This is a genomic window from Cryobacterium sp. Sr8 (assembly GCF_004403225.1).
GTDB classification, from domain to species: Bacteria; Actinomycetota; Actinomycetes; order Actinomycetales; family Microbacteriaceae; genus Cryobacterium; species Cryobacterium psychrotolerans.
Window position 1 is genome coordinate 1 of sequence record NZ_SOHO01000009.1, and the last position, 57,043, is coordinate 57,043.

The 57,043-nt window shown below is 69.2% G+C and carries 53 protein-coding genes (1 of these 53 cut by a window edge); 8 read left to right on the forward strand and 45 right to left on the reverse strand.

What is annotated here, in order from left to right; all coding sequences use genetic code 11:
- Window positions 1–811 precede the first annotated feature (811 nt).
- Window positions 812–2,113, reverse strand: a complete 1,302-nt coding sequence (tyrS, locus tag E3T54_RS00715; RefSeq protein ID WP_198414406.1) for a tyrosine--tRNA ligase — start codon at window positions 2,111–2,113, stop codon at window positions 812–814.
- Between the two features lie 146 nt (window positions 2,114–2,259).
- Between tyrS and E3T54_RS00720 the strand changes: the two genes are divergently transcribed.
- Window positions 2,260–2,898 carry a sigma-70 family RNA polymerase sigma factor gene (locus tag E3T54_RS00720; RefSeq protein WP_134474145.1) on the forward strand — a complete coding sequence of 213 codons (639 nt, stop codon included), beginning with the start codon at window positions 2,260–2,262 and terminating at the stop codon, window positions 2,896–2,898.
- Window positions 2,895–3,491, forward strand: a complete 597-nt coding sequence (locus E3T54_RS00725; protein WP_134474146.1) for a hypothetical protein — start codon at window positions 2,895–2,897, stop codon at window positions 3,489–3,491. Before E3T54_RS00720 ends, E3T54_RS00725 begins: the two co-directional genes overlap by 4 nt.
- A gap of 112 nt (window positions 3,492–3,603) precedes the next feature.
- Here E3T54_RS00725 and E3T54_RS00730 read toward each other — a convergent pair whose 3' ends face one another.
- The 18 genes from E3T54_RS00730 to infC all read right to left on the reverse strand — a co-directional run bounded on the left by E3T54_RS00730 (window position 3,604) and on the right by infC (window position 21,646).
- On the reverse strand, window positions 3,604–4,203 hold the full coding sequence (locus tag E3T54_RS00730) for a DNA-3-methyladenine glycosylase (protein ID WP_134474147.1): 600 nt from the start codon (window positions 4,201–4,203) through the stop codon (window positions 3,604–3,606).
- Between the two features lie 24 nt (window positions 4,204–4,227).
- On the reverse strand, window positions 4,228–5,682 hold the full coding sequence (gene argH / locus E3T54_RS00735) for an argininosuccinate lyase (RefSeq protein WP_134474148.1): 1,455 nt from the start codon (window positions 5,680–5,682) through the stop codon (window positions 4,228–4,230).
- A 6-nt stretch (window positions 5,683–5,688) separates the two neighbouring features.
- Entirely contained in the window at window positions 5,689–6,888 is a 1,200-nt protein-coding gene (locus E3T54_RS00740; RefSeq protein ID WP_092325064.1) for an argininosuccinate synthase, read from the reverse strand.
- 126 nt (window positions 6,889–7,014) lie between these two features.
- A complete protein-coding gene (argF, locus tag E3T54_RS00745; protein WP_134474149.1) occupies window positions 7,015–7,944 on the reverse strand; it encodes an ornithine carbamoyltransferase in 930 nt (309 codons plus the stop codon).
- A 48-nt stretch (window positions 7,945–7,992) separates the two neighbouring features.
- Window positions 7,993–9,198 carry an acetylornithine transaminase gene (locus E3T54_RS00750; protein ID WP_134474150.1) on the reverse strand — a complete coding sequence of 402 codons (1,206 nt, stop codon included), beginning with the start codon at window positions 9,196–9,198 and terminating at the stop codon, window positions 7,993–7,995.
- Window positions 9,195–10,109, reverse strand: a complete 915-nt coding sequence (argB, locus tag E3T54_RS00755; RefSeq protein ID WP_134474151.1) for an acetylglutamate kinase — start codon at window positions 10,107–10,109, stop codon at window positions 9,195–9,197. The genes E3T54_RS00750 and argB overlap by 4 nt, the downstream gene beginning before the upstream one ends.
- Window positions 10,106–11,287: a bifunctional glutamate N-acetyltransferase/amino-acid acetyltransferase ArgJ gene (argJ, locus tag E3T54_RS00760; RefSeq protein WP_134474152.1), complete on the reverse strand. Its 1,182-nt coding sequence runs from the start codon at window positions 11,285–11,287 to the stop codon at window positions 10,106–10,108. The genes argB and argJ overlap by 4 nt, the downstream gene beginning before the upstream one ends.
- Complete coding sequence (gene argC / locus E3T54_RS00765) at window positions 11,284–12,327, reverse strand: N-acetyl-gamma-glutamyl-phosphate reductase (protein WP_092325054.1); 1,044 nt, start codon at window positions 12,325–12,327, stop codon at window positions 11,284–11,286. The genes argJ and argC overlap by 4 nt, the downstream gene beginning before the upstream one ends.
- Window positions 12,328–12,507: 180 nt before the next feature.
- On the reverse strand, window positions 12,508–15,045 hold the full coding sequence (gene pheT, locus E3T54_RS00770; RefSeq protein ID WP_134474153.1) for a phenylalanine--tRNA ligase subunit beta: 2,538 nt from the start codon (window positions 15,043–15,045) through the stop codon (window positions 12,508–12,510).
- Window positions 15,045–16,085, reverse strand: coding sequence for a phenylalanine--tRNA ligase subunit alpha (gene pheS / locus E3T54_RS00775; RefSeq protein ID WP_134474154.1), 1,041 nt, complete (start codon window positions 16,083–16,085; stop codon window positions 15,045–15,047). The genes pheT and pheS overlap by 1 nt, the downstream gene beginning before the upstream one ends.
- A gap of 46 nt (window positions 16,086–16,131) precedes the next feature.
- Window positions 16,132–17,031, reverse strand: coding sequence for an amino acid ABC transporter permease (locus E3T54_RS00780; RefSeq protein WP_134474155.1), 900 nt, complete (start codon window positions 17,029–17,031; stop codon window positions 16,132–16,134).
- Window positions 17,028–17,675: an amino acid ABC transporter permease gene (locus E3T54_RS00785; RefSeq protein WP_134474156.1), complete on the reverse strand. Its 648-nt coding sequence runs from the start codon at window positions 17,673–17,675 to the stop codon at window positions 17,028–17,030. Before E3T54_RS00785 ends, E3T54_RS00780 begins: the two co-directional genes overlap by 4 nt.
- Window positions 17,676–17,768: 93 nt before the next feature.
- Window positions 17,769–18,617 carry a glutamate ABC transporter substrate-binding protein gene (locus E3T54_RS00790; RefSeq protein ID WP_241976985.1) on the reverse strand — a complete coding sequence of 283 codons (849 nt, stop codon included), beginning with the start codon at window positions 18,615–18,617 and terminating at the stop codon, window positions 17,769–17,771.
- Window positions 18,618–18,678: 61 nt separating this feature from the next.
- A complete protein-coding gene (locus E3T54_RS00795; RefSeq protein WP_134474158.1) occupies window positions 18,679–19,467 on the reverse strand; it encodes an amino acid ABC transporter ATP-binding protein in 789 nt (262 codons plus the stop codon).
- A gap of 70 nt (window positions 19,468–19,537) precedes the next feature.
- On the reverse strand, window positions 19,538–20,338 hold the full coding sequence (locus tag E3T54_RS00800; RefSeq protein WP_134474159.1) for an RNA methyltransferase: 801 nt from the start codon (window positions 20,336–20,338) through the stop codon (window positions 19,538–19,540).
- Window positions 20,339–20,414: 76 nt separating this feature from the next.
- On the reverse strand, window positions 20,415–20,801 hold the full coding sequence (gene rplT / locus E3T54_RS00805; RefSeq protein WP_134474160.1) for a 50S ribosomal protein L20: 387 nt from the start codon (window positions 20,799–20,801) through the stop codon (window positions 20,415–20,417).
- Between the two features lie 28 nt (window positions 20,802–20,829).
- Window positions 20,830–21,024, reverse strand: a complete 195-nt coding sequence (gene rpmI / locus E3T54_RS00810; RefSeq protein ID WP_092325036.1) for a 50S ribosomal protein L35 — start codon at window positions 21,022–21,024, stop codon at window positions 20,830–20,832.
- The gene (gene infC, locus E3T54_RS00815; protein ID WP_134474198.1) at window positions 21,017–21,646 is read right to left on the reverse strand and encodes a translation initiation factor IF-3; all 630 of its coding nucleotides are present in this window, start codon (window positions 21,644–21,646) and stop codon (window positions 21,017–21,019) included. The genes rpmI and infC overlap by 8 nt, the downstream gene beginning before the upstream one ends.
- Window positions 21,647–21,902: 256 nt before the next feature.
- Between infC and E3T54_RS00820 the strand changes: the two genes are divergently transcribed.
- Complete coding sequence (locus tag E3T54_RS00820) at window positions 21,903–22,253, forward strand: DUF1844 domain-containing protein (RefSeq protein ID WP_174775367.1); 351 nt, start codon at window positions 21,903–21,905, stop codon at window positions 22,251–22,253.
- Here the strand turns inward: E3T54_RS00820 and E3T54_RS00825 are convergent.
- The 9 genes from E3T54_RS00825 to E3T54_RS00865 form a co-directional block, all read right to left on the reverse strand.
- The gene (locus tag E3T54_RS00825) at window positions 22,246–22,701 is read right to left on the reverse strand and encodes an NUDIX hydrolase (protein WP_134474161.1); all 456 of its coding nucleotides are present in this window, start codon (window positions 22,699–22,701) and stop codon (window positions 22,246–22,248) included. The genes E3T54_RS00820 and E3T54_RS00825 overlap by 8 nt on opposite strands.
- Window positions 22,702–22,777: 76 nt before the next feature.
- Window positions 22,778–23,557, reverse strand: a complete 780-nt coding sequence (locus E3T54_RS00830) for a DNA-formamidopyrimidine glycosylase family protein (protein WP_134474162.1) — start codon at window positions 23,555–23,557, stop codon at window positions 22,778–22,780.
- Window positions 23,550–28,337, reverse strand: coding sequence for a DEAD/DEAH box helicase (locus E3T54_RS00835; protein ID WP_134474163.1), 4,788 nt, complete (start codon window positions 28,335–28,337; stop codon window positions 23,550–23,552). The genes E3T54_RS00830 and E3T54_RS00835 overlap by 8 nt, the downstream gene beginning before the upstream one ends.
- 32 nt (window positions 28,338–28,369) lie before the next feature.
- A complete protein-coding gene (locus E3T54_RS00840) occupies window positions 28,370–29,164 on the reverse strand; it encodes an SseB family protein (RefSeq protein WP_134474164.1) in 795 nt (264 codons plus the stop codon).
- Window positions 29,148–29,894: a bifunctional 1-(5-phosphoribosyl)-5-((5-phosphoribosylamino)methylideneamino)imidazole-4-carboxamide isomerase/phosphoribosylanthranilate isomerase PriA gene (priA, locus tag E3T54_RS00845; protein ID WP_092323957.1), complete on the reverse strand. Its 747-nt coding sequence runs from the start codon at window positions 29,892–29,894 to the stop codon at window positions 29,148–29,150. Before priA ends, E3T54_RS00840 begins: the two co-directional genes overlap by 17 nt.
- Window positions 29,895–29,957: 63 nt before the next feature.
- Window positions 29,958–30,590, reverse strand: coding sequence for an imidazole glycerol phosphate synthase subunit HisH (hisH, locus tag E3T54_RS00850; protein ID WP_134474165.1), 633 nt, complete (start codon window positions 30,588–30,590; stop codon window positions 29,958–29,960).
- Entirely contained in the window at window positions 30,587–31,207 is a 621-nt protein-coding gene (hisB, locus tag E3T54_RS00855; protein ID WP_092323954.1) for an imidazoleglycerol-phosphate dehydratase HisB, read from the reverse strand. Before hisB ends, hisH begins: the two co-directional genes overlap by 4 nt.
- A gap of 9 nt (window positions 31,208–31,216) precedes the next feature.
- Complete coding sequence (locus E3T54_RS00860) at window positions 31,217–32,302, reverse strand: histidinol-phosphate transaminase (protein ID WP_134474166.1); 1,086 nt, start codon at window positions 32,300–32,302, stop codon at window positions 31,217–31,219.
- 55 nt (window positions 32,303–32,357) lie between these two features.
- The gene (locus E3T54_RS00865; protein ID WP_166804783.1) at window positions 32,358–32,777 is read right to left on the reverse strand and encodes a LysM peptidoglycan-binding domain-containing protein; all 420 of its coding nucleotides are present in this window, start codon (window positions 32,775–32,777) and stop codon (window positions 32,358–32,360) included.
- Between the two features lie 279 nt (window positions 32,778–33,056).
- On the opposite strand from E3T54_RS00865, the gene lexA reads away from it, so the two are divergent.
- Window positions 33,057–33,758, forward strand: coding sequence for a transcriptional repressor LexA (gene lexA / locus E3T54_RS00870; protein ID WP_241976986.1), 702 nt, complete (start codon window positions 33,057–33,059; stop codon window positions 33,756–33,758).
- Window positions 33,759–34,083: 325 nt separating this feature from the next.
- Window positions 34,084–35,403: a glycosyltransferase gene (locus E3T54_RS00875; protein WP_134474168.1), complete on the forward strand. Its 1,320-nt coding sequence runs from the start codon at window positions 34,084–34,086 to the stop codon at window positions 35,401–35,403.
- Between the two features lie 113 nt (window positions 35,404–35,516).
- Here the strand turns inward: E3T54_RS00875 and metE are convergent, their stop codons facing one another.
- From metE to hflX, 3 genes are all read right to left on the reverse strand, one after another.
- Complete coding sequence (metE, locus tag E3T54_RS00880; RefSeq protein WP_134474169.1) at window positions 35,517–37,850, reverse strand: 5-methyltetrahydropteroyltriglutamate--homocysteine S-methyltransferase; 2,334 nt, start codon at window positions 37,848–37,850, stop codon at window positions 35,517–35,519.
- Window positions 37,847–38,893, reverse strand: a complete 1,047-nt coding sequence (locus tag E3T54_RS00885) for a methylenetetrahydrofolate reductase (RefSeq protein ID WP_134474170.1) — start codon at window positions 38,891–38,893, stop codon at window positions 37,847–37,849. The genes metE and E3T54_RS00885 overlap by 4 nt, the downstream gene beginning before the upstream one ends.
- Window positions 38,894–39,132: 239 nt before the next feature.
- Complete coding sequence (gene hflX / locus E3T54_RS00890) at window positions 39,133–40,656, reverse strand: GTPase HflX (RefSeq protein WP_134474171.1); 1,524 nt, start codon at window positions 40,654–40,656, stop codon at window positions 39,133–39,135.
- A gap of 42 nt (window positions 40,657–40,698) precedes the next feature.
- On the opposite strand from hflX, the gene E3T54_RS00895 reads away from it, so the two are divergent.
- Window positions 40,699–41,331, forward strand: coding sequence for a class I SAM-dependent methyltransferase (locus E3T54_RS00895; protein ID WP_134474172.1), 633 nt, complete (start codon window positions 40,699–40,701; stop codon window positions 41,329–41,331).
- Window positions 41,332–41,440: 109 nt separating this feature from the next.
- Here the strand turns inward: E3T54_RS00895 and dapF are convergent, their stop codons facing one another.
- The 14 genes from dapF to thyX form a co-directional block, all read right to left on the reverse strand.
- Window positions 41,441–42,322: a diaminopimelate epimerase gene (dapF, locus tag E3T54_RS00900; RefSeq protein WP_092323941.1), complete on the reverse strand. Its 882-nt coding sequence runs from the start codon at window positions 42,320–42,322 to the stop codon at window positions 41,441–41,443.
- A gap of 35 nt (window positions 42,323–42,357) precedes the next feature.
- Complete coding sequence (gene miaA / locus E3T54_RS00905; RefSeq protein ID WP_134474200.1) at window positions 42,358–43,284, reverse strand: tRNA (adenosine(37)-N6)-dimethylallyltransferase MiaA; 927 nt, start codon at window positions 43,282–43,284, stop codon at window positions 42,358–42,360.
- Complete coding sequence (gene miaB / locus E3T54_RS00910) at window positions 43,281–44,894, reverse strand: tRNA (N6-isopentenyl adenosine(37)-C2)-methylthiotransferase MiaB (protein ID WP_134474173.1); 1,614 nt, start codon at window positions 44,892–44,894, stop codon at window positions 43,281–43,283. Before miaB ends, miaA begins: the two co-directional genes overlap by 4 nt.
- A gap of 113 nt (window positions 44,895–45,007) precedes the next feature.
- The gene (locus E3T54_RS00915; RefSeq protein ID WP_134474174.1) at window positions 45,008–45,622 is read right to left on the reverse strand and encodes a regulatory protein RecX; all 615 of its coding nucleotides are present in this window, start codon (window positions 45,620–45,622) and stop codon (window positions 45,008–45,010) included.
- Between the two features lie 59 nt (window positions 45,623–45,681).
- Window positions 45,682–46,794 (reverse strand): recombinase RecA, encoded by a 1,113-nt coding sequence (recA, locus tag E3T54_RS00920; protein ID WP_092323938.1) that lies wholly within the window; start codon window positions 46,792–46,794, stop codon window positions 45,682–45,684.
- Window positions 46,795–47,060: 266 nt separating this feature from the next.
- A complete protein-coding gene (locus E3T54_RS00925; RefSeq protein WP_241976987.1) occupies window positions 47,061–47,777 on the reverse strand; it encodes a DedA family protein in 717 nt (238 codons plus the stop codon).
- A 16-nt stretch (window positions 47,778–47,793) separates the two neighbouring features.
- Window positions 47,794–48,018 carry a DUF3046 domain-containing protein gene (locus E3T54_RS00930; protein WP_134474176.1) on the reverse strand — a complete coding sequence of 75 codons (225 nt, stop codon included), beginning with the start codon at window positions 48,016–48,018 and terminating at the stop codon, window positions 47,794–47,796.
- Window positions 48,019–48,040: 22 nt separating this feature from the next.
- A complete protein-coding gene (locus tag E3T54_RS00935; RefSeq protein ID WP_092323935.1) occupies window positions 48,041–48,349 on the reverse strand; it encodes a helix-turn-helix domain-containing protein in 309 nt (102 codons plus the stop codon).
- A 184-nt stretch (window positions 48,350–48,533) separates the two neighbouring features.
- The gene (locus tag E3T54_RS00940) at window positions 48,534–49,085 is read right to left on the reverse strand and encodes a CinA family protein (RefSeq protein WP_092323933.1); all 552 of its coding nucleotides are present in this window, start codon (window positions 49,083–49,085) and stop codon (window positions 48,534–48,536) included.
- A complete protein-coding gene (gene pgsA, locus E3T54_RS00945) occupies window positions 49,078–49,677 on the reverse strand; it encodes a CDP-diacylglycerol--glycerol-3-phosphate 3-phosphatidyltransferase (protein WP_092323932.1) in 600 nt (199 codons plus the stop codon). Before pgsA ends, E3T54_RS00940 begins: the two co-directional genes overlap by 8 nt.
- Window positions 49,678–49,681: 4 nt before the next feature.
- A complete protein-coding gene (locus E3T54_RS00950) occupies window positions 49,682–52,540 on the reverse strand; it encodes a DNA translocase FtsK (RefSeq protein ID WP_134474177.1) in 2,859 nt (952 codons plus the stop codon).
- 168 nt (window positions 52,541–52,708) lie between these two features.
- Window positions 52,709–54,385 (reverse strand): ribonuclease J, encoded by a 1,677-nt coding sequence (locus tag E3T54_RS00955; RefSeq protein ID WP_134474178.1) that lies wholly within the window; start codon window positions 54,383–54,385, stop codon window positions 52,709–52,711.
- Between the two features lie 23 nt (window positions 54,386–54,408).
- Window positions 54,409–55,386, reverse strand: coding sequence for a 4-hydroxy-tetrahydrodipicolinate synthase (gene dapA, locus E3T54_RS00960; RefSeq protein ID WP_134474179.1), 978 nt, complete (start codon window positions 55,384–55,386; stop codon window positions 54,409–54,411).
- A 99-nt stretch (window positions 55,387–55,485) separates the two neighbouring features.
- On the reverse strand, window positions 55,486–56,223 hold the full coding sequence (thyX, locus tag E3T54_RS00965; RefSeq protein WP_174775333.1) for an FAD-dependent thymidylate synthase: 738 nt from the start codon (window positions 56,221–56,223) through the stop codon (window positions 55,486–55,488).
- Window positions 56,224–56,337: 114 nt separating this feature from the next.
- Here thyX and E3T54_RS00970 point away from each other — a divergent pair, with 114 nt between their 5' ends.
- Both E3T54_RS00970 and E3T54_RS00975 read left to right on the forward strand, forming a co-directional pair.
- Window positions 56,338–56,784: a thioredoxin family protein gene (locus E3T54_RS00970; protein WP_134474180.1), complete on the forward strand. Its 447-nt coding sequence runs from the start codon at window positions 56,338–56,340 to the stop codon at window positions 56,782–56,784.
- Window positions 56,765–57,043, forward strand: the 5' portion of a protein-coding gene (locus E3T54_RS00975; protein WP_134474181.1) for a DUF4395 domain-containing protein. 204 nt of this gene lie beyond the right edge of the window; only the first 279 of its 483 coding nucleotides appear in the window; its start codon is at window positions 56,765–56,767; its stop codon lies beyond the right edge, outside the window. Before E3T54_RS00970 ends, E3T54_RS00975 begins: the two co-directional genes overlap by 20 nt.

The following is a 57,043-nucleotide window of genomic DNA, read 5'->3' on the forward strand; positions in this document are numbered from 1 at the left end:
TAGTGCAGAAAGCCGCCGGAATGGGCGAACAATCTGCAAGTTTGAAACTGACAGAACAAATCATTACTGACTTGCTTTGTTGTTTAAATGTTTTCCAAAGGAATCTCTTGGCATTCACCCGCTAGAAACGGGATCCAACCACGAGGTTTTTGGCATTTGACATTGTGCACGCTGTTGAGTTCTCAAGGATCGGACGCACCCAGCCGCCGACCGCGAGGCCATTGCACTGGGACATTTCCTGTCATGCTATTGAGCTGTTCCGCAACGCTCGATCTCAACAAGTGAAACCAGGCGAAACGTCATCAAACAAACAACGCGAATGACTCCACATTGTTTAGCTTGGGATGGTCCCGCTTGAGGCCGAGAAGCTTTCCGCTTCCCGCACCTGTGGGGTGACAAGAGACAACATTACGGTCATCCGGGGCACTCGTCAAAAGCACCCGCGTCCCGGGCGTGTCTCCGCTATCCGCTCCCCCGCCGCAGCTGCAAACGTGCGGGCCGGCCGGCCCGCCGGAGGGTCTCGACAGCCTCGACCACCCGGTCTCCCGGTCGCCGAGGGTTGCGTCCCCGTGAGTGGTGTGGTTTCCCGCTGTTGAGCGTTGCTCCGTCAACGTAAAGAGCCACCGTGGGATGGTCAGTGAGTACCGACTAAAGCAACTCACGANAACTCCACATTGTTTAGCTTGGGATGGTCCCGCTTGAGGCCGAGAAGCATTCCGCTTCCCGCACCTGTGGGGTGACAAGAGATGACATTACGCGGATTTCGGGAGGCCCGCAATTCGCTGCCTCATCCCGGGCGTGTCGGCTCGTTTCACTCGACGAAGACGCCGGCGAGGGTCTTCTTGCCGCGGCGCAGAACCGCGACGCCGCTGGGCAGAACGGCGCCCTCAATCGTCTCCGTGTCGGTCAGCACCTTCACGTTGTTCAGGTACACCCCGCCCTGGCTGATCGCCCGCCTCGCTTCACTGAGACTGGCGGTCAGCCCGGTGTCCACGAGCAGCTGCGCCACCGGAGCGTGCGGAGCGGTCGTCGTGTTCGGGAGTTCGCGCAGCGCGGCCTCGAGCGTCTCCTGATCGAGGTCGGCCAGGTTCCCCTGTCCGAACAGAGCCTGCGCGGCGAGCACGGCGGCGGCCGTGGCCCGCTGCCCGTGCACGAGGCTCGTCACTTCGATGGCCAGGGTGCGCTGAGCCTCGCGGCGGAACGGTTCGGTCGCCACCGCCTCCGCCAGGCGCTCGATTTCGGCGCGGGTGAGGAAGGTGAAGACCTTGAGCCGGGCCACCACATCGGAATCGTCCGTGTTCAGCCAGAACTGGTAGAGCGCGTACGGGCTCGTGAGCGTGGGGTCGAGCCAGACGGCGTTGCCTTCGCTCTTGCCGAACTTGGTGCCGTCGGTGTTGGTGATGAGCGGCGTGCCGATGGCGTGCACGCTCACCCCCTCGGCGCGATGGATGAGGTCGGTGCCGCTGGTGAGGTTGCCCCACTGGTCGCTCCCCCCGGTCTGCAGCACGCAGCCGTAGCTGCGGTAGAGCTCGAGGAAGTCCATCCCCTGGAGCACCTGGTAGCTGAACTCGGTGTAGCTGATGCCGGCATCCGAGTTGAGCCGGGCACTCACGGCATCCTTCTTGAGCATGGTGCCGACGCGGTAGTACTTGCCGACGTCGCGCAGGAAGTCGATGACCCCCATCTTCTCGGTCCAGTCCAGGTTGTTGACGAGGGTGACGGCGTTGTCACCTTCGGCGCTGAGGAACCGGGAGACCTGGCCCTGGATGTACCCCACCCACTCCGCGACGACGTCTTTGGTCTGCAGCGTGCGCTCGGCCTGCGGACGGGGGTCACCGATCAGGCCGGTGGATCCCCCGACCAGTCCGAGGGGACGGTGGCCGGCCAGCTGCAGCCGCCGCATGAGCAGGAGCTGCACGAGGTTTCCCAGGTGCAGGCTCGCCGCGGTCGGGTCGAACCCGCAGTAGTAGGTGATCGGCTCTCCCCCCAGCAACTCGCGAAGTTCGGACTCGTCGGTGGAGACGTGCACGAGGCCGCGCCAGATGATCTCCTCCCAGACGTTGTCGAAGGAAGGATCGTTGGCCTGCAGGGCGAGGATGGCTGGGTCTGACACGCTGCCAGATTACCAGCGCGCCGGGCCGGCCCTCCCGATGGGCGTACCGGGCGCGTCCTGGGCGCGGATTAAGCTCTCCGGGTTGACGAGTCTTGATTTAGGCCTGAGGCTTCATTAGACTCACTTTAGGACGGAGGCTTAACCACATGTTCGTGATTACCGCAGACCAGATTGACAGCCGCAACGACCGGGATCGGGCGAGCGAGATGATCGCCCGGCTGAACGCCGACTTCGGCCCCGCCTTCCTTCTCCCGCCCGACCAGACCTCCGGCGACGAGATCCAGCTCCTGACGGCCGATGCCGACGCGGCGCTCAACGTTGTGCTGGCGCTGCACCGTGCGGGCCATTGGAGCATCGGCCTCGGCATCGGCGACGTGCGCACTCCCCTGCCCGCCTCGACCAGGCAGGCATCCGGCGGAGCCTTCGTGGCCGCCCGGGACGCGGTCAACCGGTCCAAGCGGACCGAGGCGCGGTTCGCCCTCGAGGCCGCGGCCACGGCTCCCCCGGGCGACCCGACGCCGGCCGCTGACGAGGTCGAAGCCATCGTCACCATGCTCCTGCTGCTGCGCCAGCGGCGCACCAACGAGGGCTGGGAGGCTATCGAACTGCTCCGGCGCGGCCTGCCCCAGGTGCAGATCGCCGCCGCCCTGGGGATCTCGACCGCTGCGGTCAGCCAGCGACTGAAAAGCGCCCAATGGAGGGTCGAGGAAGCCGTGCGCCCCGCACTGGTTAAGCTCGTACAGAACCTCGACCGCGCCACAACCGAATCGGAACGAGACGCATGACCTCGCTCACCGCCCACGTGCTGACCTACCTCTACTGGGTCTTCCTCCTGCTTGTCACCAGCGGCGCCCTGGTCGGCGCCGTGCTCGCCTTCAAGCTGCAGAAGCGGGCCTACGCCATCGGCTCGGCCGGGGCCCTCGCCGCCGGACTGCTGGTCGCGGCCGTTCCGATGCCACAAGGCCCGAGCGTCTTCGGCATCGTGCTCGGGATGCTCGCGGTCGCGCTGGCCGCGATCGGCGGCGGGCCGCTCACGGTGCTCATTCTCGAGCTCGCCACGAGGAACACCGTGCCGCCGGGCAGCCACGGCGGGATCCTCGTCGAAGACGGGGCCACGGATGACACCGTTGCCACATCCGGAGTGCACGAGGTGCTCCGCGGCGGACTGACCATCGGCATCCTCGAGCGCGTGGCGGTGGCCGGCGCGATCCTCGCCGGTTTCCCCGAGGCCCTCGCCGTGGTCGTGGCGATCAAGGGCGTCGGCCGCTTCACCGAGCTGGCGGCCGCCGAGGCACGCGAGAGATTCATCATCGGCACCTTCGCCAGCCTGATCTGGGCGTGCGCCTGCGCCGCCCTCGTCGGCCTCGCCGTCGTCTAGCCCCTCCCTCCAAGCCCCCTCAAAGCCCCCCTTTCTTACCCCCACCTCCCGCGAACCCGCAGTTGTGCGCGTTATGAGGCACGAATGACGCGCACAACTGCGGTTTCGCGGGTCATTTCGGCGGGCGCGGGACGGCCCGGCGGTAGGGCGAGACGGATGCCTCGCCCGGCATCCAGAACCGCCACGGGAACTCCGCTCCCCCGCCCTCGCCGCTCACGCCCGTGCGCGGGCCGGTGAGAAAGTCGGCCGGCTCGGCCGGCAACGTGAGCTGGAACGGCGGCAGGGCCAGGTCGGAGCCGTCGTCGCCGAGGCCGATCCCGAGCGCGAGCGTGAGCCGCGCCGGACCCCGCGCCAGGTCGCGATCGGTGGCCGATGAGGTGCGGCGGGCGCGGGCATCCGTGATGCCCTCGATGATCTCGCCGCCGCGGATCAGCACGGCGGACGCCTCGCCGTCGGGTGAGCAGACGACGTTTGCGCAGACGTGCATCCCGTAGGTGAAATACGCGTAGAGGCGACCCGCCGGGCCGAACATGCTGGCGTTGCGCCGGGTCTGCCCGCGAAAGGCATGCGAGCCCGGATCCGTCCCGCCGCCCAGATACGCTTCGACTTCGGTGATGCGCAGCGACACGCCTCGGTGGCTGAGCACCGCGCCCAGCAGGAGCGGCGCGACCTGGGTCGCGGGCCGTTCGAGCAGGGCGCGGTCGAACCTCACTTCGGGAGCCTCACTTCGGGAGCCTCACTTCAGCAGCGGCGCAGCCAATGCGCGCACGCGCGCCACGAGGGCGGCGCGCTGTTCGGCGACGCGCACGGGCGCGGTTCCGCCCTGGCCGTCGCGGCCCTCCACCGATCCCCGGATGCTGAGCACGTCGCGCACCTCGGGGGTCAGGTGCTTTGAGATCGACCGGAGCGCGTCGTCGTCCACCTCGTGCAGTTCGAGACCGCGTTCCTCGGCAAACTTCACCAGTGAGCCGGTGATCTCGTGGGCATCGCGGAAGGTGACGTGGCGCTTGACCAGCCACTCGGCGACATCCGTGGCCAGGGAGTAGCCCTGGGGCGCGAGTTCAGCCATCCGTTCGGTGTGGAAGGTCAGAGTGGCGACCATGCCGGTGAAGGCCGGCATGAGCACCTGGAGCGTCTCGATCGAGTCGAAGACGGGTTCCTTGTCTTCCTGCAGGTCACGGTTGTAGGCCAGCGGCAGCCCCTTGAGGGTGGTGAGCAGCCCGGCGAGGTTGCCGATCAGGCGGCCCGACTTGCCGCGCGCCAGTTCGGCGATGTCGGGGTTCTTCTTCTGCGGCATGATCGAGGACCCGGTGGAGTACGCGTCGTCGAGGGTGACGAAACCGAACTCCTTCGTGTTCCAGAGGATGATCTCCTCGGCCAGGCGGGACAGGTCGATGCCGATCTGGGCCGTGATGTACGCGAACTCGGCGACCAGGTCGCGGCTCGCCGTGCCGTCGATCGAGTTCTCGACGACGCCGCCGAAGCCGAGTTCCGTGGCGATGAGGCGGGCATCCAGGCCGAGGGTGCTGCCGGCCAGGGCTCCGCCGCCGTAGGGCGAGAAGTCGGCGCGCTTGTTCCAGTCGGCGAACCGTTCGAGGTCGCGCACGAGCGGCCAGCAGTGCGCGAACAGGTGGTGGGCGAGCAAGACGGGCTGCGCGTGCTGCAGGTGGGTGCGGCCGGGCATGATCGCGTGCTCGTTCGCCTCGGCCTGCGAGGCCAGGGCGTCGATCAGGTCGATCAGGAGGTCGGCGATCGCCGCGGAACGGTCGCGCAGCAGCATCCGGACGAGCGTGGCCACCTGGTCGTTGCGGCTGCGGCCGGCGCGGAGTTTGCCGCCGAGCTCGGTGCCGATGATGTCGATCAGGCCGCGCTCGAGGGCGGAGTGCACGTCTTCGTCGCTTTCGGCCGGCGTGAACCGACCCTCGGCGACGGCGACCTCCAGGGCGTCGAGCCCGGCGACCATCGCGACGAGTTCCTCATCGCCCAGGTACCCGGCGGCGGCCAGGGCGCGGGCGTGGGCCTTGGAACCGCGGAGGTCGTACTCCGCCAACTGCCAGTCGAAGTGCGTCGACTTGCTCAGCCGCGCCAGCTCCGGTGACGGCCCGCCGGCGAAGCGGCCGCCCCAGAGAGCGCCCGCCTTGCCGGCACGATTGTCGCCGTTGTCGCCCGCCTTGTCGCCCTTGTGCGCCACGCCGACCTACTTGCCGGCGAGGTCGCGGCGTGCCGAGATCTTGCTCGGCAGCGACCACAGCTCGATGAAACCCTTGGCCATCGACTGGTCGAAGGTGTCCCCGGTGTCGTACGTGGCGAGGTTGAAGTCATACAGGCTCTGCGTGGACTTGCGCCCGGTGACGACGGCGCTGCCGGCGTGCATCTTCAGGCGGATGTCGCCGGTGACGTGCTTCTGCGTCTCGTCGATGAACACGTCGAGGGCCCGTTTGAGGCCGGAGAACCAGAGCCCGTCGTAGACGAGCTCGGCCCACTTCGACTCCACGGTGCGCTTGTAGCGGGCGAGGTCGCGTTCGATCGTCATGTTCTCGAGCTCTTCGTGCGCGGCGATCAGTGCGATGCCGGCCGGGGCCTCGTAGACCTCGCGGCTCTTGATGCCGACGAGGCGGTCCTCGACGATGTCGATGCGGCCGACGCCCTGGTTGCCGGCGTGCAGGTTCATGAGTTCGATGGCCTGCAGCGGCGTCACGGGGACGCCGTCGATGGCGACGGGAATGCCCTGGTCGAAGCTGATGACGACCTCGGTCGGCTCGCGGGTCACGGCCGGATCCTGCGTGTAGGTGTAGAGGTCCTCGATCGGAGCGTTCCACGGGTCCTCGAGGAACCCGGTCTCGACCGCGCGGCCGTAGACGTTCTGGTCGATGGAGTACGGGCTCTTCTTCGACTGCGCGATCGGCAGGTTGTGCATCGCCGCGTACTCGATGGCCTTGTCGCGGGTGAGCGCAAAGTCGCGCACCGGGGCGAGTGACGTGAGCTCAGGCGCGAGGGCTGCGACGGCGGCTTCAAACCGCACCTGGTCATTGCCCTTGCCGGTGCAGCCGTGCGCGACGCTGTTCGCGCCGAGGTCCTTCGCGGTCGAGGCGAGGTACTTGGCGATCAGCGGACGGCTGAGCGCCGAGACAAGCGGGTAGCGCTTCTGGTAGAGCGCGTTGGCCTTGAGCGCCGGCATGACGTAATCGGTCGCGAATTCGTCCTTGGCGTCGACGACGATCGACTCCACGGCACCACAGTCGAGTGCTCGCTGGCGGATCACGTCCATGTCTTCGCCGCTCTGTCCGACGTCGATCGCGAGGGCGACGACCTCTTTTCCGGTCGCATCCTTCAGCCAGCCGATGCCAACCGACGTATCCAGTCCACCCGAGTATGCGAGCACAACGCGTTCTGCCATGGTTCTCCTCAATCCGTGATCATCTTCAAGTTTACGGTGTCGCAGAGGTCGACCTCGCCGCGAGTCCCCAGGCGGTGGTCGAGCCCGTCGAGACCCGGTGGTCGACCACCGGGTCGGGTCGGGTGCCTAGGCGGCGTTTTGCGCGAGCAGCCAGACCAGGAGCGACTTCTGGGCGTGCAGGCGGTTCTCGGCCTCGTCCCAGATGATGCTCTGCGGGCCGTCGATGACATCGGCGGTGACCTCGTAGCCGCGGTCGGCCGGGAGGCAGTGCATGAAGTGGGCGTCGGCCTTGGCGAGTGCCATCATCGCGTCGTCCACCCGGTACTCGCCGAAGACGGCGAGGCGGTCGGCCTTCTCCTCTTCCTTGCCCATCGACACCCAGGTGTCGGTGACGACGACGTCGACGCCGGTGACGGCCTCACGAGGGTCGGTGTGCAGCGCGACGGATCCGCCGGTGCGGGCGGCGATGGCCGCGGCATCCGCCACGACCTGCGCGTTCGGCGCGTACGCGGCCGGCGACGCAATGCGCACGTGAATGCCGGCGGTGGCGCCGGCGAGCAGGTAGGACTGGGCCATGTTGCTGGCGCCGTCGCCGAGGAAGGCGATGGTCAGGCCCGCGAGGTCACCCCGGTGTTCGCGGATGGTGAGCAGGTCGGCGAGCAGCTGGCAGGGGTGGAAGTCGTCGGACAGCGCGTTGACGACGGGCACGGTCGTGCCGTTGGCCATCTCCTCGAGGCCGGCCTGGCCGTAGGTGCGCCAGACGATCGCGGCGACCTGGCGCTCGAGCACCCGGGCCGTGTCGGATGCCGTTTCCTTGCCGCCGAGCTGGCTGCTGGCGGTGCTGATGATCAGCGGGCTGCCGCCGAGGTCGGCGATCCCCACCGCGAAGGACACCCTCGTACGGGTCGAGGACTTGTCGAAGATGACGGCCACGGTCTGCGGGCCGGCCAGCGGCGTGACTGCGAATCGGTCCCGCTTCAGCTCCAGTGCCCGGTCGAGGATCTCCGCCTGTTCGGCCGGAGAAATGTCGTCGTCGCGCAGGAAATGGCGGGTCACGGTGTCACTTTCGCTGATGGTGCGGGTAGCGGGTGGGAAACTTCAACTCTAGATGCTGGCCAGGGCCAGCCCGAATCGGCGCTCGAACTCGGCCAGTTCGGGGTCGCCGACGATGAGCGGCGGCGCCAGCCGGATGCTCAGCTCGTTGGCGGCGTTGACAATGAGCCCGTGTGAGAGTGCGGCCGCCGCCAGCCGCAACGCGACCGGCTCGGTCAGCCCGATGCCGAGGAGCAGCCCGCGCCCGCGCACTTCCGCGATCAGAGGCGAGTCGAAGCGGGCGATGATCTCCCGCAGCTCGCTCCCCCGGCGGGCCGCGTTGGCGACCAGGCCGTCGTCTTCGATCACGCCGAGCACCGCGTTGGCGGTCGCCGTGACGAGCGGGTTGCCGCCGTAGGTCGAGCCGTGCTGCCCACGGGTGAAGAGGTCGGAGGCCGCGCCGAAGGTGACCAGCGCGCCGATCGGCACGCCGCCGCCCATCCCCTTGGCCAGGGTCACCGCGTCGGGCAGGATGCCGTCCTGCTCGTAGGCGAACCAGGTACCGGTGCGTCCGATCCCGGTCTGGATCTCGTCGAGGATCAGCAGCACGCCGTGCTCGGTACAGAGTTCGCGCGCGCGGCGGAGGAAACCGTCCGGGAGCTCCAGCACGCCGGCCTCGCCCTTGAGCGGTTCGAGGAAGAGGGCCGCGACGGTGCCGTCGATCGCGGCCTCGAGCGCCTCGATCGTCGTGTCGATGTGCTCGACGCCGCCGGGGACGGGCTCGAAGGGCTCGCGCATCTGCGGCTTGCCGGTGAGGGCGAGCGCGCCCATCGTGCGGCCGTGGAAGGAATCGTGCAGGGCGAGGATCCGGGTCCGGCCACGGCCGTTCACGTTGAGCCGGGCCAGTTTGAACGCGGCCTCGTTGGCCTCGGCGCCCGAGTTGCAGAAGTAGACGCGCCCGCTCTCGCCGGCCCCGGTGAGGCGTTTCAGCCGTTCAGCGAGTTCCAGCTGGGGCGGAGTGGCGAAGTAGTTGGACACGTGCACGAGCGTGGCGACCTGCTCGCTGACCGCGGCGACCATGGCCGGATGCGCGTGCCCGAGCGCGTTCACCGCGATACCGGCCAGGAAATCGAGGTACTTCGTGCCCTGGTCGTCCCAGACGTAGCATCCCTCGCCACGCACGAGCAGCGCGAGCGGGGTCGCGAGCGTGCGCATCATCGAGTCGCCGAAGCGGTCCTGCCACGTGCGGTCTGCCTGCGTCGGGTCTGCCTCGCTCATGCCGGTACCACCTCCGTGCCGATGCCCTGGGTCGTGAAGACTTCGAGCAGGATCGAGTGCGGAACGCGCCCGTCGATGATCGCAGCCTTGGCCACGCCGCCCTCGACCGCGTCGAGGCAGGCGGTCATCTTGGGGATCATGCCGGACTCGAGGCCGGGCAGCAACGCGCGGAGGGCATCCGTGTCGATCACGCTCACGATCGAGTCGCGGTTGGGCCAGTCGCTGTAGAGGCCGGCGACGTCGGTGAGGATGACGAGCTTGGCCGCCCCGAGGGCGATCGCCAGTGCGGCGGCGGCCGCGTCGGCGTTGACGTTCAGGGACTGGCCCGGGACATCCGTGTCGGGTGCGATCGACGACACGACCGGGATCCGGCCGGCGGCGAGTTGCGCGTGCACAGCCTCCGGGTCGACCCCGATGACGTCGCCGACGAGGCCGAGGTCGACGTCCTCGCCGTCAATGACGACGCCGCGGCGGCGCCCCTGGAACAGGCCGGCATCCTCACCGGAGAGGCCGGCGGCAAGCGGGCCGTGCTGGTTGATGTGGCTGACGAGGTCGCGGTTGATCTGGCCGGTGAGCACCATGCGCACGACGTCCATCGCCTCGGGTGTCGTGACCCGGTAGCCGCCGCGGAACTCGCTCTCGATGCCGAGTCGCTCGAGCATGGCCGAGATCTGCGGGCCGCCACCGTGCACGACGACCGGGCGGATGCCGGCGTAGCGCAGGTAGACCATGTCCTCTGCGAACGCGCGCTGCAGTTCCTCGCTCACCATGGCGTTGCCGCCGAACTTGATCACGATCACCTGGTCGTGGAACCGCTTGAGCCAGGGCAGGGATTCGATCAGGGTGGCGGCCTTGACGGCTGCCTCCGCCTGGCTGTTGGTGGTGTCGTCGGTGCTCTCGTCGGCGCTCAACTCGAGTACGCGCTGTTCTCTTCGACGTAGTCGTGGGTGAGGTCGTTGGTCCAGATCGTGGCCGTTTCGGCGCCGGCGTGCAGGTCGATGACCACCGACACGGCCCGTGCGGAGAGGTCGACGAGTTCGCGGGGTTCGTCGGGCTCCCCCGCGGTGCAGACATGCACGCCGTTGATGGCGACGTCGATGCCGTACGGGTCGAAGGTGGCGTCGGCCTCGCTGACCGTGCCGACCGCGGCGAGCACGCGGCCCCAGTTGGGGTCGTTGCCGTAGATGGCGGCCTTGAACAGGTTGCTCCGGGAGACGGCCCGCGCCACCGTGACCGCCTCGGTCTCTGAGAGGGCATTCACCACCTCGATGGCGACGTCGTGCGCCGCCCCCTCGGCGTCGGCCTGCAGTTGGAGGGTGAGGTCGCGGCACAACTCGGTGAGGGCATCCGCGAACTCGGCCTCGTCGGCGTCGATGCCGCTGGCCCCGGAGGCGAGCAGGCTGACGGTGTCGTTTGTGGACATGCAGCCGTCGGAGTCGAGCCTGTCGAAGGTCAGCCGGGTCGCCTGGCGGAGCGCGGTATCGAGCCGCGCGGAGTCGAGGACCGCGTCGGTGGTGATCACGACGAGCATGGTCGCGAGGCCCGGCGCGAGCATCCCGGCGCCCTTGGCCATGCCGCCGATGGTCCAGCCGGCCGGCGATCGGTGCTCGGCCTGCTTCGGCGTCGTGTCGGTGGTCATAATGGCGGTCGCGGCGGCGAGGCCCGCTTCGCGCGACGCCGCGACGTCACCCTGGAGGGCCAGGGACGCCTCCCAGACGCCGGCCCTGAGCTTGTCGAGATCGAGCTGTTCGCCGATCAGGCCGGTCGAGCAGACGAGCACGTCCCCGGCGGAGATGTCCAGTCGGGCAGCGACGGCCTCGGCCGTCGCGTGGGTGGTCTGGAAGCCGATCCGGCCGGTGTAGCAGTTCGCGCCGCCGGAGTTGAGCACGATCGCGCTGACCACGCCGTCGGCCATGACCTGCCGGCTCCAGATCACCGGGTTGGCCTGGCAGCGGTTGATCGTGAAAACGGTCGCCGCGCTGGTGAGCGGGCCGAGGTTCTGCACGAGGGCCAGGTCGAGGCCGCCCGATTTCTTGAGACCGGCGGTGACACCGGCTGCGGCGAATCCGGCGGGGGCTGTGACGCTCACGGGGCGACTCCATTCGTGCTGAGGCCCGCGGTTTCGGGCAGTCCGAGGGCGATGTTGGCCGATTGGATGGCGGCGCCGGCGGTGCCCTTGACCAGGTTGTCGACGGCAGTCACCGTCACGACGCGACCGGCTGCCTCGTCGACGGCGAGGCCGATCAGCGCGGTGTTCGCGCCGAGAACATCCGCTGTGCGCGGGAAGTGACCATCGGGCAGCAGGTGCACGAACGGTTCGTCGGCGTAGGCACGCTCCCAGGCGTCACGCACGGCGGCCGCCGAGGTGCCCGGCACGAGGCGGGCGGTGGCGGTGGCGAGGATGCCGCGAGACATCGGCACGATCACGGGAGTGAAGGAGATGGTCGGGTTCACTGCTCCGGCCCAGCGCAGGCCCTGCTGCATCTCGGGGATGTGGCGGTGCACTCCGCCGACCGCGTAGGGGTTCGCCGAGCCGAGAATCTCGGGCGCGAGGTTCGGCAGCTTGAGGCTCTTGCCGGCGCCGGACGGGCCGACCGCCAGCACGGCCACGATGTCCTGGGCCTCGATGACGCCCGCGAGGATCCCGGGCGCGAGGGCGAGGGCGACGGTGCTGGCATTGCACCCGGGCGCGGCGATGCGCCGCGCCCCGACCAGGCGGTCCCGCTGCTTGCCGCCCGCGACGGGAAGCTCGGGCACCCCGTAGGCCCAGGCGCCGTAGTAGTCGCCGCCGTAGAACGCGGCCCAGTCGGGCTCGCTCTCGAGCCGGTGGTCCGCGCCGCAGTCGACCACGAGCGTCTCGGCGGGCAGGTGGGCGGTCAGGGCACCGGATGCGCCGTGAGGCAGCGCGAGGAAGACGACGTCGTGCCCGGCCAGGGTCTCCGGCGACGTGTCGACGAGCGTCAGGTGCGCGAGCGAGCGCAGGTGAGGCTGGACATCGAGGAGGCGCTGCCCGGCGTTGCTGTGCGCGGTCACCGTGCGCAGCTCAAGGTCGGGGTGCCCGGCGATCAGCCGCAGCAGCTCTCCGCCCGCATAGCCGCTCGCGCCCGCCACTGCCACCGAAAAGACCATGCGTTAAACCTATCGCGCAGCCTCTCCCCGCCGAGAATCGCCGATTACGCCGAGACGCGCCGTTCCGGCGGCGATTCTCGGCAGAATCGGCGACTCTCGGCGATCGGGCGGGGCGCCACGGCGAGTGGCGGCGCGGGCGCTCCGTTCGCCGAGCTTGACTGTTGCGGTCGGCGGAAGGGACTACTCGCGGATGGTCGCCCCGAAGCGTGCGGCGGCCACGGCGACCCCGGCGAGCTTGGCTTCGCTCGCCTCGGGCGCCGTGAGTGTGCGGTCCAGCGCGCGGAAACGCAGCGCGAAGGTCAGCGACTTGCGGCCGACCGGGACGCCCGCGCCACGGTAGTCGTCGACCAGGTGCGCGCTCTCGAGCAGCGCCCCACCGCCCTCGGACACGGCCGCGAGCACGTCGGCGGCCGGCACATCGGCGTCGACCACGAGCGAGAGGTCCTGGGTCGCCGCCGGCATGGTGCGGATCGGCGTCGCGACGATCCCGGCGCCCGCGTGGGCGATCACGTCGGACAGGTTGACCTCGGCGACGGCGACGACCGAGGGCAGGTCGCCCTCACGCGCGACGGCGGGGAGCAGCTCGCCGGCGTAGCCGACGACCTCGTCCGCGTCGCCCGCCGTTGTCACGAAGAGTTCGGCCGTGCGCCCCGGGTGCATCGCCTGGTGCGAACCCTGACGCACCTGGATCCGCACGCCGGAGGCGAGCGCGACCTGCTGCACGGCGGCGAGGGCGTCCTGCCAGCCGGCCGCGACCGCGGGGTGGCCCGGCTGGTGCCGCGCCGCGTTGCCGATCAACACGACGCCGAGCATCAGAGGCTGAGGGGGGATGCCGGCGTTCAGCTCGGCCTCCAGGTTGGCGCTCGGCCGCACCGCGCCGGGCGGCACCACGTCGGCGCCGTAGCGGATGCCCGGCTCGGGCCGGAAGACGAGCCCCAGCTCGAACACGGCCAGGTCGGTGAGCCCGCGAGAACGGTTGCGGTGGGCGATCTGCAACAGCCCGGGCAGGATCGAGGTGCGCATGAACGGCGCCTCGCCGTCCATCGGGTTCGCCAGCCGCAGCTGCGGAACGGGTCCGGAAACGGGGTTCCCGAACAGGTCGTTCGCCTTCTCCGACACGAACGGGTAGGCGAGCACCTCGGTGTGGCCCGTGGCCGCGAGGGTCTGCGCGATCTGGCGCTTGAGCACCTGCGGCAGGGTGAGTCCTCGCCCGGGGGGCGCGACCGGCAGCACCGAGGGGATGCGGTCGTAGCCGACGATGCGCGCGACTTCCTCGGCCAGGGTCCACTTGTCGGTCAGGTCGGGGCGCCAGCTCGGGGCGGTGACGGCCAGCCCGGTCGGCGTCTCCGTCATCGTCGCGCCGATCTCGGCCAGCGAGGTGCGCACCTCGTCGCGGGTGTACTCGAGCCCGATCAGGCCGGAGATGAAGCCGGTGGGCAGCTCGATCGGCACCGCGTCGGGGGTCGCGTCGTGCAGCGAGCCGAGGTCGTCGGCCACTCCCCCGGCGAGTTCGACCAGCAGCTGCACCACGCGCGCGGCGGCGACGACGGCAACGGCCGGGTCGACCCCGCGTTCGAAGCGACGGGACGCCTCGCTCGGCAGCTTGTGCCGGCGGGCGGTGCGCGCGATCGACACCGGGTCGAAGTTGGCCGCCTCGATCAGCACGTTCCTCGTCGACGCGCCGATCTCGGTGGTCTGGCCGCCCATCACGCCGGCCAGGCCGATCGGCCCTGACTCGTCGGTGATCAGCAGGTCTTCCGGGTGAAGCTCGCGGGTCGCGTCGTCGAGGGTGACGAGCTTCTCCTCCTCCAGCGCCCGGCGCACGGTGATGCCGCCGTTGAGCTTGTCGAGGTCGTAGCCGTGGATCGGCTGGCCGAGCTCGAGCATCACGTAGTTGGTCACGTCGACGATGAGCGAGATCGACCGGATGCCGGCCAGCTTCAGCCGGGCGATCAGCCAGGCCGGAGACGGCTTGCTGGGGTCGACTCCGCGCACCGCGCGGGTGACGAAGACGCTCGCGCCGACGCGGCCGCGGATCGGCGCCCGGTCGTCGATCGTGACCGGGAACTCCGACGCCGTGACGACGGGGGCGACGGCCAGGGCCGGGTCGCGGAACGTGGCGCCGGTGGCGTGCGAGTACTCGCGGGCGACGCCGCGGATCGAGAACGCGTAGCCGCGGTCGGGGGTGACGTTGATTTCGACGGCCGCGTCGTCCAGCCCGAGCAGGCTGATCGCATCCGTGCCCACCTCGGGGTCGAGCCCGAGCGTGCCGAGCACGAGGATGCCCTCGTGGTCGTCGCCGAGGCCCAACTCCTTGGCCGAGGCGATCATGCCGTCGGAGACGTGGCCGTAGGTCTTGCGGGCCGCGATCGGGAACGGGCCGGGCAGCACGGAGCCGGGCAGGGTCACGACGACCTTGTCGCCGACGACGAAGTTGTGGGCGCCGCAGACCACGCCGTGGATGGCGGGGCCGCCGTCGGCCGCGGTCTGGTCGCCGGGCGCGACACGCACCTGGCACCAGTTGATGGTCTTGCCGTTGGTCTGCGCTTCGGGCTCGGCGGAGAGCACCTCGCCGACGACGATCGGGCCGGACAGCTCGAACCGGTGGATGTCTTCCTCTTCGAGGCCGACGCTGACGAGGGCGGCGTGCACGTCTTCGGGGGTCGTGCCGGGCTCGAGATCGACGTACTCGGCGAGCCAGCTCAGTGGGACGCGCATCAGACGGTCATCCCGTACTGCTGGCTGAAGCGGATGTCGCCCTCGATCATGTCGCGCATATCCTTCACATCGTTTCGGAACATCAAGGCTCGTTCGACGCCGACGCCGAACGCGAAGCCGGAGTAGACCTCCGGGTCGATCCCGGCCGAGCGGAGCACGTTGGCGTTGACCATGCCGCAGCCGCCCCACTCGATCCAGCGCGCGCCGCCCTTGAAGGTGGGGTGCCACAGGTCAAGCTCGGCGCTCGGCTCGGTGAACGGGAAGTAGTTGGGGCGCAGGCGAACCTTCGCCTCCTCGCCGAACAGGGCCTTGACGAAGTGGTCGAGCGTGCCGCGCAGGTGCGCCATGGTGAGCCCCTCGTCGATGGCGATGCCCTCGACCTGGTGGAACACGGGCGTGTGCGTCGCGTCGAGCTCGTCGGTGCGGAACACCCGGCCGGGCGCCACAACGTAGACGGGCAGCTCGCGGGAGAGCAGGGCGCGCAGCTGCACCGGCGAGGTGTGGGTGCGCAGCACGAGGTGCGCGGCGGTCGGCTCGACGAAGAACGTGTCCTGCATGGCGCGGGCGGGGTGGTCCTCGTCGAAGTTGAGCGCGTCGAAGTTGAACCACTCGCTCTCGAGCTCCGGTCCCTCCGCAACCTCCCAGCCCATGCCGACGAAGACATCGGTGACGCGCTCCTGCAGGAGCGAGATCGGATGCCGCGCGCCGGGCTGCCAGGCCGTGGCCGCGGCCGTGACATCCACCGTCTCTGCGGCGAGCTGTGCGGCGACCTCGGCGGCGGTGATCGCGGTTTCCCGCGCGGCAAAGGCCTGCGCCACCGCTCCCCTGGCCTGGCCGAGGAGCTTGCCCGCCTGGGCCTTCTGGTCGCCGGGCACGCTGCGCATCAGGGCGTTCAGCCGGGCCAGCGGGGAGGCCTCGCCGGTGTGCTCTGCGCGCACGGTCTTCAGGGCAGCGGAGTCGTTCGCTGCGGCGATGGCGGCGAGGGCGGCGTCGACGGCCGCGCTCACTACGGGTTCGGATATCTCAGTGGGGTCAGACACAAGTCCCAAGTTTAGTAGGGCGGTGCTAGACCCCGCGGGCGCCCATCTAGTTGCCCAGCGCCGCTGGGTAGACGACCTCGGGATCGGCGGGCTTCACGGGCGGCACCGCATCCGGGGTCACGCCGCCGGACCTGGACCCGGTGCGCCTCGCGATGACCCGCGCCAGCCAGGAGAGCAGCAGGTTCATCGTCAGGTAGATGGCCAGCACGACCAGGAAGAAGGAGAAGGAGTACCGGCTGCCGAAGAAGTTCGTCAGGTTGTACAGGCCGGATCGGAGGAGCTCCTCGTAGCCGACCACGAACGACAGCGAGGTGTCCTTCAGGAGCACCACGAGTTGCGCGATGATGATCGGCAGCATCTGCCGGAACGCCTGGGGGAATTCGATCCGGAACCGGGTCGCGATCGGGGTCAGGCCGATGGCCAGCCCGGCCTCCCGCTGCCCGCGCGGCAGCGAGGCGATGCCGGCCCGCAGGGCCTCACCGATGATCGCACCGTTGTACACGGAGAGGGCTGCGACGCCCGCCCAGAACGAGCCGGTCGAGAAGACGAGCAGGATGAAGAGCATCATCAGCAGCACCGGCATGCCACGCACGAACTCGAGCACGATGGTCGTCGGAATCCGGATCCACTTGGTATCGGATGCCCGGCCGAAGGAGAAAAGCACCCCGAGCACGAGCGCGAACACGGCGGCGACGGCGGCCATCCGGAGCGTGTTCAGGGCGCCCTGGCCAAGCGTGCGCCAGACCTGGACGTCCATGAAGACGTCCCAGCGGGAGACGTCCCAGAGGCCCGGCTGGACGGCGCCGTTGGCACTGACCTTGGGCGCACCGAGCGCGAGGATGAGCCAGACCAGGCCGGCCGCGATGACGATGATGCCGACAATGGAGAGGACGCGCGACCTGACAATGGCCTTCGGCCCGGGAGCGTCATAGAGAACCGAGGTCATCGGAGCACCGCCACCTTCTTCTCGACCCGGCCGGCGATGAGGCCGAGGGAGATTGTGACGAGCAGGTAGAAAGCGGCGACGGCGAGCAGGATCGCGAGCACTTCATCCCCTCGCAGGTTGGTGATCTTGCGCGCGGCGCCGAAGAGCTCGAAGACGAAGAACGCCCCGGCGACCGACGTGTTCTTGGTCAGCGCGATGAAGACGTTGATCAGCGGCGGGACGACCATGCGCACGGCCTGCGGCATGACCACGAAGGAGAGCGTCTGGCCGAAGGTCAGGCCGATGCTGCGGGCTGCCTCGGCCTGGCCGACGTGCACCCCATTGATGCCGGAGCGCAGCGCCTCGGCGACGAAGGGCGACGTGTACACGGTGAGCCCGATCGTGGCCAGGGTGAAGTAGCCCGGTGAGTACTGCAGGTAGGGCAGCAGGTAGGCGCAGAAGAAGAGGACCAGCGTGAGCGGGGTGTTCCGGATGATCTCCGTGTACACGGTCGCGAATCCGCGAAACGACGCCACGGGCGAGATGCGCATGGTCGCGATGATGATGCCGAGCACGAGTGCCCCGATGCCGGCCAGTACCAGCAGACCGAGCGTGTTCCTGAATCCCTCCAGAAACAAGGGCAGGTTTTCAATGACTGCGTCCACAACTCACCTCCTTCTCTGTGTGTTTCAAGCAATGCTGATCGGGGTGGTCCGGCCGGAAAACGGCCGGAACACCCCGATATCAGCCGGATATGCCTAGTAGCGGTCGACGGCGGGAGGCGTCGGGGTCTCAAGCACCTTGCCGGCGGTCGCGTCCCAGGCTGCCGCCCACGAGCCGTCTTCGAAGGATTCCTCGAGCACGTCGTTGATGAAGGTGCGGAACTCGTCGTCACCCTTCTTCAGGCCGATGCCGTAGGGCTCCTTGGTGAACGGCTTGTCGATGACCTCGAACTCGCCCTCGTTCTGGTCGGCGAGGCCGGCCAGGATGACGTTGTCCGTGGTCACGGCCACGACCTCGCCGCTGCGCAGCGGTCCAAGGCAGTTGGAGTACGTGTCGGTGGCGATCACCTTGTCCGTGTACGCGGCGATGTTCTTCTCCGAGGTGGAGCCACTGACGGTGCAGACCGGCTTTCCGGTGAGGTCTTCCGGTCCGGTGATCTTGTCCGGGTTGCCGGCGAGCACGAGCAGGTCCTGTCCGGCTTCGTAGTACGGGCCGGCGAAGTCGATGACTTCCTTGCGCGTGTCGTTGATCGTGTAGGTGGCGACGACGAGGTCAACCTGGCCGTTCTGGATGAACGGTTCGCGGTTGGCCGAAACGGTCTCTTCCCACTCGATGTTCTCGGGCTTGATGCCGAGCTTGGCGGCGATGAGCTTACCCATCTCGACGTCGAAACCTTCCGGGGTTCCGTCCGGGCCCTTGAGGCCGAAGAGCGGCTGGTCGAACTTGGTGCCGATGGTGATCTTGCCGGCGTCGCTGAGCTTGGCCATCGTGCTGCCGGCGTCAAACTCGGGGGCTTTTTCGACCGGTGCTGCCGAGGGCCCTGCGCCCGAGTCGGTGCATCCGCTGAGCGCGAGCGCGCTCGCGAGGGCAATGGCCGAAATCATTAGACCTTTGTTGAGTCTCATGGCTTTTCTCCTGATTGCTGTGGGGATTCCTGCACACCGGTTAGTGGGCAAGTATTTTCGAGAGGAAGTCTTTCGCTCTCGTGCTGTGGGGGTTGGTGAAGAACTGCTCCGGGGTGGTTTCTTCGACGATTTCGCCCTCCGCCATGAAGATGACCCGGTTGGCGGCCTTGCGGGCGAAGCCCATTTCGTGGGTGACGACGATCATCGTCATGCCGTCGTTGGCGAGGTCGATCATGACCTCGAGCACCTCGTTGATCATCTCCGGGTCGAGCGCGCTGGTGGGCTCGTCGAGCAGGATCAGCTTGGGCTCCATGGCCAGCGCCCGCGCAATGGCCACACGCTGCTGCTGGCCGCCGGAGAGCTGCGCCGGCATCTTCTTCGCCTGGTTCGCCACCCCGACGCGTTCGAGCAGGGCCATGGCCTTCTTCTCGGCCTCGGCCTTCGACAGGCCGCGCACCTTGATCGGCCCGAGCGTCACGTTCTCCAGCACGGTCTTGTGCGCGAACAGGTTGAACGCCTGGAACACCATGCCCACGTCGGCACGGAGGTGGGCCAGGGCCTTCCCCTCGGCCGGCAGCGGCTGGCCGTCGATGGTGATGACGCCGGAGTCGATTGTCTCGAGCCGGTTGATGGCCCGGCAGAGTGTCGACTTGCCCGATCCACTGGGCCCGATCACGACGACAACTTCGCCGCGGTTGACAACGGCGTTGATGTCCTTCAGAACGTGCAGGTCGCCGTAGTGCTTGTCAACGTTTTTCACGACGACCAGCGGTTCACCCCGCCTGACGTTGATGTTGGATGTGGCCGGCGTTGAATCGGTGGGCTCCATACCCCCCAACTTAGGGGAAAACGGCTCTCGGCGAATACCACCAATCTGTGGTATTTACCCATTTGTGATGCTAGCTCCGCTGGGCGAAGGCGCTTTCGTACAGGCAGACGGATGCCGCGGTGGCGAGGTTCATCGATTCAGCGTGCCCGTAGAGCGGCACGGAGATCGACCGGTCGACCTTCGCGAGGTCTTCGTCGGTGAGCCCGCGCGCCTCGTTGCCGAAGAGCCAGGCGGTGGGGGCGGCGAGCAGGCCGCTGTTGCGCGCGGCGAGAAGGTCGTCGCCCTTGACATCGGCCGCGAGGAGCTGGAGGCCGGCGGCCTGCACCCGGCCCCTGACGTCTTCGAGGGTGGCGCCGACGGCGACGGGCAGGTGGAAGATCGAGCCGGTGGAGGCGCGGACGACCTTGGGGTTGTACAGGTCGACGCTGCGGCCGGTGAGGATGACCGCGTCCGCGCCGGCGGCATCCGCTGCCCGGATGATCGTGCCGGCGTTGCCGGGATCGCGCACCTCTTCGAGGATGGCGATGAGCCTGGGCTCTTTCGCGAAGATGTCCTTGACCGAGATCGGGAACTGGTGGCACACGGCCACGAAGCCCTGCGGGGTCACGGTGTCGGCCATCGATTCGAGCACGGCCTCGGTGACGAACTCGACCTCGATGCCGGCGGCAGCCGCGGCGCCTGCGATGTCGGTGTAGCGGTCGAGCGCCGTCGGGGTCGCGAACAGTTCGACGACCAGGTCCGGGCGGAAGGTGAGCGCCTCGGCGACGGCCTGCGGCCCTTCCAGCAGGAAGACCCCGGTTTCATCCCGCGCTGCGCGCTTGGCTAGTTTTGCGACGGCCCGCACACGCGGAGAACGGGGATTATCAAGCATGTGTCCAGCTTAGATGCAGAACGGGAGCGGGCGATCAAGTCGCCCGCTCCCGTGAATCCTGCGTGTGGAACTCTGCTTATGCAGAGACCTTCGGCGCCGATGTGTTGGCGGGAAGGGCGCTCTTGGCGCTCTCGACGAGGGCCGCGAAAGTGGCGGGCTCGTTGACGGCCAGGTCAGCCAGGATGCGACGGTCGACCCCGATGCCGGCCAGGGCGAGGCCCTGGATCAGGCGGTTGTAGGTCAGGCCGTTGGCGCGGGACGCAGCGTTGATCCGCTGGATCCACAGGCGACGGAAGTCACCCTTGCGTGCACGGCGGTCACGGTAGCTGTAGACGAGGGAGTGAGTGACCTGCTCCTTGGCCTTACGGTACAGACGCGAACGCTGACCGCGGTAACCCGCGGCGCGCTCGAGAATGACGCGACGCTTCTTGTGGGCGTTTACAGCCCTCTTTACTCTTGCCATTTTTCTAGTTCCTTACGGGATACGCGGTCTAAAGACCGAGAAGCTTCTTGATGACCTTGGTGTCGGCCTTGGCCAGGACCTGGTCGGTGTTGAGGCGCGACTTGCGCTTCGTCGACTTGACCTCGAGGTTGTGACGCATGCCGGCCTGCTGCTTCATAATCTTGCCGGTGCCAGTGACCTTGAACCGCTTCTTCGTCCCGGAATGGGTCTTCATCTTAGGCATCTTTTTCCTCCAGTTTCGCTGCCTTGTCGGCAGCCTTGTCTGCCTTATCGGCAGCCTTATGTGCGTTGGCCTCGGCCTTGGCTTCTGACTTGTTCTTCAGGGGGCCAATCACCATGACCATGTTTCGTCCGTCGATGGTCGGGCTCGATTCGACTGAACCGAACTCGGCAACATCCTCGGCAAATTTCTTGAGCAGACGTACGCCCTGGTCGGGTCGGGACTGCTCACGACCACGGAACAGGATCATGGCCTTGACCTTGTCGCCGGCCTTCAAGAAGCCCTCGGCGCGCTTGCGCTTGGTCTCGTAGTCGTGCGTGTCAATCTTGAGGCGGAAACGAACCTCTTTCAGGATCGTGTTCGCCTGGTTGCGCCGGGCTTCCTTAGCCTTCTGCGCAGCCTCGTACTTGAACTTGCCGTAGTCCATGATCTTGGCGACCGGCGGCTTGGAATCGGGGGAAACCTCAACCAGGTCAAGGTCGGCATCCTGCGCCAGGCGCAGGGCAACATCAATGGACACGACCCCGACCTGCTCGCCGGCAGGGCCAACGAGACGGACTTCGGGGACGCGGATACGGTCATTTGTACGGGGATCGCTGATGCGTCGCTCCTCTTTCTCAAACATCGTGGCTACAGACAGGTGACGGATGCCGCCCGGCGACGAAGAGAGAAAAATCACGTGCGTTGGTTCGAGCAAAGTTCGCTCCTAAACCACACACGACACCCTGTCTACCGTCACGATGCTGGAGACCAGCGCCATAACGGCGGAGTGCTAACTACCCGGTAACCTTGATGAAGCGGTCAAGCGCGGGTGGGAGATTATCCACTTTCGTACCGAGACTTACGTCTCGGAGCCGACACGACTCTATCAGAGGATTGCAGTGAATAACACTTACGACCAGGACGACACCGCGCAGGCCACCAGGGACATCGCCGATGTGCCCGCGGTGGAGATCATCACGACCGCCGCGGTGCACCTGATGAGCGCCTCCGCGGTCAAGGTCGGCCTGGCCGACGACCCGGACACGCAGATGGACCTCGACGAGGCCCGCAAACTCATCAACGCCCTCGCCGGGCTGGTCACCGCGGCGGCCCCGGACATCGCGGACATGCACGCACGGAGTCTCCGCGACGGGCTGCGGTCGCTGCAGCTGGCGTTCCGCGAGGCATCCGCCATTCCCGACCCGATCGGCAAGGGCCCGGGCGAGAAGTACACCGGCCCCGTCAACTAGCCCTCCTCCCCTCCCTCCCGCGGGGTCTGAGGTCGGCGGAGAAAGGGAAGGGTCGGGGGTAGACGCCGTAGCGGATGAGGGCGCCGATCAGGTCCCTCGTTAACGGCAGCGTGACCAACTCGGCCGCGGTGAACCAGCGGGCGTCGGCGGCGTCATCGCCGGCGACGACCTCCCCGCTGACATAGACCGCGGCGAAATCGTGGATCTCGTAGATGCCCCCGCGTCCGTCGGCGCGGTCGAGGGTGCCGAGTTCACGTTCGATCCGCACGGTGACACCGGTCTCCTCGAGCACCTCGCGGGCGGCCGCCGCTTCGAACGTTTCACCGGGGGCAACCTTCCCACCGGGGACGCTCCACCGCCCGGCCTCGGGCTGCTCGGCCCGCAGCACCAGGAGGAACCGGCCGTCGTCGTCCCTGACGACAGCCGCCGCTGCCAGCGTGATTCCCATGCCGACAGAGTAGGCCCCCGCCGACTCTGTGGTCGAGCTCCGGTGGTCGAGCTTGTCGAGACCGGATCGCGCCGGGCTAGGTCTGGCAGCGCGGGCACCAGAACGTGTTCCGCAGCTCGAGCTCGTTTCGCCCCAGGCTGCCACTCTCGATGCGGGTACCGCAGCGGCGGCACGGCTGGTCGGCGCGGGAGTACACCCAGCTCTGCGCCCCACGCCGGGTGTTGCCGGTCGTCGTGCGTTCGTTCCGGTCGCGGTTGGCCAGGATCAGCCGGTGCGCGAGGGCGACCAGCGCCGGGACATCCGTCACCGCCGCCACCGGGCGAGTCGGCAGGATGCCGCGGAGGAAGCACAGCTCGTTCACGTACTCGTTGCCGAGCCCGGCCAGGTTGCTTTGGTCGGCCAGGGCCACGGCGATCGGCCGCTCCGGCTCCGAGCGGATGCGCCGCACGGCCTCATCGGGGTCCCAGTCGGCGCCGAGGAGGTCGGGGCCGAGCGAGGCGAGCCGCTCGGCCTCCCGAGCCAGCGGCAGCACCTCGAGCAGCCCGAGGTCGAAGCCGACGGCGACCCAGTCGTCCGTTTCCAGCACGGCCCTCGCCTGGAAGGCCGGCCGCTGCCACCGGCTGCCGTGCCGGTAGAGGTGCCAGGCGCCTTCCATCTTCAGGTGTGAGTGGAGGCTCGCCTCCCCCACCCGCATCAGCAGGTGTTTCCCTCGGCTGGCGACCTCATGCATCCGCTCGCCGGCCAGGTCGACGGTCGCGAAGGCCGGCACCCTGAGGTCGCAGCCGGTCAGCAGCTCCCCGTGCAGCGCCTGGTCGAGGGTGCGCGCGGTGCGGAAGACGGTGTCGCCCTCAGGCACGGAGCCTCAGCCCCTGCGGCGACAGCCCGAACCCGGCGGCCTGCAGCGCAGCGCCCACCGGGGTGCCGACCACGAACTGTCCGTTGACCGTTTGCACGGCGAGCTTCTCGACCCCTCCGCCCGTGACGACCGCGGCCAGGGACACCGCGGCGACCCCGAGGATTTCGTCGGTGGGGGCGGCAGGAGCGCCGGACGCGGTGCCGGCGCCGCCGGTTTCGCTTGCCGGACCGAACGCCAGCACGGTCTTGCCGCCGCGTTCGACGTAGAGCACGAGGGAACCGTCGACGAGCACCACCAGGGCGCCGGCCTTCCGGCCCGGCCGGTGTCCGGTGCCCTCCGGCAAGGCCGGCCAGGGCAGCATCGCGCCGTACGGATTCGCCGGGTCGGTCGCGGCGAGGGTGACCGCGGGGCGCGCGGGAACCGAACCCCCCGACCGATCGGCCGCGCTGCTGTCCGCGGTGAAGGAGCGCAAGCGGTCGATCGTGCCTCCGGCGGCGAACTGCGCGGCACCGAGGCCTTCGACGAAGTAGCCGCGCCGAGCGCGCCCGGTCTCCTCGAAGCCGCTGAGGGTGCGGTAGACGAGCGCGAAGCCGCCGGGCACCCCCTCGCTCGTCACCGAACCCCGGGTCACCACCCCATAGCGTTCGAGCAGGGTCTCGGCGAGCGCGTGCGCGCGCCGGGTGGCCGAGTCGTCGGCCAGCGGAAGGATCGACCATCGCCCCGACACGGTGGGCGGGCCGCTCCGGCTGGGCAGCCGGGGCCGGGCGAGAGGCCGGCCGTCGTGCAGCCGGGCCCGGGGCGCCGACCTTGCGATCTTGTGGGCCGTGCGTCCGCCGCGGATGAGCGAGCGCACGGGGGCGAACGTGTCGTTGCCGATCAGCCCTGCCCAGACCAGGTCCCAGAGCGCCGCAGCGAGGTCGGCGTCGTCCTGGCTGCCGACGGCATCCGCGAGCTGGCGGAAGAAGTACGCTCCCCCACCGCCGAGGGTAGCCAGGATCTCCCGCTGCAGGGGCGTGGTCTCCCGGTCGACCGGAGGCGGCAGGGTGAGCGGCGCCGTCTCGGCCAGGTGCAGGCTGATCCACCCGTCGTTGCCGGCCAGCGTGCCCGAGCCGGCCCAGAGCACCTCGCCGGTCGCGGTCAGTTCGTCGAGCATGGCCGGGCTGTACGCGGCGATCCGGGCCGGGAGGATGAGCGACTCCCAGGCCGAGGCGGGGATCCGCACCCCCTCCAGCTGTTCGATCACGGATGCGACGCCGTCGATCCCGCGGAGCTTGCCGCCCACATGCTGCCAGGCCGGCAGGAAACGGCCGACGGTCACCTGGTCAACCGGTTCGACCTCGTGCCGGAGTGCGGCCAGGGACCGTCGGCGCAGACGGCGCAGCACCTCGGCGTCGCACCATTCGCTGCCGGTTCCGGTCGGCCGGAACTCACCCTCGACGAGGCGGCGCGCGTCGGCGAGCCGCCTCAGCGCGCCCAGCGCCACGGCGGTGCCGAGGCCGAATCGGGCGGCCACGTCGGCGACGGTGAACGGCCCGTGGCTGCGCGCATACCGGCTGACCAGGTCGCCGAGAGGGTCGGCCACGGACTCGGTGAAGGCATCCGGGATACCCATCGGCAAGGGAACGCCGAGCGCGTCCCGCAGGCGGCTCGCATCCTCGATGGCCGCCCACCACTCGTGTCCGGCGTAGCCGACCCGGATGGCGCGGCGAGCGGCGACCAGGGCGGTGAGGTGTGACTCGGCCTGGGCTGCGCTCGCGTGCTCGGTCGAAGGGGCGTCCTGTGACGCCGCGATCGGTGACGACGCGCTCGGTGACGGCGGCGCAGACGCATCCGGCTCCAGGCGCGCGGCCACCTCGTCGACGGTCAGCGGGCCGAGTCCGCGCAGCAGGTCGGCCATGCCCTCGATCCCCCGGGCCCGCCTTCCCTCCGCGAGGCGCTGCAGCTCCAGGTCGGTGAGCTCCATCACCGCGGGGTCGAGCAGCTCTCGCAGCTCGACGCGGCCGAGCAGCTCGGCCAGCAGGGCCGAATCGATCGAGAGCGCGGTGGCCCGGCGTTCGGCAAGCGGGGAATCCCCCTCGTACATGAACGCGGCGACGTAGCCGAACAGGAGGGTGCTCGCGAACGGGCTCGCGGCATCCGTCGTCGTCTCGACCAGGCGCACCGAGCGGGCGGCGATCTCCCGGGCGAGCAGGGTCAGCGCGGGCAGGTCGTAGACGTCCTGCAGGCATTCGCGCACGGTCTCGAGGATGATCGGGAAGGTCGGGAAGGTGCGGGCCACGTCGAGCAGCTGCGACGCCTTCTGCCGTTGCTGCCAGAGCGGCGACCTGCGGCCGGGGTCGTAGCGCGGCAGGAGGAGTGCCCGGGCGGCGCATTCGCGGAACCGCGCGGCGAACAGGGCGGACCCGCCGACCTCGTCGGTGACGAGCTGCTCGAGTTCGTCGGGGTCGAAGACGAACAGTTCCGCGCCGGGCGGCTCGGCTTCGGTGTCGGGAATGCGCACGACGATCCCGTCGTCGGCGGCCATGCAGGCGCCGTCGATGCCGAAGCGTTCGCGCACCCGGGCGCCGACGGCGAGGGCCCACGGTGCGTGCACGGTCATGCCGTACGGGGAATGCAGCACGACCCGCCAGTCGCCGAGTTCGTCGCGGAACCGTTCGACGACGAGGGTGCGATCGGTGGGCAGGTGGGCGGTGGCGGCGCGCTGTTCGGCCAGGAACGCGAGCAGGTTGGTCACCGCGCGCTCATCGAGCCCGGCGGCGGCGCACCGGGCGCGGGCCTCCGCCGGAGGAGCGGCCGACACCTCGCGGGTGAACGCGCCGATCGCCCGGCCGAGTTCGGCGGGGCGGCCGAGGCCGTCGCCTTTCCAGAACGGCAGCCGTCCGGGCTCGCCGAACGCCGGGGTGACGACCACGCGGTCGTGGGTGATCTCCTGGATGCGCCAGCTCGTCGCGCCGAGCGCGAAGACGTCGCCGATCCTGGACTCGTAGACCATCTCCTCGTCGAGTTCGCCGACCCGCCGGCCGGTGGCCTGGTCCCCGGCCATGAAGACGCCGAACAGGCCGCGGTCGGGGATCGTGCCGCCGCTGGTCACCGCAAGCCGCTGCGCGCCGGGTCGTCCGGTCAGCGTTCCGGCTTCGCGGTCCCAGATGATGCGCGGGCGCAGCTCGGCGAACTGGTCCGACGGATACCGGCCGGCGAGCAGGTCGAGCGTCGCCTCGTAGGCCGACCGCGGCAGCGTGGCAAACGGCGCGCTCCGGCGCACGGTGTCGAACCACTCCTCCACATCGATGGGTTCGAGGACCGTCGCCGCGACGGTCTGCTGGGCGAGGATGTCCAGCGGGTTCGTCGGCACGGCGAGCGACTCGATCAGGCCGGCGACCATGCGTTCGGCGGCGACCGCGGCATGGATGAGGTCGGCGCGGTGCTTCGGGTAGATGACGCCGCGCGAGACCTCGCCGACCTGGTGCCCGGCCCGGCCCACGCGCTGCAGCCCGCTGGCGACCGACGGCGGGGACTCCACCTGCACCACCAGGTCGACGGCGCCCATGTCGATGCCGAGCTCCAGGCTCGACGTGGCGACCACGCAGCGCAGCCTGCCCGACTTGAGGTCGTCTTCGATGATCGCCCGCTGGTCCTTGCTCACCGAGCCGTGGTGGGCGCGGGCAAGCAGCGGTTCGGCGCCCTCGCTGCGGCCGCTGGCCCCCATGAGCTCGGCGGGCTGCCGAGGCGCGGCCGTCGCCGTGGCGTTCGCCGTCGCGACGGACGCCGTCGGCCAGGCGGACGCGCCGGCCGTGACCGGCGCGTCGGCCTCGGCCCACGCCATCCGCCCGGCGTAGATCTCGTTGAAGCGCGCGGTCAGCCGCTCGGCGAGACGCCGGGAGTTCGCGAAGACGATCGAAGACGTGTGCGCGAGCACCTGGTCGACGATGGCCTCCTCGACGTGCGGCCAGATCGAGCCTGACTGGGGCACGGATGCCGCCGATCCCTCACGTGGCTGTCCCTCGCCCGGCATGCCCTCCCGCGGCGGGGCGGCGCCGAGCCGGCTCATGTCCTCGACCGGGACCACCACCCGCAGGTCGAACCGTTTGCCCGAGGCCGGCGCGACGATCTCGACCGGCGCCGCCCCACCGAGGAAGCGGGCCACCTCGGCGGCAGGCCGCACCGTAGCGGAGAGCCCGATGCGTTGAGCCGGTTTCGTCAGCAGCGCGTCGAGCCGCTCGAGCGACAGGGCGAGGTGAGCCCCGCGTTTGCTGGCGGCCACCGCATGCACCTCGTCGACGATGACCGTGTCGACGCCGCGCAGGGAGTCGCGGGCCGCGGAGGTGAGCATGAGGAAGAGCGACTCGGGGGTGGTGATGAGGATGTCCGGCGGCGACTTCACCAGAGCCCGCCGGTCGGCCGCGGGGGTGTCTCCCGAACGCACGCCGACGCTCACCTGCGGCGGTTCGGACCCCAGTCGCGCCGCGGCCCGGGTTATCCCGACGAGGGGTGCGCGGAGGTTGCGTTCCACGTCGACGCCGAGGGCCTTGAGCGGGGAGATGTAGAGCACCCGGGTGCCCGGCGCCGCGCCCCCGGCGGCCGGCGGGGCGGCCGCGAGGCGGTCAATCGCCCAGAGGAACGCGGCGAGGGTCTTGCCCGACCCCGTCGGCGCGACGACCAGCGCGTGCGAGCCGCGGGAAATCGCATCCCAGGCCCCGAGCTGGGCGGCCGTGGGCGCGGCGAACGCTTCCCGGAACCACGCCCGGGTGGCCGGCGAGAAGCGTCCGAGCACCTCGTTCATCTGCTCATCTTTGCCGATCCCACCGACAACTCCTAGCTCGAGGCGACCAGTTGCACGCGGAGCGAGTCGACGGACGTCGCGATGACGTCGTCCGCGGCCCAGCGCGCTGCCAGCCGGGCGAGGGTGGCGTCGAGTTCGGCCTGGGTCAGGCCGTCGACCAGTTCCAGCCGCACGACCAGTTCCGGCCCGTCGAGGCGGGCGTCGGGGTCCCCGGCGCCGAGCGCGACGGAGAGCACGGACAGCTCGGTCGCGATGGAGGCGGCGAAGGCATCCGCCACCGGCCGGCTCGCGTAGCTGGGCAGCCACGGCTGCGACTGGGCGATCGCCCAGAGCGCCGGGCGCCGGATCACGAATTCGGTGGCCGAGGTCGGGTCGAGCACGACCAGGTCGGTGTTCTCCTGGGCGGCGGCGAGGGCCACCCGGTTCGCGTCGGAGGGCACCGGCCGGGCCTCGGCATTCCACGCGGCCATCGCGGCAGCCGAGGTGAAGACGGGCAGCACGTTCCGGCCGTCCGGGCCGGCCACGGTGATGATCGAGAGCTCCTGGCTCTTGTCGATCGTGAGCCCACCGGCGGTGGTGCCGGACTCCCCCAGCTCCGCCACGAGCGGCACGAGCAGGCGGGAGTCCCGGATGGCGTCGATCACTCTCTCCTCGCCGGTCTCGCGGGCGCGGAACCGGCGGAGCGCCTCGAGCAGGTGCTCCGGCGCCGATCCGTCGTCTTCGGCGCTCGTATTCGCCCGGAACTCTCGCCCGGCCCAGGGCTGCCCGGCCGAGTCGGCCGGACCGTCGGGCCGGCCGGTGGATCCGAGGTTAGTCGCCCGCGACATCCAGTGCCTCACCCAGGGTGAAGGCGCCCGCGTAGAGGGCCTTGCCCACGATCGCGCCCTCGAGGCCGAGCGGAACGAGTTCGCGGAGGGCGGCGATGTCGGCGAGGCTCGAGATGCCGCCGGAGGCGATCACCGGGCGGTCGGTGCGCTCCAGGACCTGGCGGAGCAGTTCGATGTTGGGGCCCTGCAGGGTGCCGTCCTTGGTGACGTCGGTGACGACGTACCGGGTGCAGCCGGCCTCTTCGAGGCGTTCGAGAACCTCCCAGAGGTCGCCGCCCTCCTTCGTCCAGCCGCGCGCGGCCAGCGTCGTGCCGCGCACGTCCAGGCCGACCGCGATGGCGTCGCCGTGCTGCGCGATGACCGAGGCGGCCCACTCCGGGTTTTCCAGCGCCGCGGTACCCAGGTTGATCCGGCGCACCCCGGCGCCGAGGGCCGCCTCGAGCGAGGCGTCGTCGCGGATGCCGCCGGACAGCTCGACGTTGACGCCATCCAGGTGGCCGATGACCTTCCGGATCACGTCGGTGTTGTTGCCGCGGCCGAAGGCGGCGTCGAGGTCGACGAGGTGGATCCATTCCGCGCCCTGAGCCGCCCAGTCGGCGGCGGCATCCACGGGGTCGCCGTAGTTGGTTTCCGTGCCGGCCTCCCCCTGGGTGAGTCGGACGGCCTTGCCGTCGGCCACATCGACGGCCGGAAGGAGGATGAGGCGCGGGGTGCTGACGAGTTCGCTCATGGTGTGCGGTGTCCTTGCTCGGGGTGGCCGCCGGTTTCGGCGGCGCGGATGAACTGTGGGGGGCTAGTCGCGGAGCGAGCCGAGCCAGTTCGACAGCAGGCGGATGCCCGCTTCGCCGGACTTCTCCGGGTGGAACTGGGTCGCCGACAGCGGTCCGTTCTCGACCGCGGCGAGGAAGGGTCCTCCGTGATCGGCCCAGGTCAGGCGGGGCCGCGGGAAGGGCGGCATGACGTCGAGCGTCCACTCCTGCGCTGCGTAGGAATGAACGAAGTAGAAGCGTTCCTCTTCGAGGCCGCGAAACAGTACGGAGTCGGTGTCGGGTGTGATGGTGTTCCAGCCCATGTGCGGCAGCACGGGGGCCTTCAGCTGCGTGACGGTACCCGGCCACTCGCCGAGACCCTCGGTGTCGACGCCGCGTTCGACGCCGTGCTCGAACATGACCTGCATGCCCACGCAGATCCCCAGCACGGGTCGGCCGCCGGCGAGCCGGTGGTCGATGATGTCGTCGCCGCGCACGGCCTTGAGTGCGGCCATCACCGCGCTGAACGCGCCCACGCCGGGCACGACGAGGCCGTCGGCCTCGAGCGCCTGTCGGCGGTCGCTGGTCAGCGTCACCTCCGCCCCGGCCAGCTCGAGCGCCTTCACAGCGGAGTGCACGTTGCCCGTGCCGTAGTCGAACACGACGACGGAGGTCACAGGGCGCCCTTGGTCGACGGGATGCCCGAGACGAGCGGGTCCATCGCCTTGGCCTGGCGGAACGCGCGGGCGAACGCCTTGAATTCCGCTTCGGCGATGTGGTGCGGGTCGCGCCCGCCCAGGACGGTGACGTGCACGGTCAGGGCGGCGTGGAAGCTGATGGCCTCGAAGACGTGCCGCACCATCGACCCGGTGAAGTGCCCGCCGATGAGGTGGAACTCGAAGCCTGCGGGCTCGCCCGTGTGCACGAGGTACGGCCGCCCGGAGATGTCCACGACCGCCTGCACGAGGGCCTCGTCCAGCGGCACGAGGGCGTCACCGTACCGGGAGATGCCGGACTTGTCGCCGAGGGCCTGCTTGATCGCCTGGCCGAGCACGATTCCGATGTCCTCGACGGTGTGGTGCACGTCGATTTCGATGTCGCCGCGCGCACGCACGGTGAGGTCGGTCAGGGAGTGCTTTGCGAACGCCGTCAGCAGGTGGTCGAAGAAGGGCACCGAGGTCTGGATGTCGCCGACCCCGGTCCCGTCGAGGTTGAGGGAGAGTTCGATGCTCGATTCGCTCGTCTCCCGGTGAAGCTGAGCGACGCGGGGCGAGGACGGAGTGGATGAGCTCATACGCCTAGTTTATTCGGCGGCGGGACCGCGGCGTGCCAGAGCGTCAAGGAATGACGTCGTCTCGGCCTCGGTGCCGGCGGTCACGCGAAGGTGGCCGGGGATGCCGACATCCCGGATGAGGATGCCCTCGGCCAGCAGCGCGTCGAAGGTCGCCCGCGGGTCGGCCACTCCCCCGAACAACACGAAGTTGCTGCCGCTGCGGTACGGAGTGAAGCCGAGCCTGGTCAGCTCGGTGACGAGCCGGTCGCGCTGGTCGCGGATGTCGTCCACCATCGCCAGCATCTCGGGGGTGTGCGCCAGGGCGGCGCACGCGGCCGCCTGCGTCAGCGCGGACAGGTGGTACGGGAGGCGCACCAGTCGCAGCGCATCCGTGACGGCCGGATCGGCGGCGAGGTAGCCGACCCGAGCGCCGGCGAAGGCGAAGGCCTTGCTCATCGTGCGGGAGACGAGCAGCCGCTCGCGCCCGGCGAGAAGGGTGAGGGCGCTCGGCGCGCCGACGGGCGCGAACTCCGCGTAGGCCTCGTCGACGACGACGATGCCGTCGGTCGCGTCATACACGGCCGCGATCGTGTCGAGGGAGAGGGGCGTGCCGGTCGGGTTGTTGGGCGAGCAGAGGAACACGAGGTCGGGGGTGGTCTCCCGTACCCACCGGACGGCGGTGGCCGGCGTGAGTTCGTAATCCGGGTCGCGGTCGCCGGCGATCCAGCGCGTGCCGGTTCCGGACGCGAGGATGGAGTACATCGAGTACGTGGGCGCGAAGCCGAGGACCGAACGGCCGGGGCCGCCGAAGGCTTGAAGCACCTGCTGCAGGACCTCGTTGGAGCCGTTGGCCGCCCAGATGTTTTCCCGGGTGAGCCCGTGTCCGAGGTAGCCGGCCAGGCTCTCGCGCAGCTCGGTGAACTCGCGATCGGGGTACCGGTTCACCGTGGACACGGCCCTGGCCAATGCCGCCACGATGTCGCGGGCGACCGGCTCCGGGATGGGGTGCGTGTTCTCGTTGACGTTGAGCGCCACGGGCACGTGCAGCTGGGGCGCACCGTACGGGGTGAGGCCGCGCAGGTCGTCGCGGAGGGGGAGATCACTGAGGTTCGTCACCTGCTCGATCTTAGCCGCGGCCCGCGGACGGACGCCGTGGCCAGGGGCGCTGTGGCTACAGGCCGGCCGGCAGGGCCAGGCGCTGCCCGGGCTGCACGCTCTCGGAGGTGAGCTGGTTGAGGCTGACGATCTCGGCGATCAGGTCGCGAGGATCGCTGGTCGGTGCGAGGGACTCGGCCAGCTGCCAGAGGGACTGGCCCGGGTTGATGGTGACGTAGTCGAATTCAACGCTCCCCACGCCGGCCGTGTCGGCTCCCGTGGAATCGCTCGCGCCCTCGGCCGCCGCCATACCGCCGTTGAGGGCGACGATCAGCAGGGCTGCAACGATCGGCAGTGCGGCCAGCGAGGTGAATACGACGCGACCGCGTCGGGTGAGGCGCAGACGGCTGGTGGCCGTGCCGGATGCACCGGTCGTGCCCGCGACTACTCCTGCGCCCGAAACTAATCCTGCGCCCGATGCAACTACTGCGTTCATGTCGAACCTCCTGGTTGATAACGCATCCGGCCCTCGGCCGGGAGGACCGGATGCGAACCTATGTTCCGAATGTATCTTCGAATGTTCGAACAATCAAGCACATTTACGGTTGTAACCCGAATGAGTCCCGCGACACACTCGAATACATCTTTGTTATCGGGGGTTATGCCGGATACAGTTTCGAGTGTCAGATTGTTCGTTTTGAACTCAACCAGACACCACCGACATTCCTCCGCGAGGGTCATCCCCCGTCTGCGGACCGGCACGAGGAGCACGAACGTGAGCAAGGACACCGGTTCCCGGGATAAGGGCGGCACCCGTCGGCGCAAGAGCCTGAGCGAGAAACAGCTCGCCATCCTGGATGTCATCCAGCGCTCGGTCAGCCAGCGAGGCTACCCGCCAAGCATGCGCGAGATCGGCGACGCCGTCGGACTCTCCTCCCTGTCCAGCGTCACGCACCAGCTAAACCAGCTCGAGCTGAGCGGATACCTGCGCCGCGACCCGAACCGTCCCCGCGCCATCGAGGTGCTGATCGAGCTCCCGCAGTCACCCGACGATGTGGCGGCCGGCTCCACGGAGAACTTCCAGTCCGGCCTGCAGGTCGGCGACGCCGTCATGGTGCCGCTGGTCGGCCGCATCGCCGCCGGCGTGCCGATCATGGCCGACCAGATGATCGATGAGATCTTTCCGCTCCCCCGCCAGCTCGTTGGCAAGGGCGAGCTGTTCATGCTCAAGGTGATCGGCGAATCGATGATCGACGCCGCGATCTGCGACGGCGACTGGGTCGTCGTACGCCAGCAGAAGAACGCGGAGAACGGCGAAATCGTCGCGGCGATGCTCGACGGCGAGGCGACGGTCAAGGTCTTCCGCCAGCGCGACGGGCACATCTGGCTTCTCCCGCGCAATACCAACTTCGAACCGATTGTGGGCGACCACGCCGAGATTCTCGGCAAGGTCGTGGCGGTGCTCCGCTCCGTATAGACCACGACGGGCCGGAAGCGGGGGCGGCGCGCCCGGAATCGCCCCGAAGGGGGATGCCCCGCGCCCCCGCTGGGCACTCCGCAGCCAATATTGTGGAATTGCGGCGCGAACCGCCTGTGGTGAGTGCTTCCGCAAGGTGATCCACTGGGGGCCCATTGCGGGCCGCCCGAAACCGAGGAAGTCCATGCCCGCGCAAACGTCTCGTACCGTGCCCGAAGCGCGTCCGACGCTCCCCCCGGAATCCGCCGGTTCCACGCCCGTCGCATCGCCGTCACCGGCACCGTCAGCCGCACCGTCACCCTCGCCGTCACCCTCGCCGCCGCCTGTGCCGGACGGCTACCGGCGGTTCTATCTGACGGTCGCCGTCAAGTTCGCGATCGCCGTCGCCTTCGCCGTGCTCTGGACCGGGCTCGCCCTCTGGTTCTCCCTCCCCTGGATTGTCGACCTCTCGCGCGACATCGGGGCGCCGGCCGCCTGGATCATCGTGGCCCTGGTGGCCTACCTGCCCGGCTACGTCGTCGCCCTGATGGCGATGTCCCTCATCCTCGACCGCCAGCCCCCGCGCACCGTCAACAACCCGACCTCGCCGCTGACGATCATCGTGGCCGCCCGCGACGAGGAGAGCGGGATGGCGGAGACTATCCGCTGCATCGGCCAGAGCGACTATGCCGGGGACGTCACCGTGATCCTGGCCGACAACGGCTCGACCGACGCCACCGCCGAGGTCGCCGTCCGCGCGGCCGCGGAGTTCGGCGTCAGCCTCGCGGTCGCCTACGAGAGCCGTCCCGGCAAGTCCTATGCCCTGAACACGGCGCTCCAGCTGGTGGAGACGCCCTACGTCATCACCGTGGATGCCGACACCCTGCTTCACCGGGAGGCCCTCCGGCGGCTGATCTCCCGGCTGGAATCCGCGCCCGCGGCGACGGTGGCGGTGGCCGGCACGGTGCTGGTCCGCAACTCGCGCACCAACCTGCTCACTCGCATGCAGGAATGGGACTACTTCCTCGGCATCGCTGCCGTGAAGCGCATGCAGGGCATGTACCAGGCCACCCTGGTTGCCCAGGGGGCCTTCTCCGTCTACCGGACCGAGCAGATGCGCGCGATCGGCGGCTGGCCCGATGCCATCGGCGAGGACATCGTCGTGACCTGGAAGCTCCTCGAGCAGGGCGGGCGGGTGATCTTCGAGCCCACGGCCGTCGCCTTCACCGACGCCCCGGCCCGGGTCGTGCACTTCATGCGGCAGCGAGCCCGGTGGGCGCGCGGCATGTTCGAGGGCATCCGCAGCGTGCCGCCGTGGCGCCAGCGCCGGCGGCTGGCCGGGATGATCGCCGCCATCAATCTGCTGATCCCGCTGCTGGACATCGGCTACGCCCTGATCTGGCTGCCGGGCCTGGTGCTCTTCGTGTTCGGGTACCCGGCGATCGTGTCCGCCTGGGCCCTCACCGTCATCCCGATGACCCTGGTGATCTACGGGGCACTCCGGCACTACCAGCGCCGCTGGGTGTTCGGCCCGTTGGGACTGGGCGTGCGACGCAACCTGACCGGCTACGTCGCGTTCCTCGTCCTGTACCAGGTCCTCTGCTCGACGGCCTCCATCGCTGGCTACGCGCAGTTCCTGGCCGGGACCTCCCGCCGCTGGAAGTAGATTTCCCGTCCCTGCGCCCCGCCGAACCGTGAGTTTGGCACCTTCGTTGGGCTCGGGAAGGTGCCAAACTCACAGTTCGGCGGGCGGGGCTGCGGCGGGCGGGGCCGCGGCGGCTAGGCCGGCTGGCCGGCGCCGAGCTCGGCGCGCACGATCCGGGTCGCCTCGAGCATGTTGCGCAGCGACGCGACGGTCTCCTCGTAGCCGCGGGTCTTGAGCCCACAGTCCGGGTTGACCCAGAGCTGGCGCACCGGGATCCCGGCCACGGCAACTTCGAGCAACTCGGTCAGCTCGGCGACGCTCGGCACGCGCGGCGAGTGGATGTCCCACACGCCCGGCCCGATGCCGTGGTCGAAGCCGTGGGCCTGGATGTCGCCGACGACCTCCATCCGCGACCGGGCCGCCTCGATGCTCGTGACGTCGGCGTCCAGGTTGCGGATGGCGTCGATCACCACGCCGAATTCCGAGTAGCAGAGGTGGGTGTGGATCTGTGTCCGGGCGGCCACCCCGGCGGTGGCCAGGCGGAAGGATCCCACCGACCAGTCGAGGTAGGCGGCGTGGTCCTTTTTCTTGAGCGGCAGCAGCTCCCGCAGCGCGGGCTCGTCGACCTGCACGACGCCGATCCCGGCGGCCTCGAGGTCGGCGATCTCGTCGCGGAGCGCCAGGGCGACCTGGCGCGCGGTGTCGCCGAGCGGCTGGTCGTCGCGCACGAACGACCAGGCGAGGATCGTGACCGGACCGGTCAGCATCCCCTTGACCGGCTTGGCGGTCAGGCCCTGCGTGTAGCTCGACCATTCGACCGTGATCGCCTTCGGCCGGGACACGTCGCCCCAGAGGATGGACGGGCGCGTGCAGCGGCTCCCGTAGGACTGCACCCAGCCGTTCTCGGTGACCGCGAAGCCGTCGAGGTTCTCGGCGAAGTACTGCACCATGTCGTTGCGTTCGGGCTCGCCGTGCACGATGACATCGAGGCCGATCTCCTCCTGCAGGTCGACCACGCGGGAGATCTCGGCGCGCATGAGGTCGCGGTACTCGTCGGCCGTGAGGGTCCCCTTGAGGAACTGGGCGCGGGCGCGGCGGATCTCCCCGGTCTGCGGGAAGGAGCCGATCGTCGTCGTGGGCAGCAGCGGCAGGCCCAGCGCCTTGTCCTGCTCGGCCAGGCGGATGGCGTAGTCGCCGCGGGAGAAGTCGGCCTCGGTCAGCGCCTCGGCGCGCGAGCGCACGGCACCGTCGCGCACGCCGGGGGCGGTTCGACGGGCCTCGAGGGCCGCCGTGGCGGCGTCCAGGACGGGCTGGATGGCGGCCCGGCCGTCGGCCAGGCCGAGGGCGAGGGCGGCAACCTGGCCGACCTTCTGGTCGGCGAAGGCGAGCCAGCCCTTCAGGTCTGCGCCGAGGGACGACTCGTCCTCGACGTCATGCGGAACGTGCAGCAGCGAGGTGGACGTGGACACCGCGACGTTCGGCGACAGGTCCAGGAGGCGTGCCGCGGCGTCGAAGGCACCGGCGAGGTCGCCGCGCCAGATGTTGTGGCCGTCGATGACCCCGGCGACGAGGGTCTTCTCGGACAGTCCGGGGACGGCGGCGGGGATGCTGCCGCGCACGAGGTCCAGGCCGATCGCCTCGACCGGGCTTCCCGCGAGGACCGGGAGCGCGTCGTCGAGGCTGCCATACGGCGCGGCGACGAAGATCGCCGGGCGCTCGGCCAGGCGGCCGAGGGTCGCGTAGGCGAACTCGACGGCGCCGAGGACCTCGGCCCGGGGCGTCTCGATGCTCTCGCTGACGAGGGCCGGCTCGTCCAACTGCACCCAGTCGGCGCCGGCCGCGGCGAGCCTGGACACGAGCGCCGCGTAGACGGGAAGCAGGTCGCCCAGCCGATCGAGCGGCTGGAAGTCCGCGGGGGCGCCGTCGCTGGGCTTGCTGAGCAGCAGGAACGTCACCGGGCCGACGATGACCGGGCGGGTCAGGAATCCGGCGGCCCTGGCCTCCTCGAATTCGCGCACGATGCGGTCGCTCGCCAGACGGAAATCCGTCTCCGGGCCGATCTCGGGAACGAGGTAGTGGTAGTTCGAGTCGAACCACTTGGTCATTTCGAGCGGGGCGTGCTCGCCCTCGCCGCGGGCCAGGGTGAAGTACCCGGCCAGGTCGATCCGTCCGTCGGCGTCGACGAGGCCGGCGAACCGTGTCGGCACGGCGCCCACCGTGCAGAGGGCATCCAGCACCTGGTCGTAGTAGGAAAAGCTCTCCGGGATGGACGAGTCGGCGCGGGCCAGGCCCAGGCCGGCGAGGCGTTCCCTGGTGGACTGGCGGAGCCCTGCTGCGGTCGCCTCGAGGTCGTCGGCGCTGAGCGAGCCGGCCCAGAAGGCCTCGACCGCCTTCTTCAGTTCTCGCCGGCGCCCGATGCGCGGGTAGCCGAGGATGGTGCCGGTGGGGAATGCGGGCGTGTTCGTCATGCTGACTCCTTGACGGGGTGGGTGTGTGCGGTGGATGTGGGTCGGTGGGCCGTACGTTGCGCGGCCGTGATCTGGGTGGCCGCGTGCGGGGAGGAGGCGGGGAGCGCCCCGCACCCCTCGAGCACGGCCAGCACGGTTTCGTGCTGGTTGAAGGCGTAGAGGTGCAGGCCGGGGGCGCCGCCGGCGATCAGTTCCCTGGCGAGTCCCACGGCGTGGGTGATCCCGATTTCGCGCTGGCCCTGTTCGGTGGGCTCGACCTGCAGCTGGATCGACAGGTCGGCCGGCTCCTCCTCGCCGGACAGTTCCAGGATGCGCCGGAGCCGGTTGGGGCTGGTGACGGGCATGATTCCTGGCAGGATGGGGAACTCGACACCGGCCTCGCGGGCACGGTGGATGAAGCTGAGGTAGTGGTCCGCGTGGAAGAACAACTGGGTGATCGCGAGGTTGGCCCCGGCGGCCTGCTTGGCCAGCAGGGTGTCGATGTCCTGGGACGTCGACCGGGATCGCGGGTGGCCGTTGGGGAACGCGGCCACGGCGATCCGTACCTTCTCCCGTTCGGTCTTGACGGCGCGGGCGCCGGGCAGGCCGGGGATGACGGTTTCGCGATAGGGCACCCGTTCGGCCTGCACCCGGTGGATCAGCTGCACGAGTTCGGCGGCACTGCCGAGGTCGCCGAGGAAGGTCTCCCCTTCGTCGACACCCTGCGGTGGGTCGCCGCGCAGGGCGAGAAAGCTCCGCACGCCGGCGTCGAGGAACTCCCGGATCAGCCGACTCGCCTCGGCGGCTGAGGAGCCCACGCAGGTCAGGTGGGCCATCGGGTCGACCCCGGTGGCGTCCAGGATGTAGCGGAGCACGTCGAGCGAGGAGGTGCGCGAGGAGCCGTTCGCCCCGTACGTGACCGAGATGAAGTCGGGCCCGGCCGCGGCGAGACGGTCGATCGTGTGGGTGAGCGCGGTCGAGGCGGCCTCGGACTTGGGCGGGTACAGCTCGAACGAGAACGGAATGCGCCGGCCGCGCGTTCGCGTCGTCGTCGTCTCGGTCATTGTTCCCTCATTCGGCAGAAGCACGGTAGTAACGAGCACTGAAATGGCCGGGCGGCCGCGGACCGCCAGGCAGGCCTGGCGGGTGCTCGCGGGCGGGTGCCGGGCTCGGCTGTCGCTCCATGCCGGCCGGCAATCCCGGCGGCAACGATTGAAAGAGACTCTAACAACGCCCGATCGGGTGAGGCTGGAGTGTGTCTGTATGTTTCAGGCCGGGCGGGTTACGCGACGGCCTGAGGTTGTCAGCCCGCGATGGCGGGGACGCTGAGGAACGGCGTGAACTGAGCCTGGATCTCCGGCGTGACGAGGGCCTTGACCTGGCTTCCGGTCTCGGCGTACACGGTGGAGAGCACGCGGCCCTGGTCGTGCAACAGGGCGATGAGGTCGCCGCGCTCGTAGGGAATCAGCAGGTCGAGTTCGATCTGCGGGCTCGGCAGGATCTCGGCGATCGCGGCCAGGAGCTCCTCGATGCCCTCGCCGCTGTGTGCCGAGACGAAGATCGCGCGAGGCTGGAGGCCGCGCAGCACCAGGCGGTCGTCGTCGGCAATGAGATCGCTCTTGTTGAAGACGACGAGTTCCGGGATGTCCCGGGCGCCGACCTCGCCGATCACGTCGCGAACCGTGGCGAGCTGGCTGACCGGGTCGGGGTGGGAGGCGTCGACGACGTGAACGATGACGTCGGCGTCGGCGACCTCTTCGAGCGTGGAGCGGAAGGCCTCGACGAGCTGGTGCGGCAGGTTGCGCACGAAGCCGACGGTGTCGGTCAGCGTGTACAGCCGGCCGTCGGCGGTGGTGGACTTGCGCACGGTGGCGTCGAGGGTGGCGAACAGCGAGTTGTCGACGAGCACGCCGGCGCGGGTGATCCGGTTGAGCAGGCTCGACTTGCCGGCGTTGGTGTAGCCGACGATGGCGACCGAGGGCACGGCGTTGCGCTTGCGGTTTGCCCGCTTCGCTTCGCGGGCCGGTTTCATTTCGAGGATCTGCTTGCGCAGCCTGGACATGCGCGTGTGGATGCGCCGGCGGTCCAGCTCGATCTTCGTTTCACCGGGTCCACGGGAGCCCATGCCGGCCCCGGCCCCACCCACCTGGCCGCCGGCCTGGCGGGACATGGAGTCACCCCACCCGCGCAGTCGCGGCAGGAGGTATTCGAGCTGGGCTAGTTCGACCTGGGCCTTGCCCTCGCGGCTCTTCGCGTGCTGGCTGAAGATGTCGAGGATGACGGCGGTGCGGTCGATGACCTTGACCTTGACGACATCCTCGAGCGCGCGCCGCTGACTCGGGGCCAGTTCGGTGTCGGCGATGACGGTGTCCGCGCCCATGGCCTGCACGATCCCGGCCAGTTCCTCCGCCTTGCCCTTGCCGAGGTAGGTGCTGGCGTCGGGCTTGGCCCGGCGCTGCATCAGACCGTCGAGCACGGTCGCGCCGGCGGTTTCGGCCAGCGCCGCGAGCTCCCGCATCGAGTTCTCGGCGTCCGCGACGGTGCCCTGGGTGTACAGGCCGATCAGGACGACGTTCTCCAGGCGCAACTGGCGGTATTCAACCTCGGTGACGTCTTCAAGCTCGGTGGAGAGGCTGGGCACGCGGCGGAGCGCGTTGCGGTCTTCCCGGTCCTGCTGCTCGCCGTCATGCTCGCCGGTGGAGGTTTCTCCCTGCAGCGCCTGCGCGGAGCCGCTCCGGAAGAGGGCATAGCCGGAGGCCCGGGTCTCGGCACTGGCAAGCACCCGCGCTACTACGTCGTCGCTCTGCGGCACTTCTGGTTCAGTCATCCCTTTAACCCTAGTTCCTCCATAAGCGATACGTTCTCTTCTATGGCACCAGAGCATTACTTTTCCGCAACGCCCGACAGCGCGCTGAAACTGCGAAAGGTGACGGTGGAACTGGCCGGGCACCCGTACGAGGTCACCACGGCGAACGCTGTCTTCAGCCCCGACCACATCGATACCGGCACCCAGGTCCTGCTGGCGAACACGCCGACGCCGCCGCCCGGGGGAAACTTCCTCGACCTCGGCTGCGGCTGGGGCCCGATTGCCCTGCACCTGGCCCTGAGCTCCCCGCACGCCAGCGTGTGGGCTGTGGACGTGAACGAGCGGGCGCTGGAGCTGGTTCGGATGAACGCGGCCGCGCTCGGCCTGACGAACGTGAAGGCCGTGCTGCCCGCCGATGTTCCGGCCGACGTGATGTTCCGCTCGATCTGGTCCAACCCGCCGATCCGGGTGGGCAAGAGCGAACTCCACGCGCTGCTGCGGGCCTGGCTTCCCCGCCTTGAAACCGACGCGGATGCCTGGCTCGTCGTGCAGCGCAACCTCGGTTCTGATTCGCTCCACCGCTGGCTCGAGGGCGACCTGCCCGCCGAGTACACCGTTGCCCGGACCGCGACCAGCAAGGGTTTCCGGGTGCTGCAGGTGAAGCGGCGCGAGCCGGAGCCCGGCGCCGTCGCTTAACCCGCCGCCGTCTGCCGTCCACAATCGCCGTTTCCGCCGAGAGTCGCCGTTCTACCGGCGATTCTCGGCACAAACGGCGACTCTCACTTCGCTGGACCCCAACAGTCGCTTAGCCGAGGCTGAAGACCCCGTCGAAGACGAGTACGGCAGGCCCGGAGAGGGACGCGTGCTCGCCGTCCTCGGCCGGGAACATCCGCACGCCGAGCACGCCGCCGGGCACCTCGACGCGCCATTGGTTGGGGGCGCCGGCGCCGGCCCAGTGCCGGGTGGCCAGCGCGGCGGCCACGGCACCGGTGCCGCAGGAGAGCGTCTCCCCGCTGCCGCGCTCGTGCACGCGCATCCGGATCCGGCCGACACCGTCGACGACAAGCGGGTCGTGCGGGACGACGAACTCGACGTTGGTGCCGCCGACCGGTTCCGGGTCGAGTTGCGGGATGTAGCCGAGGTCGGCCGCCTCGAGTTCGTCGAAGTCGGCGAGGGCGACCACGACGTGCGGGTTGCCGACGTTGATGCCGAGGCCCGGGCGGGCCACGGCCAGGTTCTTCGCGCGCACGAGGGGTTCGCCCCCGGCGAGCCTCCAACGCCCGAGGTCGACCTGGAAACCCGACTGGTTCCGCTGCAGGTCGCGCACTCCCCCGCGCGTTCCGATGGCGAGGGTCTCGCCGGGGGCCAGCTGCGCGAGCCCCTGCTCGACGAGATAGAGCGCGTAGACCCGGATGCCGTTGCCGCACATCTCCGACACCGTTCCGTCCGCGTTCCAGTAGTCCATGAACCACTCGGCCTGGTCGTCTTCGGCCAGCGCGGCGGCGCCGTCGGGGAGGCTACGCGACCGGACCGCGCGGATGATGCCATCGCCGCCGATGCCGAACTGGCGGTCGCAGACGGCGCGGATCTGCTCCGGGGTGAGCTCGATCAGCCCGTCCGGGTCGGCGAAGAGAACGAAGTCGTTGCCAGTGCCCTGGCCCTTGGTGAAGTTGAGATCGATGCCCATCAGCCCAGTTTAGGCGGCCCGGTTCAGGGGCGACTTCAGGTGGCCGGGTCCACGCGGCCCAGCGCCTGCTCCGACCGGTCGGCGGCCCGCGCGTCGATCCAGTGGGTGTGCGGGTCGCGCTTGAACCAGCTCACCTGCCTCCTCGCGTAGCGGCGGGTGAACTGCTGCGTGGTCTCGATGGCTTCCCCGCGGGTGAGGGTGCCGTGCAGCTGGCCGAGGGCCTGGGCGTAGCCGATAGCGCGGCTGGCCGTCACGCCCGTCTCGATTCCGCACGGGATGAGCCTTTCCGCCTCCTCGACGAGCCCGTCGGCCCACATGGTTTCGACGCGTGCGTCCAGGCGCTGGGTGAGTTCCTCACGCGGCATCCGCAGACCCACGGTGACCGCCGGCCGCCAGTAGACCGCGTCGCCGGGCAGGGCGGCGCGATGCGGCGCCCCAGTGAGTTCAACCACTTCGAGGGCTCGCACGATTCGGCGGCCGTTGCTCGGGCCGATCCTGGCCGCGGCCTCCGGATCGACGGCCTTCAGCCTGCCGTACAGGGTGCCGGGCCCCTGCTCGGCCAGCTCCCCCTCGAGCCGGGCCCGGAGAGCGGGGTCGGTGCCGGGAAACTGGAAGTCGTATACGACGGAGGAGATGTAGAGCCCGGAGCCGCCGACGAGGATCGGCACGGCGCCGCGCGCGGAGATGTCGTCGATGGCCGCCCGGGCATCCCGCTGGTAGTTGGCTACCGTGGCCTCGTCGGTGACGGCGAGCACGTCGAGCAGGTGGTGCGGGATGCCGCGCCGCTCGGCCACCGGAAGCTTCGCCGTGCCGATGTCCATGCCTCGGTAGAGCTGCATGGCGTCGGCGTTGACGATCTCCGCGGGCTGTCCGCGGGCGGCAAGGCGCTCGGCCAGGTCGAGTGACAGCTCGGATTTGCCGGTGCCGGTCGGCCCGACGATGACGACGAGCACGGGCGTCAGCGCTCTCCGTCGGTGACGTCGTAGATCGGAATGGTGGCGGAGCCGCTGCCCGGTCGCAGGGTCGGCAGTCCGAGCGACACCGGCCCGGCGGCACTGTCCGCGCCATGCGACGCCGGAACCCCGCAGGATTCGGCCTCGAGCCGGTCCCACGCGTCCCCGGCGATGGTGCGGCGGATGCGGAGCGGGGCGGAGTCGGCGGAGTCGGCGATCAGGTGGAACGGGAACGCCTCGGTGACCGTGACGGTGACCATGTCTCCGGGCCGGGGGCGGGGCGATCCGTCGGGCAGGTTGAAGTGCACGAGCCGGCTGTCCGGCGCGCGCCCGCTGAGCCGGTGGGTGTCGGCGTCCTTGCGTCCCTCGCCGTTGGCGACGAGGAGCTCGACCTCGCGGCCGACGACCTTCTGGTTCTCCTCCCAGGAGATGCGTTCCTGCAGGGCGGCGAGGCGTTCGTAGCGTTCCTGCACGACGGCCTTCGGGACCTGGTCGGCCATGGTCGCCGCGGGCGTGCCGGGGCGGATCGAGTACTGGAAGGTGAAGGCAGTCGCGAAGCGCGCCGACTCAACGACGCGGAGGGTCTCCTGGAAATCCTCCTCGGTCTCGCCGGGGAAGCCGACGATGATGTCGGTACTGATCGCCGCGCCGGGCATCTGCGCCCGCACCCGGTCGAGGATGCCGAGGAACTTCGTGGAGCGGTAGGAGCGGCGCATGGCTTTGAGGACGCGGTCGGAGCCGGACTGCAGCGGCATATGCAACTGGGGCATCACCGCGGGGGTCTCGGCCATGGCGTCGATGACGTCGTCGGTGAAGGCCGCCGGATGCGGGCTGGTGAAACGGATGCGCTCCAGCCCCTCGATCCGGCCGGCCGCACGCAGCAGCTTGCCGAATGCGAGCCGGTCGCCGAATTCGACGCCGTAGGAGTTGACGTTCTGGCCGAGGAGGGTGACCTCGATGGCGCCGTCGTCGACGAGGGCCTGGATCTCCGCGAGGACCTCCCCCGGACGGCGGTCCTTCTCCTTGCCGCGCAGCGCCGGGACGATGCAGAACGTGCAGGTGTTGTTGCAGCCGACCGAGATGGACACCCAGCCGCTGTAGCTGGAGTCCCGCTTCGTGGGCAGGGTCGACGGGAACGTCTCGAGGGACTCGAGGATCTCCAGCTGGGCCTCCCCGTTGTGCCGGGCACGCTCGAGCAGGCTGGGCAGGGCACCCATGTTGTGGGTGCCGAAGACGGCGTCCACCCAGGGCGCCTTCGCCAGGATGGTGTCTTTGTCCTTCTGGGCCAGGCAGCCGCCGACGGCGATCTGCATGCCTTCGTGGCGGCGCTTGACGGACGCGAGGTGGCCGAGGTTGCCGTACAGCTTGTTGTCTGCGTTCTCCCGCACGGCGCAGGTATTGAGCACGACGATGTCCGCTTCGACGCCGTTCGCGGGAACGTAGCCGGCCGCCTCGAGGGAGCCGCTGAGCCGCTCAGAGTCGTGCACGTTCATCTGGCAGCCGAAGGTGCGCACCTCATAGCTGCGCGCGCGGCCATCCGCGTCGATGGCGGCCTCGGACGGGGCGATCACGGTCGGCCCGGTGGAGGGCGTCGTGGCACGGGCGGGTGTTGCGGTCATGCTGGTCATAGTGGGTCTAGTTTACGTTTGCGGGGCGGATGCCGCGCGCCAGCCGGATCCGGCACTCTCCGGCCAATCAGCCCGTCGGCCCATCGGCCCGTCGGCCCGGCGGCCTAGCGGAACCGTACGGTCGTGGGTCTGCCGACTGACCGGGACGCCAGCGCCGCCTTCACGGCCAGCCGCACGGCGCCGGAGCTGTAGCCCTTGCGCATGAGGAAGCCGGTGAGCCGGCGGTCGATTGTCTGCTCGTCGAATCGTTCGAGCTGCCCGACCCGCTTGATGGCCATCTCGATCGCCCGCTCGGCCTCATCGTCCGGCAGCTCTTCGAGTTTTTCCAGGATCAGGTTGGCGTCGAGGCCCCGGCGGCGCATCTCCGTCTGCACCCCGGCTCGACCGAGGCCCTTGCGTTCGTGGTGGCTGTGGATGATCTGCTCGGCGAGTTTCTCCTCGTCGATGTAGTGGAGTTCCGCGAAACGCTCGATGATCTCCTCGGCCTCGTTCTGGTCGATGTCGGTCGTGCGAAGAACCGTGCGCGCCTCGGAGATGGACAGCGACCGTCCCCGCAGCCGGTGCAGCAGCACCTTCTCGGCCCGTTCGCGCTCCGCGCTCGCATCGTCGTGCGCGGCCTGCTCGGCGGCCGGGTCTTCCGGCGGGACGACCCCGGGGAGGTAGGTCACGGGCGCCATCGTGCTGTCCTGCGCTGACTCTGATGCTTCGAAGTGAACCATGCCCGTGACCTGCCTCTCGTGCTGAATCGTGCGGTGCCGTGCCGGGGATTGGGCCGGGGCTAGGCGCCCTTGCGGGCGCTGAGCTTCGTCTGGATGGACTCGACCTTGGCGCCGCCCTCGGCGGCTGCGGCTGCCGTGGCGGCGTCCTTGGCAGCCTTGGCTGCGGCGATGCCCTCCGGGCCGACACCGAGCTTGATGAGGATCTTCTTCTCGATGTCGTTGGCCATGTCCGGGTTCTTGAGCAGGAAGTTGCGCGAGTTCTCCTTGCCCTGGCCGAGCTGGTCTCCGTCGTAGGTGTACCAGGCGCCGGACTTCTTGACGATGCCCTGGTCCACTCCGAAGTCGATCAGGCTGCCCTCTCGGGAGATGCCGACCCCGTAGATGATGTCGAATTCGGCCTGCTTGAACGGCGGGGCCATCTTGTTCTTGACGACCTTGACCCTCGTGCGGTTACCGACTGCCTCGGTGCCGTCCTTCAGGGTTTCGATCCGGCGGATGTCGAGGCGCACCGAGGCGTAGAACTTGAGCGCCTTGCCGCCGGCGGTGGTTTCCGGGCTGCCGAAGAACACGCCGATCTTCTCGCGCAGCTGGTTGATGAAGATCATGGTGGTGTTGGTCTGGCTGAGCCCACCGGTGAGCTTGCGCAGGGCCTGGGACATCAGCCGAGCCTGGAGGCCGACGTGCGAGTCTCCCATTTCGCCCTCGATCTCGGCGCGAGGCACGAGCGCCGCGACGGAGTCGATGACGATCAGGTCGATCGACCCGCTGCGGACGAGCATGTCCGCGATCTCGAGGGCCTGCTCGCCCGTGTCGGGCTGGGAGACGAGGAGCGCGTCGATGTCGACGCCGAGCTTCCTGGCGTACTCCGGGTCGAGCGCGTGTTCGGCGTCGATGAACGCCGCGATACCGCCGCCCTTCTGGGCGTTGGCGATGGCGTGGAGGGTGAGTGTGGTCTTACCGGACGATTCCGGACCGTAGATCTCGACGATGCGGCCGCGGGGCAGGCCCCCTATGCCGAGCGCGACGTCCAGGGCGATCGACCCGGTGGAGATGGTTTCGACGGGCGCGCGCTCGTCACTGCCCAGACGCATGACGGAGCCCTTGCCGAACTGGCGGTCGATCTGGGCGAGTGCCGCTTCCAGGGCCTTCTCGCGATCTGCTGCTGATGCCATTGTCGTTCTCCTTCGGTCATGCGTTGTGGCGCCTATAGGCTGTCGTTCGGCTCACCGGGAAGACCCCGATTGCGCCCTGTCGACAAGGCTTGTGCGGTCTGTCGTTGACGAAATCGACTGTACGCCGGGCCCCCGACATTGGTCGGTGGTCGCGGCGGAAGTGGATAAGCCGTCTTCGACTTTTGCTGTTGAGGAGCCTAGCAATATCCGAACAGGTATTCGATGAACCTGTGACCCGCGGCGTGGCGCGTCACGCCCGCACTCGGTCACCCGGACGGTGCACCAGGGTCATCCGCCGCGTCGTCGGCGCGCGCACTCGCCGCTCGCCGTCCTCGCATCCGCCGCAGCACAAGCCAGACAACGACCCCGGCAATGGCCGCATAGAGCACGTAGTTGAGGTACTGGGCGTACTGGGCCACCAGCTCGTACTGCGTGCCCAGGGCGGCGCCCAGGAGGATCAGGAGGGTGTTCCAGATTCCGCTTCCCGCGATCGTGAAGATGCTGAACGAGGTGAGATTCATCCTTTCGGCGCCGGCCGGCAATGAGACCAGGCTTCTGATCCCCGGCACGAGACGACCAAAAAAGACGGCCGATCGACCGTGCCGGCCGAACCAGCGGGCAGCCCTGTCCCAGTCGTCACGATCAACGAGGGGAAGTTTCGCCAGCCAGCGAATGGAGCGCTCGAGCCCGAGGCGCGCCCCGAGTCCGTACAGCAGCAGGGCGCCGAGATAAGCGCCCAGCGTGCTCGTGACGACCAGGAGGGCGCCGCTCAGCTCGCCCTGCTGGGCCAGGAAGCCCGCCAGGGGAAGAACGACCTCACTCGGTATGGGCGGAAAGACCGTTTCGGCCAGGGTGAACAGGCCCACTCCCCACTCGCCCAGTCGCTCAACAAGGCGAACCGCAATCCCGACGAGCCCCGGGAGGTCGCCGAAGGGCGCTATGGCGCCGTCAACCCTGGTGAACGCGTCTGCCCAGAGCGGCACCTCGTCCCGCTGAGGTCTACTTGTGCGGGGCGGGCAGCCCCGCGCCGTACCAGCGGCTCTTGGGCACATCCGTTTCGGCGCAGAGCGCGAGCCAGACATCGCGGGCGGGCGTGCCGCCGGCGAGGGCCTGGTCGGCCGTGCGACCGCCCAGGGGGGTCAGCACCAGGTCTCGGGTGAGCACCCGGCCGTAGGCGTCGCCGAACTCGTCTTTCAGGGCCTGGCGGAACTCACTCAGTCGCACAACTCGCCCAGCGCCGGTCGCTCTAGCGGGCCATGATGGTGGAGTCGAAGGTCGAAACGAATTCGTCGGGGATGGTGTCCGGGAACGGTTCGAGGCCTTCGATCACGGCGAGGCGATCGCCGACTTCACGCATGATGACCGAGATCGGGGTGTCAAGCGCGTCTGCTACGGAAGCGAGAATCTCAGAAGAAGCTTCCTTCTGACCACGCTCGACTTCGCTGAGATACCCCAGGGCCACGCTGGCCTTGCTGGCTACCTGACGAAGGGTCCGACCTTTTTGCAGGCGGAAGTCCCTGAGTACATCGCCGATTTCTTGACGTACAAGAATCATCGGAACCTCCTTCTCATGCAACTGTGCTCACTGTGCCCATCACGATCGGGTTCGTGGTGGCGGATGGCCTACGTTACCGCAACCGTCCGACACTCCCAGAGTACCCTCGGTCACTGGACTTTCCTTGTGAATGTCCTGCCGTGGCCTCGGGAATCTTGTGACTGTAACCACGCCCTCCGCGGAACTATTCCGACGGGTCCCGGCCGAGTAGTTCACGCACGGCCTGGACGGCGCGCACGACGGCCTGCGCGCGAACCGCGTCGCGGTCGCCGGCGAGACGAAGCGGGATCACCCAGGACCCGGAGCCCTGCGACAGGCCGATGTACACCGTGCCCGGCGCGTGCCCCTCCGTGGCATCCGGGCCGGCCACCCCGGTCGTAGAGACGCCGATGTCGGCCCGCTCACCGCCGACGGCGAGGTGCGTGCGCACGCCGATCGCCATCTGCATGGCCACATCGGGGTGCACGGGTCCGTGCACGTTGAGGATGCTGCTGTCCACCGCGAGGAGGCGGTGCTTGAGTTCGGTCTGGTAGGCCACCACTCCCCCATTGACGACGACGGATGCGCCGGGGATGCGAACGAGTTCGGCCACCAGCAGGCCGCCGGTGAGCGACTCCGCCACCGCGATGGTGAGGTGCCGGGCCGTGAGCTCCGCAATCAGGAGGGCCGCGGCATCGGCGCTGTCGGCATCCCGGGCCTGCGGGGAGGCGGGGCCGGCGGCCGGGAGGTCAGGCATGGCGGCGCTTCCGGCGCTCGCGCCAGCCGGCCGCGAGGTAGTCGACGCCGGTCACGACGGTGAGGATGAGGGCGAGCGCCATGGCGGTCCAGTTGACCCAGTACACCCACTCGCCCACGACCAGCCAGAGCGGGAGCAGCGCGAGCGAAATCGCGACGGCTTGCGTGACGGTCTTGAGCTTCCCGCCGCGGGAGGCAGGGATGACGTGGTCGCGGAGCATGACGAACCGGAACACGGTGATGCCGATCTCGCGCACCAGGATCACGATCGTGACCCACCACCACAGCTCTCCGAGGATGGACAGGCAGACGAGCGCCCCGCCGGTGAGCACCTTGTCCGCGATCGGGTCCAGCAGCTTGCCGAGGTCGGTGACGAGGTTGCGGCGACGGGCGATGGCACCATCGATGCCGTCGGTCGCGATCGCGACGATGAAGACCACGGCAGCGGCCCAGCGCAGCGAGCCGTGCTGGCCGGCGTCGGCCAGGAGCATCCAGAAGAACACGGGGGCCATCAGGATGCGAATGACCGTGATCACGTTAGGCAGGTTCCAATTGCTCGGCGTGGCGGAAGGATCGGTGTTCGGCGTTGCCATCGGTTCAATCCCTGTCGGTCAGTTGCCAGGCGTCTTCGTCGGAGGAGGCGTCCTCTTCAGGATAGTCTTCGGTCATTTTCGCGACCGGGTCGTCGGCGTAGCGCGGATCCGGGGCGGCATTGGCCGGCGGGTACGCGGCCGCGCGCTGCTCCGCGGCGTGGTGCTCCGCGTCCGATCCGCGCAGCTTGGCGAGCACGCTCGGCAGTTGCTCGGCGCTGACGAGCACGTCGCGCGCCTTCGACCCCTCCGAGGGACCGACGATCTCCCGCGACTCGAGCAGGTCCATCAAGCGGCCGGCCTTGGCGAAGCCCACGCGCAGCTTGCGCTGGAGCATCGAGGTCGACCCGAACTGCGTGGACACCACGAGCTCGGCGGCCGCGAGCAGCACCTCGAGGTCGTCGCCGATGTCGGAGTCGATCTCCTTGCGGGGGGCCTCCATGGCGACATCCGGCCGGTAGTCGGGGCGCGCCTGGCGGGTCACGTGCTTGACGACCTTCTCGATCTCGGCCTCGTTGACCCAGGCGCCCTGCACCCGGATCGCCTTGGAGGCGCCCATCGGCAGGAACAGGGCGTCTCCCTGGCCGATGAGCTTGTCGGCGCCGGGCTGGTCGAGGATGACGCGGGAGTCGGTGACGCTGGTCACGGCGAAGGCGAGGCGCGAGGGCACATTGGCCTTGATCAGGCCGGTGACGACGTCGACGCTGGGGCGCTGGGTGGCGAGCACCAGGTGGATCCCGGATGCGCGCGCGAGCTGGGTGATCCGCACGATCGAGTCCTCGACGTCGCGCGGGGCCACCATCATGAGGTCGGCGAGCTCGTCGACGACCACGAGCAGGTACGGGTAGGGCTTGAGCGTGCGGGCGCTGCCCGCCGGCAGCACGATCTCGTTGCCCACGACGGCCTTGTTGAAGTCGTCGATGTGACGGAAGCCGAAGCTGGCCAGGTCGTCGTAGCGCATGTCCATCTCTTTGACGACCCACTGCAGGGCCTCGGCGGCCTTTTTCGCGTTCGTGATGATGGGCGTGATCAGGTGCGGGACGCCGGCGTACGCGGCGAGCTCGACCCGCTTCGGGTCGATCAGCACCATCCGCACCTCGCTGGGCTTGGCGCGCATGAGCAGGCTGGTGATCATCGAGTTCACGAAGCTGGACTTGCCGGAGCCGGTCGAGCCGGCGACGAGGAGGTGGGGCATCTTGGCGAGGTTGGCGATGACGAAGCCGCCGCCGACATCCTTGCCGACGCCGATGGTCATCGGGTGGGTGCTGTTCGTGGCCGTCGCCGAGCGCAGCACATCGCCCAGGGTGACGATTTCGCGGTCGGTGTTCGGGATTTCGATGCCGATGGCGCTCTTGCCCGGGATGGGCGAGAGGATGCGCACCTCGTTCGAGGCGACGGCGTAGGAGAGGTTCTTGCTCAGGGCGGTGACCCGTTCCACCTTGACGCCGGGGCCGAGTTCGATCTCGTACTGCGTCACGGTCGGGCCGCGGGAGAACCCGGTGACCTTTGCGTCGACCTGGAACTGGCGCAGCACCTCGGTGATCGACCGGACGACGTCGTCGTTGGCGGCGGACCTGGCCCTGGCCGGGGGCCCGGCGATCAGGGTCATCGCCGACGGCAGCACGTAGGGGACGGTCGGCTGCGGCGCGGTGGGCGCGGTCGCCTCGGCGGGCGGAGCGGCCAGGGCCGCCTCCAGTTCCTCGAAGCCGGGCAGCACCTCGGTCAGGCCCGTCGGGTCGTCGGCGTGGAGGCCGATCGCGGACGCGTGCGGCTCGACCTCGCCGGTGAAGCGCTTGACCGCGTCCTCGGCCCGCACCAGGTCTTCGAGCACCTCGGTGCCGTAGTGGTCGCTGCGCGGGTCGGCCGGGGTCTCCGCCGGCTCGAGGGCGGTGGCGAAGCCCCCGGTTCCGTCGCCGCCGAGCAGGTCCCTGAGCGGGTCCACGGTGCCGGAGTCGGCGTCCCGGGCCTTGCCTCGCGCGTCGACGCTGATCGGCCCGTCGAAGTCGGGGTCTTCCTCGCGCTTGCTGTTGTTGCGCCTCCACCAGGGCAGCGCGCTGTTGTCGCCGCCGGTGTTGTCGCCGTCGACACCGTCGAGTTCGACCTGCGCGGTCTTCCCGGCCTTGGCGTCCCGGGTGGCCTGGCGTTCCTCTGCGTCCGGCAGCTGCGCGCCGAAGAGCCAGGCGTACAGTTCGCGCAGCCGTTCCGGCAGCTTGTTCGGCGGCGTCCTGGTGATGATGAAGAGGCTGAGGATGAGCAGCAGGATGACGATGATCGTCGCGCCGATCGAGGTGGTGAGAAAGGTGAGTGGGGCCGCGATCATCCAGCCGATCACGCCTCCGGCCAGGGCGAGCCGCTCCATGCCCTCGCTGGGTGCCGGCATCCCGCCAAAGATGTGGGAGAGCCCGGACACCGAGACCAGCAGGACGGACAGGCCGATGCCGACGCGGCCGTTGTCGTGGATCGAACTGGGCTTGCGGAACAGCCAGATTGCGAACAGCAGCATGATCACGGGCAGCGCGAAGGCGACCCGCCCGAACAGCCCGCCGAAGGTCCAGGCGTCGAGGGTCCTGGCGACGGGGCTGTTGATCAGGAACCACTCGATCACGGCACCGACGATCGAGAGCAGCACGAGGAAGAACGGCAGTCCGTCGCGGCGCTCCTCTTTGGACAGCTGCTCGGGGCCGAGGGCGCGGGCGGCGCCGCCGGTCACGTGGGCGAGCGCCATCCAGATGCGCACGGGCAGGGCCGGCTTCGGTTCGAACTTCACGGTCTTCTGGGTCGCCGTCCTGGCGACGGGCTTCCGCGCCGGGGTGCCGCGTGCGGGCGTGGTGCGCGCGCGACCGGTCGACTTAGTGCTCGTAGCCATGGAATCTACGGTACCGCCGCCCCGGCCGTTGTTCGGCAGCCCACGCCCACCCGTCACGGCTTGCTGCCCATCCATCGCCCGCTGAATTGCGGACAAAGTACCTTCCCGGGCTCGAGGAAGGTACCTTTTCCGCAAGTCAACCCGGGAGGCGGGCGGGAGGGGCGCGGGTCAGGCCTCGATGACGAGGGGCACGATCATCGGGCGGCGGCGGAACGACACGTTCACCCAGCGGCCGACGACCCGGCGCACGGCCTGTTGCAGCGCGTACGGGTCCCGCACTCCGCTGTGGGCGGCCTCGGCGAGGGCCGCCACGATTTTCGGCTTGACCGCGTCGAAGACGGCGTCATCCTCGGCGAACCCTTTCGCGTGGATCTCCGGCCCGACGATGACCTTCCCGGTGTTGGCGTCGACGACGATGATGATCGAGATGAACCCCTCCTCGGCCAGCGTGCGGCGATCCTTGAGGTCGGCGTCGGTGATCTCGCCCACCGTCGACCCGTCCACGTACACGTAGCCGATGTCGAGCTGGCCGACCGTGCGGGCGATTCCGTCCCGCAGGTCGATCACGGTGCCGTCCTCGGCGAGGATGGTGTTCGCCTCGGGCACGCCGCTGTCCATGGCCAGCCGGGCGTTCGCGACGAGGTGGCGGTATTCGCCGTGCACCGGCAGCACGTTCTTCGGCTTGACGATGTTGTAGCAGTACAGCAGCTCCCCGGCGGCGGCGTGTCCGGAGACGTGCACCTTCGCGTTGCCCTTGTGCACCACGTTCGCACCGAGCCTGGTCAGGCCGTCGATGATCCGGTAGACCGCGTTCTCGTTGCCGGGGATGAGGCTGGAGGCCAGGACGACGGTGTCGCCGTGGCCGACCTCGATCTGGTGGTCCCGGTTGACCATCCGACTGAGCACGGCCATCGGCTCGCCCTGGGAGCCGGTCGACATGTAGACGATCTTGTCGCCTTGGATGTTGCCGGCCTTCTTGAAGTCGACCAGCACCCCCTCCGGCACCTTGAGGTAGCCGAGGTCGGCGGCGATGGTCATGTTGCGCACCATCGAGCGGCCGAGCAACGCCACCCGGCGGCCGTTGGCGTGCGCGGCGTCGAGGACCTGCTGCACCCGGTGCACGTGGCTGGAGAAGCTGGCGACGATGACCCGCCGCGGCGCCCGGGCGATGACGTCCTCCAGCACGGGCCCGATCAGGCGCTCGGACGGGGTGAAGCCGGGGACATCCGCGTTGGTCGAGTCGACCAGGAACAGGTCGACTCCCTCGGTGCCGAGGCGCGCGAATTCGCGCAGGTCGGTGAGCCGGCCGTCCAGGGGCAGCTGGTCCATCTTGAAGTCGCCCGTGTGCAGCACCGTGCCGCCCTCGGTCTTGATCGCCACGGCGAGGGCGTCGGGAATCGAGTGGTTGACGGCGACGAACTCCAGGCTGAACGGGCCGAGCCGCTCGGTCTGCCCCTCGGCCACCTGCAGCGTGTACGGGGTGATCCGGTGCTCCTTGAGCTTGGCCTCGATGAACGCGAGGGTGAGCCCGGAGCCGATCAGGGGGATGTCCTGGCGGAGTTTGAGCAGGTACGGGACGGCACCGATGTGGTCCTCATGGCCGTGCGTGAGCACGACGCCGAGGATGTCGCCCAGGCGGTCTCGGATGGGGCCGAAGTCCGGCAGGATCAGGTCGACGCCCGGCTGGTGCTCCTCGGGGAACAGCACGCCACAGTCCACGATCAGAATCTTGCCGTTGATCTCGAACGAGGTCATGTTCCGGCCGATTTCGCCGAGGCCGCCGATCGGGATGATCCGGAGGGTCCCGGGCTCGAGTGCGGCCGGTTCGTATACGTCGCCTGGCATATGCCCTCCCGGGGCTCTTTCGTTTAGCGGGTCGTGCCGGCGATCCTGGGCAGCGCCCCTCCGGCCGCGGCGTTGCGGTCGGGCCGGAAGTTGGAGAAGTCCACGCCCGGGATGCCGGTGACCAGATCGATTTCGTCTTCGATCTGGGCGGCTTCCCACTCTTCCGGCCCGACGAGGGGCAGGCGCACGCGCGGGCTGCCGATCCGGCCGAGGCCGTGCAGGATGTACTTCACCGCGACGGTGCCCGGCACGTGGGTCATGCACGCCCGCACCAGCGGTTCGAGCTGCTTGTGGGCGGCGGTGGCCGTCTTCAGGTCGCCGACGTTGACCGCGTCGACCATCTGCCGGTAGGGGGTGGCCGCGATATTCGCGGTGACGCCGATCAGCCCGGTGGCGCCGATGGCCAGGTGCGGCAGCACGTTGGGGTCGTCGCCGGAGAAGTACAACAGGTCGGTCTGGTTGAGCACCCGGCTGACCTGGGCGAGGTCGCCCTTGGCGTCCTTCACGGCGAGGATGTTCGGGTGCTTGGCGGCGCGGAGGATGGTCGCGTACTCGATCGGGATGCCGGTGCGGCCCGGGATGTCATAGAGGATGACCGGGAGGTCGGTGGCATCCGCGATCATGCGGAAGTGGGTGAGCACGCCGGCCTGGGTGGGCTTGTTGTAGTACGGGGTGACGATCATGTTGCCGTCGGCGCCCGCCTTCTCGCTCTGCTTGGCGAGCTGCATGGCATGGGCGGTCTCGTTGGAACCGCCGCCGGTGATGATTTTCGCCCGGCCGGCGGAGACATCCTTGCCGACCTCGACCAGGCGGATCTTCTCCGGGTCGGTCAGGGTGGAGGTCTCCCCGGTGGTGCCGGTGACGACGATGCCGTCCGCTCCCGCCCGGATCACATCGTCGATGTGCTGGGCGACGCCGGGCCAGTCGACTTCCCCGTCGGCAGTGAAGGGAGTCACCAGGGCGACGAGCACCTGGCCGAATGGATTCGATGGCGTAGTCACGATTACAGGCTAGCGGCTCGGCGGGTTTGCCTGCAGCCCGGTCGTAACACGGGGTCGCAACACGGGTCGCAACACAGGTCGCGACACGGGGCCCCGGGGTCAGGGGGCGACTCGGCCGTTCGTGTTGAACGCGTCGTAGGTGAGCGGCATGAGTTCGGCGAAGAAGTCCTCCATCTTCTCCGCGCACATTTCGATCTCGCGCTGCGGGAACGACGGGAAGTGCGTCCCTTCGCGCTTCGTGCGCAGGCTGAGGAAGTTCATCAGCGAGCGGGCGTTCATGGTGACGTACATCGACGAGTAGATGTTCAGCGGCAGGATGATCCGCGCGACTTCGCGGGCGACGCCGGCCTCCAGCATCCGCTGGTAGGCGCCGTAGGCGTGCACGGACACGTCGCGGGTCTGCTGCTCGACCAGGGCGGTCTGCTCGGCCGAGCCGGGCAGGAAGTCGTAGGCTCCCGGCTTGCCGACCTGGAGCAGGTTGCGCTCGGGGGCGGGAACGTAGAAGACCGGGTTCAGCTCGCGGTAGCGGCCCGATTCTTCGTTGTAGGAGGCGATGCGGTGGCGCATGAACTCGCGGAACACGAAGATCGGCGCCTGCACGTAGAAGGTCATCGAGTTGTGCTCGAACGGCGAACCGTGGCGGTCGCGCATCAGGTAATTGATCAACCCACGGTCGCGCTTCAGGTCGGCCTCGGATTCCGAGCCCTCCAGGCGGCTCTCCTCGAGGGTTTGCTCGCCCTGGGTCGACACCCGGGCTGCGAACAGCACGTCGGAGTCGTGGGCGCTGGCGCGAACCAGTTCAACGGTCACATCGGAGCGAAACTCAATCTCAGGCACGGCGTAAACGATACCCGGTGCCGCGTGCCCGCCGAGCCGTGGCTCGCCGCCCGGTCCCGCGTAACCTGTTGTCACAGACCGGGATCCGGAGTTTGCCCGCGTAACGTTGCGAGCATGAATCCTCTCACCGCGCTCACCGTCATCCTGGCGCTCGTCGCGGCCGCGACCGCGCTGGGCCTGGTCTGGCGTGCCCGGCAGGGGCGAATCGCGACGGTCTCCGGGGTGGTCATCACGCCGACGGATGTTGCCAGCGACGTCCCGTTCGGCCGGAACGCCACCCTGCTCCAGTTCTCCACCGAGCTGTGCGCGCGCTGCCCCGGCACGAGCCGACTGCTGGCCGGAGTCGCGGGCTCCCGCCCCGGCGTCGCTCACCTCGATGTCGACCTCACCCACCGCGCGGACCTCGCCAACCGGTACCGGGTCATGCAGACGCCGACCACGCTCATCCTCGACGGCGCCGGCCGGGTTCGGGCCCGAATCGGCGGGGTTCCGCACCGCTCCGGCATCGCCCGACACCTCGACGACCTCACCGGGAGCAACAATGTCAGCCTCGCCCGCTAGGCCCCGGATCGACCCGCGCGGCCCACGGTTCGTCGCCGGGATCACCGCCGCGCTGCTCCTGGCCGTGGTCTTCCTGGCCCTGACCGGGGCATCCGTTGCAGCGCTTCTGCTGCTCACCGTGCTGGCGGCGCTGTTCGCCTGGGGCGCATTCGCCGGTGCCGGGCGGCATCCGTTCGGGCTGCTGTTCAAACGGTACGTGCGGCCGAGGCTGGCCGCGCCGGCCGAGCTGGAAGACCCGGCTCCGCCGACCTTCGCGCAG

Excerpts from the sequence above, each read along its gene's own strand:
- hisB (WP_092323954.1), bottom strand. The coding sequence starts at position 31,207 with ATGAGCTCATCCACTCCGTCCTCGCCCCGCGTCGCTCAGCTTCACCGG.
- infC (WP_134474198.1), bottom strand. The coding sequence starts at position 21,646 with ATGTTTGAGAAAGAGGAGCGACGCATCAGCGATCCCCGTACAAATGAC.
- E3T54_RS00935 (WP_092323935.1), bottom strand. The coding sequence starts at position 48,349 with ATGATTCTTGTACGTCAAGAAATCGGCGATGTACTCAGGGACTTCCGC.
- E3T54_RS00780 (WP_134474155.1), bottom strand. The coding sequence starts at position 17,031 with ATGACCTCGGTTCTCTATGACGCTCCCGGGCCGAAGGCCATTGTCAGG.
- E3T54_RS00955 (WP_134474178.1), bottom strand. The coding sequence starts at position 54,385 with ATGCCAGGCGACGTATACGAACCGGCCGCACTCGAGCCCGGGACCCTC.
- E3T54_RS00915 (WP_134474174.1), bottom strand. The coding sequence starts at position 45,622 with ATGGTTCACTTCGAAGCATCAGAGTCAGCGCAGGACAGCACGATGGCG.
- E3T54_RS00940 (WP_092323933.1), bottom strand. The coding sequence starts at position 49,085 with ATGCCTGACCTCCCGGCCGCCGGCCCCGCCTCCCCGCAGGCCCGGGAT.
- E3T54_RS00720 (WP_134474145.1), top strand. The coding sequence starts at position 2,260 with ATGTTCGTGATTACCGCAGACCAGATTGACAGCCGCAACGACCGGGAT.
- hflX (WP_134474171.1), bottom strand. The coding sequence starts at position 40,656 with ATGACTGAACCAGAAGTGCCGCAGAGCGACGACGTAGTAGCGCGGGTG.
- E3T54_RS00740 (WP_092325064.1), bottom strand. The coding sequence starts at position 6,888 with ATGGCAGAACGCGTTGTGCTCGCATACTCGGGTGGACTGGATACGTCG.
- E3T54_RS00885 (WP_134474170.1), bottom strand. The coding sequence starts at position 38,893 with ATGACCGAGACGACGACGACGCGAACGCGCGGCCGGCGCATTCCGTTC.
- E3T54_RS00950 (WP_134474177.1), bottom strand. The coding sequence starts at position 52,540 with ATGGCTACGAGCACTAAGTCGACCGGTCGCGCGCGCACCACGCCCGCA.
- pheT (WP_134474153.1), bottom strand. The coding sequence starts at position 15,045 with ATGCGCGTCCCACTGAGCTGGCTCGCCGAGTACGTCGATCTCGAGCCC.
- E3T54_RS00795 (WP_134474158.1), bottom strand. The coding sequence starts at position 19,467 with ATGGAGCCCACCGATTCAACGCCGGCCACATCCAACATCAACGTCAGG.
- E3T54_RS00895 (WP_134474172.1), top strand. The coding sequence starts at position 40,699 with ATGGCACCAGAGCATTACTTTTCCGCAACGCCCGACAGCGCGCTGAAA.
- E3T54_RS00725 (WP_134474146.1), top strand. The coding sequence starts at position 2,895 with ATGACCTCGCTCACCGCCCACGTGCTGACCTACCTCTACTGGGTCTTC.
- E3T54_RS00750 (WP_134474150.1), bottom strand. The coding sequence starts at position 9,198 with ATGAGCGAGGCAGACCCGACGCAGGCAGACCGCACGTGGCAGGACCGC.
- E3T54_RS00865 (WP_166804783.1), bottom strand. The coding sequence starts at position 32,777 with ATGAACGCAGTAGTTGCATCGGGCGCAGGATTAGTTTCGGGCGCAGGA.
- E3T54_RS00825 (WP_134474161.1), bottom strand. The coding sequence starts at position 22,701 with ATGGGAATCACGCTGGCAGCGGCGGCTGTCGTCAGGGACGACGACGGC.
- rplT (WP_134474160.1), bottom strand. The coding sequence starts at position 20,801 with ATGGCAAGAGTAAAGAGGGCTGTAAACGCCCACAAGAAGCGTCGCGTC.
- pgsA (WP_092323932.1), bottom strand. The coding sequence starts at position 49,677 with ATGGCAACGCCGAACACCGATCCTTCCGCCACGCCGAGCAATTGGAAC.
- E3T54_RS00800 (WP_134474159.1), bottom strand. The coding sequence starts at position 20,338 with ATGCTTGATAATCCCCGTTCTCCGCGTGTGCGGGCCGTCGCAAAACTA.
- recA (WP_092323938.1), bottom strand. The coding sequence starts at position 46,794 with ATGGCATCAGCAGCAGATCGCGAGAAGGCCCTGGAAGCGGCACTCGCC.
- E3T54_RS00790 (WP_241976985.1), bottom strand. The coding sequence starts at position 18,617 with ATGATTTCGGCCATTGCCCTCGCGAGCGCGCTCGCGCTCAGCGGATGC.
- E3T54_RS00835 (WP_134474163.1), bottom strand. The coding sequence starts at position 28,337 with ATGAACGAGGTGCTCGGACGCTTCTCGCCGGCCACCCGGGCGTGGTTC.
- E3T54_RS00840 (WP_134474164.1), bottom strand. The coding sequence starts at position 29,164 with ATGTCGCGGGCGACTAACCTCGGATCCACCGGCCGGCCCGACGGTCCG.
- E3T54_RS00970 (WP_134474180.1), top strand. The coding sequence starts at position 56,338 with ATGAATCCTCTCACCGCGCTCACCGTCATCCTGGCGCTCGTCGCGGCC.
- priA (WP_092323957.1), bottom strand. The coding sequence starts at position 29,894 with ATGAGCGAACTCGTCAGCACCCCGCGCCTCATCCTCCTTCCGGCCGTC.
- argC (WP_092325054.1), bottom strand. The coding sequence starts at position 12,327 with ATGGTCTTTTCGGTGGCAGTGGCGGGCGCGAGCGGCTATGCGGGCGGA.
- dapF (WP_092323941.1), bottom strand. The coding sequence starts at position 42,322 with ATGGGCATCGATCTCAACTTCACCAAGGGCCAGGGCACTGGCAACGAC.
- rpmI (WP_092325036.1), bottom strand. The coding sequence starts at position 21,024 with ATGCCTAAGATGAAGACCCATTCCGGGACGAAGAAGCGGTTCAAGGTC.
- metE (WP_134474169.1), bottom strand. The coding sequence starts at position 37,850 with ATGACGAACACGCCCGCATTCCCCACCGGCACCATCCTCGGCTACCCG.
- miaB (WP_134474173.1), bottom strand. The coding sequence starts at position 44,894 with ATGACCGCAACACCCGCCCGTGCCACGACGCCCTCCACCGGGCCGACC.